The 41,610-nt window shown below is 34.9% G+C and carries 34 protein-coding genes; 8 read left to right on the top strand and 26 right to left on the bottom strand.

Translation table 11 applies throughout. From position 1 onward, the window contains the following. Positions 1–434 precede the first annotated feature (434 nt). The gene (locus BCR23_RS04385; RefSeq protein WP_069634276.1) at positions 435–1,451 is read right to left on the bottom strand and encodes a branched-chain amino acid aminotransferase; all 1,017 of its coding nucleotides are present in this window, start codon (positions 1,449–1,451) and stop codon (positions 435–437) included. Positions 1,452–1,591: 140 nt separating this feature from the next. Between BCR23_RS04385 and BCR23_RS04380 the strand changes: the two genes are divergently transcribed. Next, positions 1,592–2,524, top strand: a complete 933-nt coding sequence (locus BCR23_RS04380; protein ID WP_069634275.1) for a mechanosensitive ion channel family protein — start codon at positions 1,592–1,594, stop codon at positions 2,522–2,524. Between the two features lie 42 nt (positions 2,525–2,566). Here BCR23_RS04380 and BCR23_RS04375 read toward each other — a convergent pair whose 3' ends face one another. From BCR23_RS04375 to racE, 9 genes are all read right to left on the bottom strand, one after another. Further along, positions 2,567–3,694 carry an N-acetyldiaminopimelate deacetylase gene (locus BCR23_RS04375; protein ID WP_069634274.1) on the bottom strand — a complete coding sequence of 376 codons (1,128 nt, stop codon included), beginning with the start codon at positions 3,692–3,694 and terminating at the stop codon, positions 2,567–2,569. Positions 3,695–3,918: 224 nt separating this feature from the next. Further along, entirely contained in the window at positions 3,919–5,124 is a 1,206-nt protein-coding gene (locus BCR23_RS04370; protein ID WP_069634273.1) for an ABC transporter permease, read from the bottom strand. Then, positions 5,121–5,801: an ABC transporter ATP-binding protein gene (locus BCR23_RS04365; protein WP_069634272.1), complete on the bottom strand. Its 681-nt coding sequence runs from the start codon at positions 5,799–5,801 to the stop codon at positions 5,121–5,123. The genes BCR23_RS04370 and BCR23_RS04365 overlap by 4 nt, the downstream gene beginning before the upstream one ends. Next, positions 5,794–6,945 (bottom strand): efflux RND transporter periplasmic adaptor subunit, encoded by a 1,152-nt coding sequence (locus BCR23_RS04360; protein ID WP_069634271.1) that lies wholly within the window; start codon positions 6,943–6,945, stop codon positions 5,794–5,796. The genes BCR23_RS04365 and BCR23_RS04360 overlap by 8 nt, the downstream gene beginning before the upstream one ends. 198 nt (positions 6,946–7,143) lie before the next feature. Beyond that, positions 7,144–7,845, bottom strand: a complete 702-nt coding sequence (gene dapD, locus BCR23_RS04355; protein WP_069634270.1) for a 2,3,4,5-tetrahydropyridine-2,6-dicarboxylate N-acetyltransferase — start codon at positions 7,843–7,845, stop codon at positions 7,144–7,146. Positions 7,846–7,965: 120 nt separating this feature from the next. Further along, on the bottom strand, positions 7,966–8,463 hold the full coding sequence (gene cbpB, locus BCR23_RS04350; RefSeq protein WP_069634269.1) for a cyclic-di-AMP-binding protein CbpB: 498 nt from the start codon (positions 8,461–8,463) through the stop codon (positions 7,966–7,968). A 248-nt stretch (positions 8,464–8,711) separates the two neighbouring features. Then, complete coding sequence (locus BCR23_RS04345) at positions 8,712–9,227, bottom strand: metallophosphoesterase (protein WP_069634268.1); 516 nt, start codon at positions 9,225–9,227, stop codon at positions 8,712–8,714. Between the two features lie 10 nt (positions 9,228–9,237). Then, on the bottom strand, positions 9,238–10,587 hold the full coding sequence (gene rph, locus BCR23_RS04340; RefSeq protein WP_069634267.1) for a ribonuclease PH: 1,350 nt from the start codon (positions 10,585–10,587) through the stop codon (positions 9,238–9,240). Beyond that, on the bottom strand, positions 10,574–11,407 hold the full coding sequence (gene racE, locus BCR23_RS04335) for a glutamate racemase (RefSeq protein ID WP_069634279.1): 834 nt from the start codon (positions 11,405–11,407) through the stop codon (positions 10,574–10,576). Before racE ends, rph begins: the two co-directional genes overlap by 14 nt. Positions 11,408–11,850: 443 nt before the next feature. Between racE and BCR23_RS04330 the strand changes: the two genes are divergently transcribed. Genes BCR23_RS04330 through BCR23_RS04315 form a run of 4 tightly spaced genes read left to right on the top strand, consistent with a single transcriptional unit; the run spans position 11,851 to position 14,861 of the window. Further along, complete coding sequence (locus tag BCR23_RS04330) at positions 11,851–12,579, top strand: amino acid ABC transporter ATP-binding protein (protein WP_069634266.1); 729 nt, start codon at positions 11,851–11,853, stop codon at positions 12,577–12,579. 48 nt (positions 12,580–12,627) lie between these two features. After that, positions 12,628–13,449: a transporter substrate-binding domain-containing protein gene (locus tag BCR23_RS04325; protein ID WP_069634265.1), complete on the top strand. Its 822-nt coding sequence runs from the start codon at positions 12,628–12,630 to the stop codon at positions 13,447–13,449. Between the two features lie 44 nt (positions 13,450–13,493). Continuing rightward, on the top strand, positions 13,494–14,192 hold the full coding sequence (locus BCR23_RS04320; RefSeq protein WP_069634264.1) for an amino acid ABC transporter permease: 699 nt from the start codon (positions 13,494–13,496) through the stop codon (positions 14,190–14,192). Positions 14,193–14,204: 12 nt separating this feature from the next. Further along, a complete protein-coding gene (locus tag BCR23_RS04315) occupies positions 14,205–14,861 on the top strand; it encodes an amino acid ABC transporter permease (protein WP_141706693.1) in 657 nt (218 codons plus the stop codon). A 52-nt stretch (positions 14,862–14,913) separates the two neighbouring features. Here the strand turns inward: BCR23_RS04315 and pheT are convergent, their stop codons facing one another. The 6 genes from pheT to lepB all read right to left on the bottom strand — a co-directional run bounded on the left by pheT (position 14,914) and on the right by lepB (position 27,224). Then, positions 14,914–17,337: a phenylalanine--tRNA ligase subunit beta gene (gene pheT / locus BCR23_RS04310; protein ID WP_069634263.1), complete on the bottom strand. Its 2,424-nt coding sequence runs from the start codon at positions 17,335–17,337 to the stop codon at positions 14,914–14,916. A 6-nt stretch (positions 17,338–17,343) separates the two neighbouring features. After that, a complete protein-coding gene (gene pheS / locus BCR23_RS04305; protein ID WP_069634262.1) occupies positions 17,344–18,390 on the bottom strand; it encodes a phenylalanine--tRNA ligase subunit alpha in 1,047 nt (348 codons plus the stop codon). A 368-nt stretch (positions 18,391–18,758) separates the two neighbouring features. Beyond that, positions 18,759–19,103, bottom strand: coding sequence for a winged helix-turn-helix transcriptional regulator (locus BCR23_RS04300; protein ID WP_069634261.1), 345 nt, complete (start codon positions 19,101–19,103; stop codon positions 18,759–18,761). Positions 19,104–19,163: 60 nt separating this feature from the next. Then, positions 19,164–22,964 (bottom strand): helicase-exonuclease AddAB subunit AddA, encoded by a 3,801-nt coding sequence (gene addA / locus BCR23_RS04295; RefSeq protein ID WP_069634260.1) that lies wholly within the window; start codon positions 22,962–22,964, stop codon positions 19,164–19,166. Next, positions 22,957–26,535, bottom strand: coding sequence for a PD-(D/E)XK nuclease family protein (locus BCR23_RS04290; protein ID WP_069634259.1), 3,579 nt, complete (start codon positions 26,533–26,535; stop codon positions 22,957–22,959). Before BCR23_RS04290 ends, addA begins: the two co-directional genes overlap by 8 nt. Before the next feature lie 143 nt (positions 26,536–26,678). Beyond that, positions 26,679–27,224 (bottom strand): signal peptidase I, encoded by a 546-nt coding sequence (lepB, locus tag BCR23_RS04285; RefSeq protein WP_069634258.1) that lies wholly within the window; start codon positions 27,222–27,224, stop codon positions 26,679–26,681. Between the two features lie 320 nt (positions 27,225–27,544). Here lepB and BCR23_RS04280 point away from each other — a divergent pair, with 320 nt between their 5' ends. Continuing rightward, positions 27,545–27,877, top strand: coding sequence for a hypothetical protein (locus BCR23_RS04280; RefSeq protein WP_069634257.1), 333 nt, complete (start codon positions 27,545–27,547; stop codon positions 27,875–27,877). 160 nt (positions 27,878–28,037) lie between these two features. Next, positions 28,038–29,510, top strand: coding sequence for a helix-turn-helix domain-containing protein (locus BCR23_RS04275; protein WP_069634256.1), 1,473 nt, complete (start codon positions 28,038–28,040; stop codon positions 29,508–29,510). Positions 29,511–29,609: 99 nt separating this feature from the next. On the opposite strand, the gene BCR23_RS04270 is transcribed toward BCR23_RS04275, so the two are convergent. Both BCR23_RS04270 and gdhA read right to left on the bottom strand, forming a co-directional pair. Next, positions 29,610–30,959: a glucose-6-phosphate isomerase gene (locus BCR23_RS04270; protein ID WP_069634255.1), complete on the bottom strand. Its 1,350-nt coding sequence runs from the start codon at positions 30,957–30,959 to the stop codon at positions 29,610–29,612. A 229-nt stretch (positions 30,960–31,188) separates the two neighbouring features. After that, positions 31,189–32,535 (bottom strand): NADP-specific glutamate dehydrogenase, encoded by a 1,347-nt coding sequence (gdhA, locus tag BCR23_RS04265; RefSeq protein WP_069634254.1) that lies wholly within the window; start codon positions 32,533–32,535, stop codon positions 31,189–31,191. A 138-nt stretch (positions 32,536–32,673) separates the two neighbouring features. Between gdhA and BCR23_RS04260 the strand changes: the two genes are divergently transcribed. Continuing rightward, the gene (locus tag BCR23_RS04260) at positions 32,674–33,960 is read left to right on the top strand and encodes a BaiN/RdsA family NAD(P)/FAD-dependent oxidoreductase (RefSeq protein ID WP_069634253.1); all 1,287 of its coding nucleotides are present in this window, start codon (positions 32,674–32,676) and stop codon (positions 33,958–33,960) included. A gap of 103 nt (positions 33,961–34,063) precedes the next feature. On the opposite strand, the gene BCR23_RS04255 is transcribed toward BCR23_RS04260, so the two are convergent. The 8 genes from BCR23_RS04255 to BCR23_RS04220 form a co-directional block, all read right to left on the bottom strand. Beyond that, positions 34,064–34,738 carry a winged helix-turn-helix domain-containing protein gene (locus BCR23_RS04255; protein ID WP_069634252.1) on the bottom strand — a complete coding sequence of 225 codons (675 nt, stop codon included), beginning with the start codon at positions 34,736–34,738 and terminating at the stop codon, positions 34,064–34,066. A 65-nt stretch (positions 34,739–34,803) separates the two neighbouring features. Continuing rightward, positions 34,804–35,895: a WxLIP family cell surface protein gene (locus tag BCR23_RS04250; RefSeq protein WP_069634251.1), complete on the bottom strand. Its 1,092-nt coding sequence runs from the start codon at positions 35,893–35,895 to the stop codon at positions 34,804–34,806. 129 nt (positions 35,896–36,024) lie between these two features. Then, positions 36,025–36,798 carry a WxL domain-containing protein gene (locus BCR23_RS04245; RefSeq protein ID WP_069634250.1) on the bottom strand — a complete coding sequence of 258 codons (774 nt, stop codon included), beginning with the start codon at positions 36,796–36,798 and terminating at the stop codon, positions 36,025–36,027. 58 nt (positions 36,799–36,856) lie between these two features. Further along, positions 36,857–37,630: a WxL domain-containing protein gene (locus tag BCR23_RS04240; protein ID WP_069634249.1), complete on the bottom strand. Its 774-nt coding sequence runs from the start codon at positions 37,628–37,630 to the stop codon at positions 36,857–36,859. A 24-nt stretch (positions 37,631–37,654) separates the two neighbouring features. Next, positions 37,655–38,389 (bottom strand): WxL domain-containing protein, encoded by a 735-nt coding sequence (locus BCR23_RS04235; protein WP_240482525.1) that lies wholly within the window; start codon positions 38,387–38,389, stop codon positions 37,655–37,657. A 15-nt stretch (positions 38,390–38,404) separates the two neighbouring features. Further along, positions 38,405–40,729, bottom strand: a complete 2,325-nt coding sequence (locus tag BCR23_RS04230; RefSeq protein WP_141706692.1) for a toxin Cry1Ac domain D-VI-related protein — start codon at positions 40,727–40,729, stop codon at positions 38,405–38,407. Positions 40,730–40,750: 21 nt separating this feature from the next. Next, positions 40,751–41,110: an LPXTG cell wall anchor domain-containing protein gene (locus tag BCR23_RS04225; protein ID WP_069634247.1), complete on the bottom strand. Its 360-nt coding sequence runs from the start codon at positions 41,108–41,110 to the stop codon at positions 40,751–40,753. A 267-nt stretch (positions 41,111–41,377) separates the two neighbouring features. Beyond that, positions 41,378–41,610, bottom strand: a 233-nt coding sequence (locus BCR23_RS04220; protein WP_141706691.1) for a hypothetical protein, incomplete at its 5' end; no start/stop codon positions are given.

Raw genomic sequence — 41,610 nt, 5'->3', positions numbered from 1 at the left:
ATTTTCCATCATCCCTCTAGCTATATTTAAACAGTTAGCAATTTCTGTTTTCTTCAAATAGTCCATTATAAAAACCTCCAAATAATTTATAGTTATTTGGACATAATTATAACACATATGTATTAAATTAATAACGTTTTTTTATTTATACTTACCAAACAGAACATTATTCAGCAACCTCAGCATTCTCTTTTCCTCACGCTTTTTTTCGTTTTTCCTGAACAACTTTTTTCCGTTGATTCATCATAGCGAATCAACTCATAAACACCAATCAGTTGATCAAGCCTTTATAGAATCAGCATCTTCAAACGTCTGTATCAACCGCAAATAAATTTCCTTTACCATCAGCTTCTCAAAGCAACTATACCTCTTTTTTGACTTTTCAATAAAAAAAAACAACGAATAACTCTCGTTGTTTTTTACCAGGTTATAAACTATACCTTTATATTTCTAATCCAACCATCTGGTGCAGCTACATCACCAAACTGAATACCTGTCAGCTCATCATAGAGTTTTTGCGTCACTGGTCCAACCTCTGTCTCGCTATAAAACACATGGAAATCATCATACGTTTGAATTCCGCCGATAGGTGAAATCACAGCTGCTGTTCCACAAGCTCCAGCTTCTTTAAATTTGTCCAAAGAATCTAGATAAACATCTTCTTCTACCGCTTCCATCCCTAGATTGTGTTCGGCTAGGTAAAGCAACGAATACTTAGTGATACTTGGTAAAATTGATGGGGATAATGGTGTTATAAAACGATTATCTTTCGTAATCCCGAAGAAATTGGCTGAACCGACTTCCTCAATTTTTGTATGTGTGGCAGGATCAAGATAGATACAATCTGAAAAACTTTTTTCTCTGGCTTCTTCTCCTGGCAATAAACTCGCCGCATAGTTTCCACCCACTTTAATGGCTCCAGTTCCTTGGGGGGCTGCTCGGTCATAGTCAGAAACGATAAAGTTTGTAGGTGTTAGACCGCCTTTAAAATAAGCACCTACTGGCATGCAGAAAACAGTAAAAAGATACTCAGGTGCTGGATGAACACCAATACCTTCACCAACCCCAATCAACAATGGCCGAATGTACAACGTACCGCCGCTGCCATAAGGAGGAACAAATGCTTCATTTGCTTTTACTACTTCCTCTACCGCTTGAATAAACTTCTCCTCTGGAACTTCAGCCATCAACAAGCGTCTAGCACTGCGATTCATTCGTTTAGAATTTTCATCCACTCTAAATAAATTAATTGATCCATCTTTACAGCGATATGCTTTTAAACCTTCGAAACATTGCTGTCCGTAATGTAAAGCTGCTGATCCTTCATGAATGTGCAAGGTGCTATCTTCCGTCAATTCCCCTTCATCCCACTTACCATCTTTCCAAGTTGAAATGTAACGAAATGGTGTTTTTATATAGTCAAAGCCTAATTTATCCCACTCTATTGTCATGTAATCACTCCTTATTTTCAGAATATTGTAACATATTTCCAATGGAATTGTTAAGCTTTTTAAATAAATAATAACATCTTTTCTCAAATTCAAGTATAATAGTAAGATAACCATAGTTAAAAAAGAAAGGTGAGATTTCCTTGTTTATTATTGGACAATCTGGATCAAGTAAAACCCTTGAAAGCACTTTAGATTCTACCCTTGATATAAAAGTTGCTACTGAAAAAAAAGTCAATGCCCTTCAGCGGTTTTGGAATGATATTAATTGGGATCAAATATTAGCAACGTTGATTGAAAAAACAATTTATCTCCTATTTCTAATTTTACTTTTTGGCATTCTAAATCGTGTAGGTAAAGCTCTTATTGACCGTACTTATGGGAATTATAGTAAGAAACAAACATTAAGTGAGAGTCGTTTAAAAACATTACATACATTAATCATTAACGCTTTTCAGTATACCTTATTCTTCTTTTTCATCTATTCCTTACTGACAATAATAGGTGTTCCTGTTGGCTCGCTGTTAGCTGGAGCGGGTATTGCTGGTGTTGCGATTGGTTTAGGTGCACAAGGATTTATGAATGATATTATTACAGGTTTTTTTATCATTTTAGAACAACAAATGGATGTTGGAGACTATATTCGTTTAACCACATTAGGCATTGAAGGAATAGTCACTGCAGTTGGTCTTCGAACCACACAAATGAAAGCATTGGATGGAACTGTTCATTTTATTCCTAATCGTAATATCACCACTATCAGTAACCTTTCACGGTCAAATATGCAAGTTTTGATCGATGTTCGGATTATGCCAGATGAAGGATATGATGAGATTATTTCTATTCTTGATCATGTTAATCAAGAATTAAAAGAAAAATTCACAGAAACTATTCAAACAGGTCCAACAATTTTTGGTATGGTGGATCTTGGGAACGGTAACTTCGCTGTCCGAACAACTATGTATGTCTTAAATGGTAAACAACAAATAATTAGAGAAGAATTTTTAGCTCAATATGTTAAACGATTATCTGAGGCAAATTTTACCATTCCAAACACACCAATCACATTAAAATAAAAAAACGATCCAGGTCATTTCAAAAAGATCTGGATCGTTTTTTTATTTATCTAATGATTTTAAAAAGCTACTAATATATTTCACAGCAAACGGTATGGCTTCCTCTTTTGGATTAAACTGAGCTGAATGTAGACCGTACTGACTATCTACCCCTAACCAAAACATTGTTCCCGGGACTTTAGATAATAAATAGCCAAAATCCTCACCAGTCATCGCTACTTCTGCTTCTTTGAAATCAACGCTTGATTCTTGCTTCATAAAAGCGATGAAATTTTCTGTTGTTTCTTTGTTATTAATCACTGGAAGGTAGCCTTTTTGATCTAAAAAGACATCTACTTCACAATTGAAAGACTTAGCAATTCCTTCACCAATTTCTTTGATTCTGATTTGTGTTAACTGATTCATCTCTTCAGTTAGTGTACGAATCGTACCAGAAATTTTTGCTTCACCAGCTATAACATTCGTTGCGGTTCCAGCATTGAATGTTCCAAAAGTAACAACAGCTCCTTCCACTGGATTGACATTTCGACTGACGATCGTTTGTGCTTGCTGAACTAAACTCATCCCTGCAACGATCATATCATTTGAATCATGAGGAAAAGCAGCATGTCCGCCTTTTCCTTTTAGAGTGATTTGAACTTCGCACGTTGCAGCAAATAATGTTCCAACTCTTGTAGCCACCGTACCAACAGGTAAGTCTGGATTTACATGTAAAGCATAAAATTCATCCGGCAACCAAGAACCAAATGATCCCGCTTCATACATTAACATACCACCTGCTTCATTTTCCTCTGCAGGTTGAAAAAGAAATAGATAATTATTTTTCGGTTGTTCTAATGTCAATTGTTCTAACAAACCTAAACCAATCGTCATATGAAAATCATGACCACATGCATGCATATAACCCGTATGAATCGATTGAAAATCAGAAACAACTTCTTCTGTTATTGGCAACCCATCAATATCTGACCGCCATCCAATGGTTTTTTCAGGAGAGTTCCCGCCAACGAACACTAAAATTCCAGTCTTCCACGTTTTTATTTCTATATAATGTTTATCAATTGAACGGATTATTTCCAACAATCTTTTTTGCGTTTTTTCTTCTTCTAGGCCAATTTCCGGTATTTGGTGCAACTCTCTACGAATCTCTATTAATCGTTCTTGAATCACTATACATCTACCTCTTTTCTATTTTCCTTATGACTTATTGTTAAATAAAAAAACGCTTCTGTCAATCCATCGTTAGAAAAATCAGTCCAATTTTTAGCATAGCATCACTCTTTCGCATATGAAAAAATGCTAGCCCAAGTTAATTATTCTTTATAAATCATTTTAGATTTTTTTCACAGTAAAATAAACCTAACCAATTCTGAGATCGGTTAAGTCTATTTCACTTATTTCATAATATCAATCAAATCTTTTTTAGAAGCAGCTGACGCTGGCATATAACTAAACACAACACCAATCAAAATGGAAATACCTACAGCTAATCCAATCGTAAATAAGTCTGGACGTACTGCAAATGGTAAGAATACAGATGCAATCACCCCTAGCATCATCCCCAATAAATAACCAATTAGTCCACCTAGCAAAGTCAACGTTAACCCCTCTGCCAAAAATTGCTTTCTTATATCTTTTTCTGTTGCGCCAAGTGCACGACGAATTCCAATTTCTTTTGTCCGCTCCGAAACAGAAATATACATCATATTCATAACACCCACGCCAGCAATAAATAATGAAATTCCTGCTACAGCTGAAATAAACAATGTAAGATTATCTAGAATGCTTCCTATCTGATCTATATCTGACTTAGGGTTATATCGTTCATATTCTCCAGCATTTCTCAAACTTCCATTAAAATTAAGCTGCTTCAAAACCTCTGCAACCACCGTTTTTTTGTTCTCACCGGCTTCAACTTCTATATCCAAGATCGCTTGGCTTTTCGGTTTATTATAATAGCGATCATAACTCTTTATTGGGAAATAAGCCAAGGCTCCTTCATTCTCCATTGACAATGTTCCGCTTTCGCTAGAAGAAACGCCAACGACAGTGAATAATTCATTGGATACATCAAAGCCTTTTCCTATAGCATTATCCGTATCACCATATAGTTTTTGAGCTAAAATTTCGTCAATCACAACTACTTTATTTAACGTCTCACTGTCTTTAGGTTCAATTTGACGACCAACTAATAAGTTTACTGTGGTTTTTTCAACACGTTCTATTTTTTTTGTTAGCTTTTTACCACGAATGTGTATTTCTACTTGTCGCTCTGTCACTTTATTTTTTGTTTTATAAAAATCAGCTTTTTTTACACCAGTCACATTTTTTATTAAATCAAAATCACTTTTTTTAAAGACCTCATTTTCAGCAAATGCATTCGACACATCATAATAATTAAAAATGATATTGCTAACATTTTCATTGGTGTTAGTCATTGACATTTTATTAATCATATCTCTTTTAAATCCGTTACCAATAGACACAATCGTGATGACAGAAGCAATGCCAATAATAATACCAAACATTGTTAAAAAACTACGTTTTTTGTTTTTTAAAATTGATTTCAATGCTGTCTTCCAAATAATGAAATTCTTCATTTAATCAACTCCTCTTCTACTATCACTCCATCTTTCACCCGTATCAAACGATCACAATATGAAACCATTTCTGGGTTATGGGTAACTAGAATAATCGTTACACCTTCTTGTCTATTCAAATCTTGAAATAACTGCATAATATCTTCAGATGTATTTGAATCCAATGCTCCTGTCGGTTCATCAGCTATAATGAATCTAGGGGAATTTACAATTGCTCTGGCAATCGCTATCCTTTGTTGTTGGCCACCAGAAAGCTGTTTTGGATATTTATTTCCTTTATCTGCTAAACCAACTTTTTCTAATACATCATGAACTCGTTCTTTCGTGTTTGTGTAAACAGAACCATTATATAATAAAGGCAATTCTATATTTTCAAATACTGTATTATTTTCGATCAGACTAAAATTTTGAAAAACGAATCCAACTGACTTATTTCTAATAGCGGAAAGCTCTTTGTCCGAAAAATCTGTGATCTCTTTTCCCTCAAACAAATATTTCCCTTCAAATTTTTTATCAATGAAACCAATCAAATTGATCAGCGTTGATTTTCCTGAGCCTGAAGGTCCCATAACTGCAACGAACTCTTTTTCTTTGATTTCAAAATTAATATTTTTTAAAACATGTAGTTTTTCTTCTTCCAGTGAGTAATATTTATTGATATTTTCTAGTTTAATCATTTTCAATCACCTGCACTTCAGCATCATTGGTTAATGCTTCATCTGGATTACTAATGATTTTTTCTCCTTTTGAAACACCTGATGCTACACTTATCCCACCATTTTTTTCAATTATTTTCACATCAGTCTTTGTTGCTCGACCATTTTTGTAGACATAAACAAACGTTTTTTTATCCTTGGTTACAACAGCTTTTTTAGGCAGCGTCAGTTGGGGTTGTTCTAACGAAACTTGGACGGAAGAGCCATACGCCCACGAAAAATTACCATCTACAATAAATTCGTAAGTAGGAATCTCTGAGTCACTATTGCCTTTTGATTTAGGTAGTTGGTTGATGCTACTAATTTTTCCTTGCGCTCTTTCGCTAGACCCTATTGAAGTAACACTAACTTCTTGACCAATTTCCAACTTATTCAAATCATATTCTGTAACTGTTCCTTTGATTTGCTTGGTCTTACTTAAAACTTGTATTAAAGGGACTTCTAGGGATTTTTTCCCCGCTTCATTGACCATCGCCACTCCATCCATCGATGCATTGACACTAGACGAAATTTTCCCTTGTTCCGATTCCAATGCAGCAGCTTCGTCATTGACCTCTGTATAGGCTAAATCGAGAGCTTGTTGCGCTTGAATGACTTCATTGTTTATACTTGTAACTTCCGTTTTTTGTTGTTCTACTTTTCCCTTTAACTCCTCTTTTTTCTCAGGATCTATTTCATGTTCAAACTGTGATCTACTTTGATTCAAACTTGCTTGTGCTTCGTTGTAGCGTGTTTGTGCCCGATTTAAATTTTGAGCGGCTTGTTGAGCTGACAAGTTACTTTTATTAACTGTTCGTTGCTGTTGATCCGCTCTATTTTGTGCTTCACTATTTTGATAATTTAGTAAAACATCTCCGTTCTTAACTTCTTGCTCATGTTTAACTGGAATAGCTGCAATGTTTCCTAACGTCTGATCGTAGAAAACATCTTCCGTCTGTGTAGCTTTGACCTCACCTTTTAAAAGAAGAGGATCTAGCGTTTCTAAAGTAAATGCATTATATTTTGGCTCATCATTTTTAGAAGAAGGAAAAAACAAAAAATAACTTCCTATACTTATACCAATCAAAATACCGCCAATCACAAATTTCATTTTTTTACTTTTCATACTAATTTTTCCTCCTATTTTATCTATATAACTGATTATAGCTAGGAATAATCTTACTGAAAATTGAATAGGCAAGGATTTTTCTTACATATTTGAAAGTTTAATATAACGTTTGGACAAAAAAAGAATGAACTAAAACTATTTAAAAGTTTTAATTCATTCTTTCATTTAATATAACAGAACAATGAAGATAATGGATTATAATTTACGTAGTTCGTCCATCATATTCGTTTTTCCTTTGGTTTTTTCATCAATATCTTTGATTTTTCTGGCAGGTACACCTGCAACAACTGTATGGGGTGCAACATCGTCAACCACAATCGCTCCTGCTGCAACAACTGCACCTTCGCCTACTCGTATACCTTCTAAAACAACAGCATTCGCTCCAATTAAAACATTGTCTTCTATTACGACAGGTTCTGCACTTGGTGGTTCAATAACACCTGCAAGAACGGTTCCTGCACCAATATGGCAGTTTTTACCTACAGTCGCACGACCACCTAAAATAGCACCCATATCAATCATCGTGCCGTCTCCAATGACAGCACCGATATTAATTACAGCACCCATCATAATAACTGCATTGTCACCGATTTCAACTTGATCTCGGATGATAGCTCCTGGTTCGATTCGAGCGTTGATCTCTTTAATATCCAACATTGGAATTGCGGAATTGCGAGCGTCATTCTCAACAACATAATCGATTATGTTTTCTTTGTTTTCTTCTAGAAAAGCTTTAATTACTTTCCACTCACCAAAAAGTGTTCCTGTTTTACAATTAGTAAATGCTTGAATATCATCAGGAAAAGTAACTTCTTTTAACTTTCCTTTTAAGGTAACTTTTACTGGTGTTTTTTTCTCGGCATTCCCAATGTAACTAATGATTTCATATGCGTCCATCGAATAACTCCCTTCAATTTGCAGCAGCCAAACAAAATAGTTTAACAGCTTATTGTACAATTTAACTCTTGTTTCTTAGCTTATCAAAAATCCAGAAAATAGTGAATGTATAACAAAAAATCAAATCACTTTCATCTCTTTAGAGTCTCTATCCGATTTTGGCTGAATAGTATTCTTTCGTTCTAATTCATGTGCCATATGATTGATTGCTTTTAGCAGTTCTTTGCGCGTAATAATACCTTTAAACCGTTGATTATCATCTACAACAGGTAAAAACGAAGCATCTACCAATAAATGAAGTACATCTTCTAATTCCCATTTTTCACCAATTACAGGAACATTTACCTCCATCACATCAGCTACAGTAAAATCCTTTAGCTTTTCAAAATCAACAGATGTAATATCGAACATTTTATCAACAACATCAGATAAACTGATCAAGCCAACAAAACGATCACCTTTATCTAAAACAGGGATTTTCGAATATTTCACTTGAGATAATACCAATAAAGCATGGCTTAACGGATTCAAACACATCACATTTGCCACATTTTCAGCAGGTATTAAAAAAGTTTCTTCTTTTTCTAATAATAAATCTTTTACAGCAGATCCAATCATTGGAGTGCCTCCATTTCATTTTCTTTGCCACAACTATCATTGTACAGAAAACGAATGCAAATGTCTTTAAATTCAAACTTTTTTCATAACTCTTAAAAAAAATTAAGATTTACACTTACTTTCTTCATTCGTTGAATTTAAATCAATTAAAGGGTCTTTAACACAACTCTTTGAGTTCTATCTAGACCCTTGAAATACAGATTAATTTCGGTAAACAAGCTCTTACCACGTTACGTTTCAAATATAAATCAATGTTTTTCGAATCTAAAGTGCAGTTCTTTGACAGGCTTATGATCACGTCCGTAGTATTGAATAATAAATTCATCTTTTGTACTTTCAATCACAGCATAAGATTTCAATTGAATCGGTCCTCTAGGTTGACTTATACTTCCAGGATTCAAATAAAGAACATTTGCGTGTACTTCGCAACCAATTTCGTGAGTATGACCAAATAACACGATTGTAGCTTTAACTTCTGCCGCTTGCAAAGCTATTCTATCCAGACCGAAGCGAACATTCGCTAAATGACCATGTGTCATGAAAATGGTGTCCAAACCGTTCTTTTCTACGATTGTTTCAGGAAAGTCAGAATCATAATCACAATTACCTTTAACAACGATGAACTCATTCCACAACACATCGGTTGGTTCTAGTTCTGAATCACCGCAATGAAACATTTTATCAACGTTTCCCCGATAGGTTTCAACTAAGTCTACTAAGACTTCACGATCCCCATGATTATCACTTACTACTAGATACTTCATGTAAATCCTCCTATTTATTCAACCAATTTTCCCATTGATTTCTAAGTTTTGCTACAGCTTGTCCTCTATGACTTATTTTATTTTTACGGTCATCTGACAGTTCTGCGGCTGTTTTTTGCTCTTCTGGTACAAAAAATAGTGGATCATAGCCAAATCCGTTATCCCCACGAGGGATTGTCCCAATCTCACCTGACCATTCACCTTCTACCACTAAACTTTCTTTATTAGGAGCAGCAAAAACAAGGGTACAATGAAAAGTAGCTGTTCGTTTTTCTTTCGGAACCCCCGTTAACTCATGCAGTAATTTCGCATTATTCGCCGCATTATTCGTTGGTTTACCAGCGAATCGTGCAGAAAAAATTCCCGGCATGCCATCCAAGGCATCAACAATCAATCCTGAATCATCTGCTAAAACGGGCTGTTTTAAGATATTAGCAATCGTTTCGGCTTTTAAGCGCGCATTTTCTTCGAATGTTTGGCCTGTTTCCTCAACATCAGGTAGTTCAGGATAATCTAATAATGTTTTTACTTGATACCCTTTTTCAGCAAAAATTTTCTTAAACTCTTTAGCTTTTCCTGGGTTTCTAGTAGCAATAACGATTGTATTCTCATCTGAAGTATAATTATTTTCCATAGACAGATTCATTAATGCCTCTTTTTGATAGGCAATCAAATGCTCGATTCCTGTTTTCCCATAAAATAATAATGCATTTAGCTCATCACCTGAAAATGTTGCTTCTTCTCCTGTTCCTTGCAGCTCAACAAAATTACCTGATTCAGTCATCACTAAATTCATATCGACAGCGGCTGCAGAATCCTCTTTATAATCTAAATCAAGAACGCACTCGCCTTCACTTAATATTCCAACACTAACTGCCGCCAAGTATTCTTTAATTGGATTTTCTTGTAAATCACCTTTTTGAAGCATTTTATCAACTGCGATTTTCATAGCAACAAATGCTCCAGTAATACTTGCTGTTCGAGTGCCCCCGTCCGCTTGCACAACGTCACAGTCAACGATAATACTACGTTCTCCTAATTTTTTCAAATCAATTACTGCTCTAAGTGAACGTCCGATTAAGCGTTGAATCTCCATTGTTCTGCCAGTCAGTTTTCCTTTAGCACTTTCTCGGATATTTCTTGTGTTAGTAGCTCTTGGCAACATACTATATTCAGCTGTTACCCAACCAGTTCCCTCACCTCTTAAAAATGGTGGCACTTTTTCTTCCACGGTTGCAGAACAAATAACTTTAGTATCTCCAAAAGAAATCACTACTGACCCTTCTGGGTGTTTATAAACATTCGTTTCTATAGTAATTTTTCTCAATTCTTTTACTTGTCTACCATCATGTCTGACCATGTTTCATTCCTCCTAATCGAACCTGTTCAACTGTGATTGTTTCTAAATCCAACCAATCATTAGCAATGGCTTTAAACATTTTTTTAGAACCCGTTGTATAAAATTCATTTGCTTTATTTTTATGTTCTGGAGTATTTGCAATATCAAAATAATCCAACAACATGCTAACCTCACTAACTGTTTCAGCACCCGAATCAATCAATTTCACTTCATTTCCCATAACATTTTGAATCAATGGGCGTAATAATGGATAATGTGTACAGCCTAAAATCAATGTATCCAGCTTCTTCAGTAATAATGGGTTTAGTGTCTCTGAAACTACTTTTTTAGCTACAGAGGAGTGAAACTCATTACTTTCAACAATGGGAACAAATTTTGGGCAAGCTAAACTAGAAACAAATGTTTTCGGCGCTTTATTTTTCAAAGCAATTTCATAGGCACCGCTTTTGATCGTTCCAGCAGTCCCAATTATACCCACACGGTTATTTTTCGTTGCTTTTAAAGCCGCTCTAGTTCCTGGTAAAATGACACCAACGACTGGTATATCCAACTGAGATTTGATTTCTTCTAACGCTACAGCTGTAGCTGTATTACACGCAATCACTAACATTTTAATCTTTTTTTCTAAAAGAAAATTACTCATTTCCCAAGTGAATTGAACGACTTGTTCCGCAGGCCTAGGCCCATATGGACACCTTGCAGTATCTCCAAGATAAATCAACCGTTCATTAGGTAATTGTCGTAATGCTTCTTTAACAACCGTAAGTCCACCGACTCCGGAATCTATAAATCCTATCGCTTCATGATTATTCAACTCAATCAAACCTTTACAGTATTTTTTCAACACTCTTATTTTCTACTTTTTAGTATTATTTTTCAAGTTTTATTAACCCTCTTTTATCATTATATCATTCTTTTATTCAGGATTATCCTATTTGCTGAAAGCTTTTATACTTGCTTTTCTCTTTCTTCAAAAAAAACTAGTAATCTTATTTTTCTTATGTTATAATTTCTAACATTAACAAACGAATAGATTTATGATGATAGGATTAATTATAAGAGATAATTGTTTTTATATTATGAAAATAAGATTGTTGCTTAATCTAAATAAACAACTGTGTAAAAGGAAACCCCTTAAATTTTAAACCTTATCATACATAGTCAAATATCGCTTTAAAATTTCCGTTTATCCTCTCTCATTCAATTTGACATTACCAATTAAAAAAAACGATGTGATAAAACTATACATAAAGGAGAAAAATTATGATTTCATTGGAACATGTAAACAAGTTTTTTGGAGACCATCATGTATTAAAAGATATCTCTCTGAACGTCGAAGAAGGTGAAAAGATTGTGATTATCGGCCCTTCTGGTTCTGGTAAAAGCACCTTAATTCGATGTATCAACGGTTTAGAAAAAGTCAGTGATGGTAATATCTATGTAGATGGCATCGATATTACCAAACCTAAGGCTCCAATTCAAAAAGTTCGACAAAAAGCGGCAATGGTTTTCCAAAGTTTTAACTTATATGCCCACAAAACAATTATTCAAAATCTTACCTTAGCACCCATCAAAGTTAAAGGCGTTAGTAAAGAAGAAGCAACAAAAACTGGAATGGAGTACTTAGAAAGAGTTGGGTTAGCTGATAAAGCAAATGCATATCCTGCTCAACTTTCTGGCGGCCAACAACAACGTGTAGCGATCGCCAGAGCTTTAAATATGCATCCAGAAATCATTCTTTTTGATGAGCCAACTTCGGCACTTGATCCGGAAATGATTCAAGAAGTATTAGATGTTATGGTTGATTTATCTAAACAAAACATCACCATGATTTGTGTAACCCATGAAATGGGCTTTGCAAGGCAAGTTGCTGACAAAGTGATTTTTATGGATAATGGTCAAATCATCGAAACAGGAACACCTGAACATTTCTTTACCAGCACTGAAAATGACCGTGCAAAAGAGTTTCTAAGCAAAATCATTCATAACTAACAATTTGATTCCATCAAACAACACACTATTTACAAGGAGGAATTTTTAATGAAAAAAACAAAAAAATTTATAGGCACACTCACTCTCACTCTATTGCTAGGATTGATGGTAGGTTGCAGCAGCGAAAACGATAAAAAATCTGATTCATCTACTGATAATAAATCAACTAGTATCAAAAAAATCAAAGATTCTGGAGTGATTAAAGTTGGGATTAAGGAAGATGTACCAAACTTCGGCTATATGAATCCAGATACAAATAAAAACGAAGGGATGGAACCAGACATCGCCCGTTTGATTGCCAAAGAATTGACTGGCAGTGAAGATAATGTAGAGTTCATTGGTGTCACTGCTAAAACTCGTGGACCATTATTGGATAATGGCGAATTAGATATGGTGATCGCTACTTTTACAATCACAGACGAACGCAAAGAAACTTATAACTTTACAACGCCTTATTACAAAGACGAAGTTGGTTTCTTAGTAAGAAAAGCAGATAAATTCAAAGATACCGCAAGCTTAGATGGAAAGACTATTGGAGTTGTTCAATCTTCAACAACAAAAGAAGCAATTGAGAAACAGGCAAAAAAATTAGGTGTTTCTTTCAAATACCAAGAACTTGGTTCTTATCCTGAACTGAAAACCGCCTTAACTTCAAAAAGAATTGATGCCTTTTCTGTTGATAAATCTATTCTAACAGGTTACGTAGATGATAAAACTGAAATTCTTAAAGATGGTTTCTCCCCTCAAGAATATGGTATCGCTACAAAAAAAGCGAATACAGAATTAAATGATTATTTGAATGAATTGATAAAAAAATGGGAACAAGATGGCACATTAGATAAAATTTACAAAGCATGGAATCTAGATTAAGGCTTCTTGATTTTATATTTTGTTCAGATTTAGGAGGATATTAGATGTTCATTATAGCGAATGCAGGCCCTTTTGCACTCTATCGATGGGAAGCATTATTGAAAGACTGGAAACTCTTCGGTGACGCTTTTCTGTATACGATTCTTTTAGCCGTTGGTTCGCTGGTCGTTGCAATGCTTTTAGGTATTTTCTTTGGTAGTCTATCAGCGTTGAACAACAAGCTGCTGAATATAGTTAGCCGTGTTTATGTTGAATTTTTTCAGAATACACCGCTGTTGATTCAGTTTATTGTAGTGTATTATGGTTTTCCTTTAATAAGTCCTGCATTGACTTTTTCAACAACTACGATTGCTATTATTTGCGTTGGAGTTTATCATGGCGCATACATTTCGGAAGTTGTCCGTTCTGGAATTGGAGCAGTTCCTAAAGGTCAGTTTGAAGCGGCTTATTCACAAGGTTTTTCTTATGGCGATACGATGCGATATATTATTTTACCTCAGGCATGGCGAATTATGTTGCCTCCTTTGACAAATCAGATTGTCAATTTGATTAAAAACACGTCTACCGTTGCGATCATCTCTGGTGCTGATATCATGTTTACGGCAAACAGTTGGTCTTCCATTAATTTAAACTATATTCCCGCTTTTGCTACAGCAGGATTCCTTTACTTTATTCTATGCTTCCCGCTAGCTAAATTGGCTCGAAGAATGGAAGAAAACAATAAGAAAGCATATACCAGATAGGAGGACGCAACAATGTCTTTTTCAGAACAAATACATCAACTTTTGACCGGCAATAATTTGCGTTTTTTATTTGACGGTTTAAAGCTTACTCTTTATATTTCTTTTGTGTCAATTGTTTTAAGTACAATTTTCGGAACAATTCTTGCTGTTCTACGCAACCAAAAGAAAGGACCTTTAAAATTTTTATCTAGTCTATACATTGAAGTTGTACGGAACATCCCTAATTTGTTGTGGATTTACGTGATTTTCTTGATATTTAAAATCAAATCAACTCCTGCAGGTATCGTTAGTTTCACTGTTTTCACTACGGCCGCCTTGGCAGAAATTATTCGAGGTGGTTTGAATGGTGTAGATAAAGGTCAAAAAGAAGCAGCTCGTTCGCAAGGTTTTAGCAATTTTCAAATCCTTGTGTATATTGTTTTGCCACAGGCGATTCGCAATGTTTTACCTGCGATCGTTTCTCAATTCGTGACCGTCATCAAAGATACTAGCTTCTTGTATTCGGTTATCGCTTTACAAGAGTTATTTGGAAAATCGTATATCTTGATGGGACGTTACGCCCAAACGGAACAGGTTTTTATGATTTACGGATTGGTTGCTTTAATGTATTTCGTCATTAATTTTTCTATTTCTCAATTTTCTAGATGGCTATCTCGAAACTGGGCATAAGAAATAAATAAAATCCACGAGCTTTCAGTTAAGAAAGTTCGTGGATTTTTTATTATCTAATCGTTACATCAAATTGCTCAACTAACGCTTTTTCCACCTTTTCAAGTGATTTATTGATCTCTTCGTCGACTAACGTTGCCTCAGCATTCACAAAAGTCAAACTGTAAGCCATTGATTTTTTACCTTCAGCGATATTCTCACCTTGGTAAACATCAAATAGACGGATAGACTGTAAGAATTTTCCAGCATATTTAGAAATCGTTCCAGCTAATTCTTGATTCGTTACTGATTCATCAACAAGTAAGGCGATGTCTCTAGAAATTGCCGGGAATTTTGAAACTTGCTGATACACTAAAGGAGTATTTTCTTCTTCAATGATCGCTTGGAGATTTAATTCAGCAACATAGGTTTCTGGAATCTCGTACTCTTTGGCGATTGTTGGGTGAACTTGACCAATAAAGCCAATAACAGTTGCATTCAGTTTTACTGAAGCCGTTCTACCTGGATGTAATTCTTTGATTTCTTTTGTGCCTTCATAGGAAATCTTATCAGCGATACCAACAGATTCAAATAATACATCCAGCATTCCTTTGATTGTATAAAAATCAACAGGTGTTTCTTTCGTTTGCCAATCTTTTACCACTGTGTTTCCAGAAAGAACAAGTCCTAAATGATTTTCTTCATAAGGCAGGTCTTTCTTAGGATCTTTATCTTGATAGAACACTCGTCCGATCTCATAAAGAGCAACATTTGTATTTTTACGAGCTACATTATAAGCAACATCGTCTAACAAACCTGAAATCAAGTTCATTCTTAAAACAGAACGTTCTTCACTCATCGGCCATTGTAGAGTTGTTGTTAGACTTTCTCTCATCATGAATTGACGAGACTTTTCTTCTGTTGTCAAGGCGTAGCTAATGGCTTCACTTGCGCCACAGCCTTCTAACAAGCCTTTAACTTTGCGAACTAATAGTTGTCCATTTGTTAGACTACCAGCGACTGTCTCACCTTTTGGCAACGTGGATGGCAAATTGTCATATCCATAAATACGTGCAACCTCTTCAATCAAATCAGCTTCGATTGTGATATCCCAACGTCTATGAGGAACTGTAACAACATACTTCTCCTCGTTGACTGTGTATGAGAAACCTAATGTTTCAAAAATTTCACTAACAGTTGCTTGATCTAATTCAGTGCCTAAATAATCATTGATTCTTGAAAGTGTCACAGCAACTTTAACGTCTTCCAACTTTATTTCAGAACCAACACTTTTGCCAGAAACGACTGTTCCACCAGCTAATGTAGCAATCATGGCAGCAGCAACATCACCTGCTTCTCCAATAGTTGCATGATTGATGCCTTTTTCAAATCTACTAGAAGATTCACTACGTAAATTAAATTCTTTGGATGTTCTACGAACAGATAAAGAATCAAATAATGCTGATTCCAATGCAACCGTAGTTGTTCCGTCAGTAATTTCTGAATCCTCACCGCCCATTACTCCTGCTAAAGCAACTGGGATTGACCCATTTGTAATTACAATGTTCTCTTCAGAAACTTTTCTTGTTTCTCCATCTAAAGTGACTAGTTCTTCTCCGTGTTTTCCACGTCTTACTAAAATATTTTTACTTTCTAACTTATCATAATCAAAGGCATGTAACGGCTGTCCAAATAATAAAAGAATGTAGTTCGTTACGTCAACTACGTTATTAATCGGACGAATGCCTTCATTCATTAAACGATTTTGCAGCCATAATGGACTTTCAGCTACTTTAACGTCTTTGATCACTCTGATTTGATACGCTGGTACATCTTTTTTATCTTCTACTTCTACAGATACATAATCAGCAGCAGTTTCACTCGTATCTTCTACTAAAATTTCATCATTAAATTTAGGCGTTTGACGATAGATTGCCCCTACTTCATAAGCAACTCCGCGCATACTTAATGCATCTGCGCGATTTGGCGTGATAGACAACTCAATAATATGATCATCCATGTCTAAATACGGAAAAACATCATTGCCATTCACTGCTTCTTCAGGCATATAATAAATACCTTCGGAATATATTTTAGGAATCACGTTATCTGAATAACCTAATTCTTGTAAGGAACAAATCATTCCATTTGAGACTTCGCCTCTCATTTTTCCTTTTTTAATTTTTTGGTTACCAGTAATTCTAGAACCAGGTAACGCCACGATCACTTTGATTCCAGCTTTTACATTTGGCGCACCACAAACGATTTGCGATAATTCTTCTTCTCCAATGTCTACCTGACAAATCGATAAATGATCTGAATCAGGATGAGGAACACATTCTTTAACCTCTCCTACGACTATTTTCTTCAAGCCTTCTTCTGGTACTTCCACCCCTTCAACTTCAATACCTGTCAAAGACATTTGGTCGGATAATTCTTTTGCAGAAATTTTTGAAAGATCTAAATATTCACTTAACCATTTATAAGAAACTAACATTGTCGATTACTCCTTTACCTTGAACTGATTTAAGAAACGCAAGTCATTTTGATAGAAATTACGAATATCATTGACACCATAACGTAACATCGCCACACGATCCGGACCTAATCCAAAGGCAAAACCACTGTACTCGTTTGGATCAATCCCTGACATTTTCAAAACATCCGGATGAACCATACCAGCACCTAGAATTTCGATCCAGCCCGTTTGTTTACATACATTACAACCTGATCCACCACACTTGAAACAACTAACATCAACTTCAACGGATGGTTCAGTAAATGGAAAATAACTTGGACGTAGACGGATTTTACGATCTTCACCAAACATTTTTTTCATGACAACTTCTAATGTACCTTTAAGGTCGCCCATTGTTATGTTTTTATCGATAACTAAGCCTTCGATTTGATGGAATTGATGACTATGTGTTGCGTCATCAGTATCTCTACGAAACACTTTCCCAGGAGAAACCATGCGCAATGCACCTTTTGAAAAATCATGTTTTTCCATTGTTCTAGCTTGAACAGGTGATGTATGAGTGCGAATCAAAATCTCATCTGAAATATAAAATGTATCTTGCATATCACGGGCTGGGTGATCTTTAGGTAAATTCATTCGTTCAAAATTATAATGATCAGACTCAACTTCATAACCTTCAACAATTTGATAGCCCATACCTACAAAAATATCTTCGATTTCTTCCATTACTTGTGATAACACATGACGAGTTCCATGACTCATTTGCTTTCCTGGCAAAGTCACATCTATGGTTTCTTGGTCTAGTGCCGCATTTAAGGCAGCTGTTTCTAAGACTTCTTTACGTCCTTCAAGAGCTTCAGTCAATAGATCACGAATCTCATTTGCAAAGCTTCCTACTATAGGACGCTCTTCAGCAGATAAGTCTTTCATCCCTCTCAACACTTCTGTAATCGGACCTTTTTTACCTAAGGTTTCTACTCTGATTTGGTTTAAGGCTTTAAGATCAGCCACATTTTCAATATTAGCTAATGTCTCATCTCTTAATGCTTCTAATTGAGCTTTTAATGTCATTTTTCTATTCCTTTCTTATATATGTTTAATGGAATTGAATTGTTTTAAGTGCGAATCTTGCTTTTATCTTTCAGTCAACGTGTGGACAAAATAAAAAACGATAGCCCGCTCCTTTATAAAGGAACGAGCTATCGTGTTACCATCCTACTTCATGACAAAAAATCATGCACTCAATTCTTATAACGGCTTTCACCGGTCTGCTCTCTCTAGAACAAACAAACTCCGGAAGTGAATTTCATTTTTCGATTACGTAATCTGTTTGCAGTCTAAGACAGATTTTCCCTTTTTCGTATCAGCCAAATTACTTTTTTCCATCAACATTTTCCATTATTCAATTGATTACAGTTTACAAGAAATTGTGCCTTAGGTCAACTGCATTCTTCAGCGGTGACCCATCTTTCTGCCCATTTTTGGATTTGTTCCATCGCTTGTTGTAAGTCCATGCCTTTATTTGTGAGAAAATATTCTAGACGGCTACTCTCATCACAGCGAACAGCTTTCAAGATAACACCTTCGATTTCCAGTTCTTTCAAGCGTTCAACTAATACTCGATCGCTTAACTCTGGAATTTTCTGTTTTAACTCACCAAAACGTTGAGGACCATTTTCCAACAAGACATCAATAATCAAACCATTCCATTTTTTTCCTAAAATCGCAAAAGCTTTTTCAAATTTAGGGCATAGTGAAAATTCGGTTGTTTTTACTTGCTCCATTTTCCTCACCTCGTGAAATGAGTATAGCACACAACTTACAATTTGTAAGTATATTTGCTTTTATTCATTCATTTTTTCAATAATTTTTTCTTGATCCATGTCAATGATGATTCCAGCTGATAATAATATCAAAAATACCTGGGTCACCTGTTTGTTTGTCGTTTGTTCTAGGGCTTTTCGATACAAATTTAATTGTCCTCTATATCGCTGAATGACTTTTCTTATTTCTTGGACATCATCAATGTTTTGGACAAAATCAGTTTTGTAATCATATAAAATACAAGCATCTTTCTGAATTATATAACCATCAATCATTCCATGAATCAACAAATCATCATCTGTCTCTTTCGGATAGTCTTTGATTAATTCTTCAGCTTTTAACAGCATCGAAAATGGTTGTTCACGAACTACTTGAGTAGGATTGGCTAAGAGCTGTTGTCCTAATTTGGTTTGATAAAAAGCTAGGATTTGATCAATATTGATTTGTTTTGCAATATTTTCTTGAATAATCTTCGTTTGGATCAATTCCTCAACTAGCTCTTCGATACTCTCTTTTATAGGTTCTTTGGTTAAATCCAAAAGCTGCAATAGATAATGAGTGGCTGTGCCGATCTCAACTGCAGATGCTTTTCGAATTGCTTCTATAAATCGGGGTTTCCCAAGTTCCCCTTCACTCATTCGATGAACAATCATTGGTGCTGATTGGATTGTGTTTTTTTCACCTAATTCTATTTTAGCAATTTCTTTGTTATCAGGATCTTCAAATACACGTTTGATTTCAGATACAGACTGGTAATTTGTTGTTTTTGTTGATAATTGAAATGGGTAAATATAATCTAAACGGTGACGAGCTTTTTCTATCATTTTAGGATCATTGTTGTCACTATGTTCTCCTTTTATCAAAGACGTATCAATAAATTGCAGAGACATAAACTGTTCCTGAATTTCTTTTTCTGTCTTAAAAGTAACAGAGAAATTTGCCGGATGTTTTGTAACTTCCCCTACATTCTCCGTTAAATATTCCGTTTGGAACTCTTTCATTTTGTGATGACGTATCAAACTCATTCCTACCCAATTCATTAAACTACTTTTACCTTGCAAGCGATTTTCACTTGGTAAAACTTTTGTTTGAACGTCTCCGACTTTCAACCACTCTTTCCAGGTCGCATCTTGATCGTTATATGAGCCTACAAGGTACAATTTTTGTTCAGCCCTTGTTAAAGCTACATATAATTTACGCATTTCTTCTGAAAGTAATTTTTTTAACTTTGCCTGTTTGATAGCTAAAAATGGTAACGTTTCGTATAGCATTCGATCTGTTTGATCCAGATAACGAATGCCTACGCCTAATCGATCGTCAAAAATATATCGCTCATTCAAATCCCCAAGGTTAAACTCTTTCGTCATATCCAAAATAAACACAACTGGAAATTCCAACCCTTTACTTGCATGGATTGTCATTACTCGAACGGCATTTTCTTCACTTAAAATCACAGGCTCAGCTAAATCTTTATCTTTTTCTTGCATCTTCTCAATGAAACGAACAAATTGAAATAAACCACGAAAACTTGTCTGTTCATAGCTGGCTGCACGTTCAACTAATGCATATAAATTGGCTTGTCTTTGTTTACCTGCTGGCATACCTCCTACATAATCTAAGTACGCAGTATCTTGATAAATATGCCAGATCAGCGTAGCTAATTGATTTCGTCTAGCCATTTCTCGCCAATTCTCCAACCACTTCGAAAACCTTAGTGTTTTTTCTTTTAAAGCTTGATGATCTTTGTCTAAAGTTTCAGTTTGGTTAAAAGTTAAAAAAGCATCATAATAAGAACTTTTCTTAGCGGCCAAGCGTATCATAACTAATTCATTTTCTTTCAAGCCAACAATCGGAGAGCGTAATACAGCTGCTAATGGAATATCCTGATAAGGATTATCAATAATTTGCAATAGAGCAACCATTGTTTGAACTTCTGTTGCTTGGAAATAATTTTGGGCATCATTTACTTGAATCGGAATCCCTGCTACTTTAAATATTTCTAAAATTGTCAAATTGTTTTTCTTGGTTGGTGACAATAACACAATGTCTTTGTAGGTAATTGGTCGATTTTCTTTCGTTGATTTATCATAAATCAAAAATTCATTATCTACTAACTCTCTGATTTTAAGAGCTGTCATGTGTAGCTCGCCTTCCGTTTTATCCTCCAAGATTAGTTGTGAGTCCTCTGATTTTATAGGTTCTTCTAGTTGTCCTGATTTTTTTTCGTATATCAACAGCTCAGTATCATAGTTTTCCGCTTCTAAAAACTGATCAAAACCATGAGCCAACTTTGCTGCTTCATCATAGGCAATTTGTCCCACGCGTTCATCCATCAACTGTTCAAAAACTAAATTGGTAAAATCTAAAACATTTTTTCTAGAACGAAAATTCTCAGCTAAAACGATCCTTTTTCCATCTTTATTCTGCCCATATTGATTATACTTTTCGATGAATAAAGTGGGATCAGCTAAACGAAACGAATAGATCGACTGCTTTACATCGCCAACCATAAACAAGTTTCCTTCTTCAGCTATTGGTCTTCTTAGCCAATAAATAATCGTCTCTTGCAAGCGATTGATATCTTGGTACTCATCAACTAAAACTTCATCAAATTTATCCCGATAATACTTCGATGCTTCTGTCTCTATCCATTCACCAGCTTCTTTTTTCGCTAATATTGCTAAGGTAAAGTGTTCCAAATCATTGAAATCAACTAATCCTTTTTTTAATTTCTGACTACTGTATTCATCAATAAACGATTTACCTACTTTAGCCATTTCTTCGACAACAGGAAGTGACTTTTCCAAGATTTCTTTCATTTGTTCAGGTGATAAAGTAAATAAGTTTGTCAGTATGTCATTTATCGCTTTTTTGTTTTGCTCACGTAGATTTTTTGCCTGACTAGCAGTTTCTTTTAATTCTTCTGCACGTACTGTTGGATAACGTTCAAAGGTTACAGTTTTTGAAACATCAAATCCAGATTCTAAATCATTATCTGCTAATTGACTGGAGAATGTCTCAACAAATTCTTTTTCATTTCTAGCTAGGATAGCTATTTTTTCTAGTTTTTCTTCCCCTTCTGTCAGGCGAATCATTTCTTCATAACGATCTATGCAACGAAACAAGGTTTCCATTATTTGTGGCTTTAAAAATTCTTGAAATAGCGCAGAATCTCCTAATTGTCCAGTCACACGATAACTATCTGCTAAATGATTCAACCAGTCCTCTGGATCTGGATTAGCTCTAGCAAATTCATAAAGAGAAAAAATTAAACGCGTTAATCCATCGTCACTACGATCATTGGAGAAATTGCTAGTCAATTGATAAAAAGGTTCTCGATTTTCAGCATAGAATTGCTCTCTAAGATCATCCCAAACATCTTCTTTTAATAGCAGCATCTCAGTCTCATCTGTTAATAAACGAAAAACTGGGTCCATTTCAATCAAATAATAAAAACGGCGGATCACAGTTAAACAAAATGCATGGAGTGTACTGATATTAGCGGTTGGAAGCAAGGTCAGTTGCTTAACAAAGTGCTGTTTTCGTTCTTGGTCACTTTCGCTTGTGATTGCCTTTTGAAGAGCTGTCTGAATCCGCTCTTTCATTTCTTTAGCTGCAGCTTCTGTGTAAGTTACAATCAATAGACGGTCAATATCTACTCCACTTTTTAGTTTTTCGATGACTCGACGAACAAGAACTGTCGTTTTTCCAGAACCAGCAGAAGCTGAAACTAAAATATTTTCGTCACCGTCAAAGACTGCTTGCCACTGATTATCAGTAAATTGTTCATTTTCTGGACGTAAAGGAATTTCTTTACTCATCGATTGATCCTCCTTCCTGCTCATTTTCAACCAAACGATCCATTACTTCCTTTTTGGACAATGTTTCGATTCGATTGTAATTATTCTCTTTTAGCATTACATCAAAATTACAGACGCTTTTAAATGGACAAAAACGACAAGCAATGCGTTCTTTCCCTTGATATGCAGGGTTTAAATCAATCTCTCCACTAGTGATCTTATTCCCAGCTTCGATAAATTTACTACGATTATGTGTTAATAAAGACTCTAGTTCAGGCTCCGTAACAAATTTGTCTTCTTGACGTCGCCCTGGCTTAATAATTTCCTTAGCAGATTCTTCAATTGGAAAAATCAATGAACTTTGTTTAGCTTGTAAACTCCTATCCAAATTTTCCAATAAAACTGGATCATTTAATAATAAGCCATCAAATTGAAATTTCTTTAAAAGTTGTTGCTCTTTTTTATCTTCTGTTTCATAGGATAAAATTGGATTATGAACATGAAGGTAAAACGATCCAGCCGGTTTGGCTGCCTTCCCAACTAGATTTACGGCATCCATTAAAGCAACATCTAGATAAGTCAACATTTGCATGGCTAGTCCGTAATAGGCTTCTGTGATATTAAACTTTTTATGACTAGACTTATAATCAATAACTCCTAAATATACAGAATCAGGTGTTACTAGCTGATCCAAGCGGTCGATTTTCCCTCTAACACTTATATTTCCGCCATTTTGCAAGGGTAATTCTAGCCCCTGTATCCCTTTTTGACTAGCAATTTGACCAAATAGCACTTCTGTTTGAACAGTGCTCATACCACTTCGTTCACTTTGCCGTCTCAATGCCCAACTAACTTTTTTGATTGTCTGTCCCAACTGATAACGAATGTAATTCATTCGATTTGATGAATCAAGAATTGAAAATTTGATTTCACCAAAAACAGCATTTAAGACTTGCTCTGTAAATTCATTGACTTCTCGATCTGTCAGTTCAGATAATTGTTTATTTTGCATAATCAATAATTTAAAGAATTGATCCAATGCTTCGTGGAAAAATTCACCTGTTGCAGCTGGAGATAGTCCAAAAACATCTCTTTCTTTTAATCCTAAACCAAATCGAGAGAAGTATTGGTACTGGCAATGATAAAAACTTTCCATTCTTGAAACAGAAGTATAAATCTGCTTGCTATACAACTCATCTGCTAATTGATCTTGCAAATTCTCAGGCAAGTTTTGATGTCCCAAACTTTCAAAGACATGTGTGGCTAAATCCGCTTGGGCTTGCGTCATTAATTCGCGTTCCATCGTTAACCAAAATGGTAAAATACCTTCTTGTGTTTCTTTTTTCTGTCGTTTCAAATTTGTCAGATCGCTTATCAATGTCCGATAAGTCCCAATATGTTCCAAGCTAACCTGCTGATTATCCGAAATCGCTAACGTGTTTCGCTGTTGCATATTCAACCCTAAATCATATTGAATATTTTTTAGATAAGTAGAGATTTTTACATCTTTGGTTGTATCTTTCACGCTTGGATATGAAAAATACAAGCGCTCTGTTGCTGAAGAAAACATGATATATGCATTGAAAGGTTCTTTAGCAATGCTTTTTCTTGTGTCGTTCAATAAAAATTGCCCTTCATCCAAATAACCATTAACAAATTGTCGTTCTTCATCAGAAAACAGTGTTTTGTTATCAAACTTTTGCGGTAACACTTGATCTGTCAAACCAATGGCAAAAACAACCTTTGCCTGCCCTGGTCGAGCAAGATCAATGGCACGAACTTGTACTTGATCTATAGCTGTCGGTACTTTATTGTAGCGCAACCCTTCTAAACCACTGGAAAATATTTCTTCAAATATAGCCAAGTTAAAAGAATCATTTCCATAGATTGTTACATACTCATCCAGAAGGGTCATCAAGGCTTGCCATGTTTGTTCATGATTTCTAGCGGATTCTAATTGTCCTGTGCTAATTGCTTGATTACGCCACATCATTAATTGCTTTTCCACTCCGCTGCTCACTAAAAATTGATAAAAATGGTCAGCCGCTTCCATACCTGTTTGGGCTTTTTCGATCTTCTCAAAAAACGTTGGGATTGTTTGCTGTATCATTTTCCGAACAGTATTGGCGTCTTTTTCAATCATTTCAGTGTCATCTTGTTGGTCTGCTTCGAAATCATAGCGAATAAAGTGCCAATCTTTGTCTTTTTCCCAATGATACCCTTCATACCCATACGCAAGCACTACATTTTCGGTTACATCAATTTTACGACGCCATTCATTCCGTTCTATTTGCCACTCTTCCATTGAAGTTTGATCTTCGATTTGGAAAAATAGTTCCGTTCTTAAAAAACGTAATACATCACGATAGCGATATCGATAGGCATGAATAGCAAATAAGGATTGAATAAACTCAACTAATGGATGCTGTTCCATTGCCATGTCTCGATCCAAATAGATTGGAATTTCATGCAAAGAAAATACAGGCTCGATCATAGTTTCATAACTATCCAATTCTCGTGTGAGTATCTGAATATCTTTATAGCGATAATTCTCTTCAACGACCAATCTCCTAATTTCTTTAGCAATATGACTAATTTCTTCTTTAAGATTTTCTGCACACCAAAGTTGTACAGAGTCATCATCTATCATTTTTTTGTTTTTTTGAGGATGATTCTCCTGTGCCTTAACCCAGTAATCTTCCAGAGTTTTAAGACCATCATTAACAATCAAAAAGTTGTTTTTCTCAACATAATCAGGCAGAATAGCTACATTTGATTTTCTAGCTAATTGATACAACTTATTGTAGGTAGTACCTGTTTCATAAAATAAGTTCATCATTGAAGGTAGCTCACTTGGATATTTTTTGTCCAAAACCAAAGAAATTTTAACCTCTCCGCCTTTACGCATTAAAACATCTATCAATTTTAACTCTCTTGCTGAAAATCGGTGATAACCATTCACCACAAACAAAACATTACTCAAATCCTGATTCTCTAGATACTCTGTTAAATAATTAATGATTTCTGCTGACTTAATCCCATATTGACTCATGGTTTCTTCAAATTTTGAGAAAATCAATTTAATATCTTGAACCTTCAGTTGCAAATCTTGCTCTTTGCTATCAGCATTTTCTCCTGATAAAAGACCAAATAGTTCTTCTAAATCAATGTTTCCTTCTTTCATTTCCTGATATAAATCAAATAATTGTTGAATAAAACCAGATTTATTGATTTCTCCACGGAAGACTTTTAATGATTCTTCATTTTCTGTTAAAATCTTCCTAAAAACCATTGCAGCTCCAGCTTCAGAGAGTACTTCAGCGCTATAGTATTGAGTATGTTGTAAATAGTACCAAGCTAATCGATAAAAACTAAATACCTGTAAACGCATCGTAGCAATGGAATCACTTTGATTATTTTGTATATATTTTATTCGCTTAAGCGCATTGATTTCTTGTTCAAATTTCATATGGTTTGGTACCAAATAAAAAACTTCATTTGTATCTTTTTCTGATAACCACTTAACGGATTCTTGCAAAAGTACTTCTTCTAAGTCCATTTCAGCAGTTCCACGGATAAATTGTAGGCTCATGTTGTCACATCCTTTATAAATGTCTGATACCTCTTAGTTTATCATAGATCGCCATCAAATATGATAATCACTATTCAACAAAAAAAGCCCCTTAATTAAAAGAGAGCTTTCTTATTCTTTAAAGAGTTACATGTTTGCTCCTTCTAAATCGTTCCAAAACGATTCAGCGGCCATAAAACAAACTTAACATCTCCTGATATATTATCCTTACTGATAAAACCAATCATTCGTCCATCCTTAGAATTACGACGATTATCCCCCATTACAAAGTATTCACCTTTAGGTACTTTTTTCTCACCAGTTACTTCATTTAAAGTAAAATCATATGTCAATGGCAATCCATCTGTTACTTCACTTTTGAATTTATCTAGATAGGGCTCTTTCACTTCTTTACCATTGATGTATAAAACATCCTTTTTGTACTCAATCGTATCACCTGGTAAACCAATTACTCGTTTAATATAACTCTTTTTGGGTTCATCCGGGGCTGGAAATGTTACGATATCAAAGCGATTAATCTCAGTATTTTTCAACGCAATCACTCGCTCACCATCAGCTAAGGTTGGGTCCATTGAATGTCCCTTAACCACAACAGGTGTAAATACAAATTCTCTCAATAAAACAAGGACTACTGCTAGACCTATAAAAAATAATACTGTATGTAATAACTCTTTAGATTTCAAACTCATTCCTCCAAAAAACTTGCTTTCTATATTTTACCACAGACAAAGAAATTTCTACAGGATTCTTTTCATTTTGCTTATTTTTTTTAATTATCTTAATAATTCCACGGGTAACCTCCACCTAAGTTTAATTATAATTAAATGAATTCCCCTCAACATTAATGAATTCCCCTATATCCAATGCCATTGCTCTGTTTTCTTCAATCGGGCAAATAAAACCTCCTTGGAAAATGTTTTATTTCTAATATCTAATAAAAATAGATGACTCTACATGAAACATTTGATAAACTATACAAGAATATGATTCCTAAAGGAGGTTATACATCATGTTTATTACATTCGGTATGTTTATTGGCTTGATTCTGTTAACAGTTATCATGATTGCACTGATTATTTATTTAACATTTACAAGCGGAAAAAACAACAACTCACGTCACCTAAAAGCTCTGCAAGCAGAGGAAGAAGCAAAAGAACGGCTTGCTAAAAATACGAATGAAACGTCTCACCCATCGATTCAATCAGAACAATTTAGATCAAATCAACAAAATAACTTTAGTCAAGAATCACAGCAACAGCATGAATTTGATTCAAGTGAAATAGTTGAAGAAGACGATTCATTATATGTTCTACCTTATCCTAAAGACAATAACTTTCGATGATTATTTTTCTACTGTTTTTATTAAAAAAATAAAAACAGTAGATTTTTTTTGTATTAAAAAAATAAATAATTACTGTTATATGTGATACTATCCATAAAATTTGACTTTAAAACGTTCTGTTTCTATAATTTGGGAAAAAGCTAATAAAAGGGATGATTAAATGGAAAATATGTTAAATGAAAAAAGCAAAAAAAAAATTCAGCTTTTTACTGAATTATTATATAGAGAAAATGAAGAAATTTCTTTTTCTTATTTACAAAATTTCCTTAACATTTCTTTGAGTACCTTAAAAAGATATTTCCAAGAACTTTCTACAGATGTCAAAGCTAATGAACATCTACAAAATCTGAAACTAAAAAAAAGAACCGGTGGATATTTAGTTCAAAATCATTCGGTTCACGATATGGATTATCTGATTATTCAGTTACGTCTCAAATATTTTGAAGAGTCTCTGTTATTCAAAATATTTTTAGAACTTCTTTTAAATCATTACAATTCAGTAGAGGACTTAGCTGACAAATTATATGTTAGCCCTCCACATATATATAAAAACATCAACATAATTAATGCTGAATTAAAAAGATTCCCCTTAAAAATAGTCTTTCACCCCAATACTAATTTTCAAGGAAAAGAAAAATATATTCGAATGCTTAACTTTTATTTCTTTTGGAATGTTTATAGAGGGATTGCTTGGCCATATAACTTTCCAAATATGAAACATTTTTCTGCCAGTGTTGATTTTACCCAATTGGAAACAAAGTACCCTGATTCAGTCGTTAAACGCCTAGAATTTATGGTTGGTTTATTCATGGTCAGACAAAAAGAACATCCCATTCGATTACCAAAAAAAATCAAAGCGTTATCGAAATATTTTAAAACGGCTAACGATGTTTCACAACTCGTAGAACCCTTCCTTGCATCTGAGGACGAGATTTTATTTTTTAATTTGATTGCTAGATGTTATATTTCTGAAGTAGATACATTGCAAGATAAAGTAAGGTTATATGAATCGTTCCCAAGAAGCTTACCACTAATCAAGGCTTGCGATTTACTAATAGAAGAATATGAACAAAATATCCACTTTGATTCTTCCGTGAACAAAGATCAAAGAGCCACTATCTTTTACTATGTATTGATTGGTATGATCCAAGCAACGTATTTTTCGATGAGTCCAGTACAATTCTTTAGAGCTTCTTTTATTGAAGAAAACAGTAATAAGCTTTCCATAAAAGAGAATCACAGTATTCATGAATTTTACCATAATTTTAAAAAAGAACACCCTGACTTCCCAGTTCCAGATTCATGCAACTTTGGAATGTGTGTCTTACTAACTGTTTTAACTGAAACTTTTTCACCTCCATCTTTATCTGTTTACATTCAATACTCTAAAAATAACATTGGTACAGCATATATTAAAAATAAACTACTTACGATATTTAATCCTAAAACAATACAAATAACGGAATCTTTACAAGATGCCGAGCTTGTCATCATAGATTGTTTCGAACCTCGGGAGGAACGGACAAAACAAAAGGTATTCTATATTTCAGATGTTTATGATGAACAGACCTGGTATGAACTGTTCTCTTGCATCCAAATGATTCTTTTTAAAATGAATAAAAGGATTCCATAAGAGTCACTAAGAAGTTCTTTTGAACTAAAATAAAAAATGCCGCCGAATGCAAGTGTCCTCATTCGGCGGCATTTTGTTTAAACAGATTTAAAAACTATATCACAAACGTGCATTCAATTCTTTTGCTAAGTCTTCAAAGCCAGGTTTACCAAGCAAGGCAAACATATTTTTCTTGTAAGCTTCTACACCTTCTTGATCAAATGGATTCACACCATTTAAATAACCTGAAATACCAACAGCAATTTCAAAGAAGTACATAACATAGCCCAATGAATAAGCATCCATCGCAGGGATTTTAACGATCATGTTCGGCACGCCACCGTCTGTATGAGCAAGTAAAGTCCCCTCAAAAGCTTTTGTATTTACAAAATCGATTTCTTTACCTTGTAAATAACCTAACCCATCCAAATCTTCTGTTAGTTCTGGAATAGAAACTACGTGACGCGGTGTTTCAACTTTAACGACTGTTTCAAACAAGTTACGCATTCCATCCTGAACATATTGACCCATCGAGTGCAAATCAGTAGAAAAATCGGCTGCTGCTGGGAAAATTCCTTTTTGGTCTTTTCCTTCTGATTCGCCGAAAAGTTGTTTCCACCACTCAGAAAAATAATGCATACCTGGTTCATAGTTAATCAACATTTCAGTTGTTTTGCCTTTACGGTATAAGATATTTCTTAATGCCGCATATTGATACGCTTGATTTTTAGTCAAGTCAGTAGTTGTTGCATATTCTTTACGCGCATCATTAGCACCTGTCATCAAGGCATCAATGTCTCCACCGCTTACAGCAATCGGTAATAACCCGACTGGTGTCAGTACAGTGAAACGTCCACCAACGTCATCAGGAATTACGAATGTTTCCCAACCTTCAGCATCAGCTTCAACCTTAACAGCACCTTTAGCACGGTCAGTTGTTGCATATATACGTTTATTTGCTTCTTCTTTACCATATTTTTTGATTAATAATTCTTTAAATACTCTAAATGCAATTGCCGGCTCAGTTGTTGTGCCTGATTTTGAAATAACATTTACTGAGAAGTCACGATCACCAATAACGTTGATCAAGTCTGCTAAGTAAGTTGAACTGATACTGTTTCCAGCGAAGAATACTTGTGGTGCTTTTCTTTCATCTGCTGGTAATAAATTATTAAATGAATGATGTAAAAATTCAATCGCTGCTCTCGCGCCTAAGTAAGAACCACCAATACCAATTACAACCAAAACCTCAGAATCAGATTGAATTTTCTCAGCTGCTTTTTTGATACGAGCAAATTCGTCCTTATCATAATTTTCTGGTAGATCGATCCAGCCAGTAAAATCACTTCCAGCCCCAGTTCCTTCTCTTAATGCTTTGTCTACTGCAGTCACTTGAGCCTGCATGTATTCCAATTCATGATCAGCAACAAATGGTGTCAAATTGGAATAATCAAATTGAATGTGTGACATTCCTTCTCCTCCTTGAAATTAAACTTAATACAGTATCTACTTTACGTTCTTTTTCTGCTTTTTTCAAGCAAATTATTACTGTATGTACCAATTTTCTTTTTTTTCATTTAATATGGATAATTTATAGCATAAAAGTTGACAGATAAAAAAGAAAGAATGATTGTAAATATCTACATCACAATCATTCTCTATTCGATTTTATTCAACTGTCAACAAGTTCTCCGCTTGTCTAAACTAACCCTTGGCTAAGCATTGCTTTAGCAACTTTTTCAAAACCAGCAACATTTGCGCCTAATACAAAATTATTTGGTGCCTCGTATTTAGCAGCAGTATCACGACATGTTTCATAAATATTTTTCATAATATCCTCTAACATGCCATCAACTTTATCAAATGACCATGATAAACGTTCTGAATTTTGGCTCATTTCTAGGGCTGAAACTGCAACACCACCAGCATTGGCTGCTTTACCTGGACAATAAAGAACCCCCGCTTTAGCTAATGCATGAACCGCTTCTAAGGTACATGGCATATTTGCTCCTTCAGCAACGACTTTCCCACCATTTTGGATCAAGCGTTTTGCTTGTTCTTCGTTAATTTCATTTTGTGTAGCACAAGGCAAAGCGATATCATAATTTATGTCAAAATCCCAGACTGACTGACCATCATAATAGGTTGCATCTTTATGAGTGTCTACGTACTTAGAAATTCTTTCACGATTCTTCTCTTTAAGTTCTTTGACTAACTCAACATCAATACCATTAGGGTCATAAATAAAACCATTCGAGTCAGAACACGTAAGAACGGAAGCACCCAATGCTTTTGCTTTTTCCATCGCATAAATAGAGACATTCCCACTGCCTGAAACAACTACTTTTTTTCCTGCAAATGAATCATTTAAATCATCTAATAGATGTTTTACCAGATAAACACAACCATAGCCTGTTGCTTCTGTTCTAGCTTCACTACCCCAATAGCCTAATGGCTTACCTGTTAGAACTCCTGCATCATAATTTCTCAAACGCTTATATGTGCCATACAAATAACCAATTTCTCTTGCTCCAACACCAATATCCCCAGCTGGCACATCCGTACTTGGTCCAATATGTTTTTGTAATTCTGTCATGAAACTTTGACAAAAGCGCATAACTTCACCATCTGATTTTCCTTTAGGATCAAAGTCACTTCCGCCTTTGCCTCCGCCAATCGGTAACCCTGTTAAACTATTTTTAAAAATTTGTTCAAATGCTAAAAACTTCATTACACTCAAATTCACGCTAGGGTGAAAGCGTAAGCCTCCTTTGTAAGGACCAATCGCAGAATTGTACTGTACTCGATAGCCTCGGTTCACACGCCAGTTGCCTTGGTCATCTTGCCACGGAACTCTGAACTGCAAAATTCTTTCAGGTTCGATCAAAACACCTAATATATTGGCTTCAATGAATGCTGGATTTTCTTTTAAAAATACCTCAACTGTCGGTAAAAATTCGTCAACTGCCTGCAAGTATTCAACTTGCCCTCGATCGTTTTCATGAATCTTCTTTTGAATTTCTTCCACGTACTGTTTTGCTTCCATCTAATCACCCTCTCATCGTTATAATCCTATTTTAACCTAAATTCAGAAAATTTCCACAATTTTTTACTAGAAAATGAAAAAAATACAGAAAAAATTTTGAAATTTGTGTTAAACTACCATTGAAGCGGAGGAGAATTTATGAAATTATTCGATGTTATTGTCGTTGGAGCAGGTACTAGCGGTATGATGGCTGCTATTGCAGCAGCTACAGCAGGCAGTAATACACTATTGATAGAAAAAAACAAGCGCGTAGGAAAAAAACTATTATTAACCGGTGGTGGCCGCTGTAATGTGACTAATAATCGTCCAGCAGATGAAATTATTGCCCATATCCCTGGAAATGGTAAATTTTTGTACAGCGCTTTTTCGCAGTTTAATAATTATGATATTATGGAGTTTTTTGAGTCCAATGGCACCCATCTAAAAGAAGAAGATCACGGACGGATGTTTCCTGTCACAGATCGTTCTAAAACCATTGTAGAAACCTTATTTAATAAACTGGAACAACTTGGTGTAACTATCTACACAGAAGCTAAAGTTGAAAAGATTCTCCATAAAGATCAACAAGTAATTGGTGTCGCTTTGGAACATGAAAAGATTTATGCTCCATGCGTTATTTTAACTACAGGTGGCCGGACTTATCCTTCTACTGGTGCAACAGGTGACGGTTACAAGCTAGCTAAGCGATTAGGACATACAATTAGCCCATTATATGCTACAGAGTCCCCAATCATCTCTGAGGACTTATTCATTCGAGATAAGACACTTCAAGGATTATCACTACGAGATGTCTCACTCGCTGTGTTAGATTCTAAAGGAAAAACCATTGTAAGTCATCAAATGGATTTACTATTCACACATTTTGGTCTATCTGGACCTGCTGCATTAAGATGCTCTAGCTTTATAAATCAAGAACTTCAAAAAAATAATGATCTGCCTGTTACTTTATCTCTTGATATTTTCCCAGAAAAAGAAAAGTCTGAAATTCTTAGTGAGTTACAAAGTAAATTACATGAACATCCTGATAAAACAATAAAAAATGCTTTAAAAAACTATATACCAGAACGCTATCTAGATCTTTTGCTCGAACAGTTAAAACTAGTGAATACTCCAGCAAAACAAGTTACAGATCTTCAATTGGAACAATTTGTTCAAACTACAAAAGGATTCCTTATCCATGCGGTTAAAACTTTACCTATAGAGAAGTCTTTTGTAACAGGTGGAGGTATATCATTGAAAGAAGTAAACCCTAAAACAATGGAAAGTAAAAAAATCGGCGGACTATTCTTTGCTGGTGAACTATTGGATATTAACGGCTATACAGGTGGCTACAACGTCACTGCAGCTTTCGTCACTGGTCATGTAGCCGGAAGTCACGCTGCTGAAATTGCAGAGTATACTTATTTACCTCTTGATGAAATGTAGTCTTAGTAGTGCATTAACATATAAAAAGGATAGAAAAAACAGCTCTAAGTAATTCACAGGAGCTGTTTTTTCTATCTATTTTTTTGTTAAAATAACTGTCCATCTAAACTTCAAGAATGTACCCGATTGAACGAACGGTTTTAACACGAGCAGGAGAATTTATTTGTTTAGATAATTTTTTCCGAACGTGAGAAACAAGATTACAAACACGATTCTTTTCAACCTCATTTGTACTGTTTTTCCAAATAGAATTATATATCTCTTCGTAGGTAACTGTTTGGTTTTTATTTTTGTAAAGAAGGCTGAGAGCAACAAATTCTTGTCTTGTTAAATCCACTTCCTTTTGTCTGTTAATTAAAGCACAGGATTTTTCTGGAATTAATTCAAAAGAATTGTTTTCTTCAATTGGCTCAACAAGTTTATTTTTAATACGTTTTAAAATATTTTTTAAAATCAGATCAAATTCTTCTGGTTCTTCAGTAAATATGCCATCTGCACCTAATTTTAAATAAACCATGCGCGATGTGTATACTGTATGGTTTTCATTAGTAAGAATCAACAGATAGATATCTGAAATTTTCCTAACTTCTAGTAGATATTCACATATTTTAGTAAAATTCATTTCTGTACTTTCTTCTAAAATTAAAACATCCATGATATTAATGTCATTTAAATCAAGATCTTCTACTACCTTTAAAGAATATGACTCATCTGTTTCTAATTGTTTAAAGTATTCATTTTGAGGTTTAATCAGTGAAACATAACCTATATTGTACATACTCATTTCTCCTATTTTCAATTTCTTAACCCTACTCATTAACAATTACAAAACCTTATTTCATTTTATTTCCTTCTATTCCTTGTTGGGTTATTTTTCCTTTGCTGTTTTTTCTTACGTTTTCTTTTTTCCATTCTGCGCTTTTTTTGTTTTCGTTTAGTAACATACTGTCCAAAAGCATAGGTTACTATTAACAGAACCAGCACACCTGCCGCTGCCCCAATGATATACCATTTCGTATAATCTTTTTCTAACTCAACAGCTCTGTCATTTAATTTCTTCGCTTCCTCACCACTAATTTCGAAATCTTTTGACCAGTCCCATTTGTCAGAACCGTCTGTGGCAGTCATATGCAATGTATATTTTCCAGCTTTAAATTCTTGGTTTTCCCAATTAATACTGTAATTGAAATTAGAATTGGGCGCCATTCGCAACCCTTCTTTGTTTGTTTCAAACAGAGTCTCTTTCTTTCCTTTTTTGGTCACACGTGCAGTTACATCCAGATTCTGCATAATAACTGGTTGTGTATTTTGAATATTCGCTTTTACAACATTTCTGTAATTAATTTGAGACGCTTCAATTTTACCAAGCTTCGTTTCAGGTTTTACTTCTTTGTCCGTTTCTTTCAAAAGAACGCCAATGGCAAAAGCAAAACGATTTTCAATTTGTACGCCTGCTTTATTTTTATTGTCCTTACTTTTGTCTTCTTTCTCAGTAAAATGAAGACCACCTAAAATGACACCGTCAAAGCTCTCTTCTGGCATAGTCACTTTGATTTTAACTTTTTTACTGCTCTTTGGAGGAATTGTTGTTTCTTTTTCCACCTCAGCAATTTTTGAAAATGGAGATTTTAAAGTGGAATCTAATTCTGGGTTATCAATACTATAATCCACAATTCCGTTGTCATTAGTGATAGCCGAATTAGCATGATTAACTACAGTAACTTCCCTATCCAATGAGTTATTCATCATAACTTCTAATTCTTGAACTTGTCCAGGTTTCATTAATAACTCAAAGTATGATTTTGATTTGTTAATCTGGTTTTCTGGAAGAACCGCACTAACCGAAAAGTTCATTGATTCATTGTTAGCAAAAGCCGCTAGAGGCATACTTCCTAATGCGATGATGGTGATTAATAACGATAATATACGTTTCATTCTTTTCTCCTAACCATTTCCTAATAAGTTTCTATGTTATACAATATTTTTTAACATATGTAAGAATCGTTTGATAAACGAGAAGAAATTCTTGCTCGTTTACCAAACTATTCATTGAAAAGCTATGACTTACTTGCTTGTTGGTGTACTTGCAAGTGTCCATGTAATCGTTGATGTATATGCTTTTGCATATTTTTTTGATTTCGCTGGCACAGCTAATGTAATGTTAGTATTCACATCAGTTGCTGATGTACCTGCTTCCGAACCATATGAAGTCACCCAAGATCCCATACCTTTATTTGCTGCTGCTGTCATAACGTTAGATGCAGTATCTGAGATAGTAATGACTTCTGCTTTTCCATCTTTAGTAGGAATAGTTGGGACTAAACTAGCATCAGCATCTAGATTTCCTTTAATATTTCCATTAGCAAGTGTCAATGTCGCTCCTAGTACTTCGTCTGTCTCATCTGGAGTTTTGAAATCTGTACGTGATACAGTTACATTCCATCCTTCGTTTGTTCCACGGTTATCCGTTACTTGAACGTAATGAGGGACATATTTTGGAGCAGCTGGTTTTTCACCTGTAGCTATTGTAGTCGCTTTTACCATTAAAGGATGGTATGTTTTGTCTCCACCTGAAATTTTTTGCTCTCCGAAAGAAAGATTCGGTACAAAATCAAATCTTAATGGACCTTTTGTTGAGGTTCCTTCACCTGGATCAGGTGTAATGCCGCCACCTTCCGGATCTGTCGGATCGGTACTGCTGCCATCTCCTTGATCGTCGGCTTTGAAAGATACTTTTGCATTTGTTGTAGCTGGTATCTCAACTGCGAAAGCTGGTAATGCCCCAAGAACAGTTGTACTAATTAATAATGCAGCTGTTGTTAATGTAATCTTTTTCATAGTGTTTTCCTCTTCCTTTTTGTGTTTTTTGTTTTTTGTGTGTTACTTTGTGTGCTTTTTATGCAGGACTATCAACTAATGTCCAAGTTAATCGAGTCTTATATGCACCGGCTACTTTTGCTAAATCACCAGGTACGCTAAGAGAAATACTTCTTTTACCTTCCTCTTCACTACTTCCCAATGAATAGAACCATGTTCCCATACCAGTACTTTCAGCCGCCGTCACTGCATCATGATTCGCAGGCGTAGCTGCATCACCGTCAAAAGTAATTGCTGACGGTGCGCTTGGTGCTTTAGTAGATAAAGAAGCTGATTTCAATGTTGTGTTTGAAAATCCTAATACTGCACCAGTAAGTTTAGTAACTACCTTGCCATCCTCACTGACGTTTTCAAACTGTTTATCTTGTCTCACTTGTAGTTTCCATCCAGCGTTTGATCCACGGTTATCTGTAACTTGAATAAAGTTGGCTTTTTCAACGAGTTCTGGCTTCCCAACATATCTCACTGAATCTAATTTTGCATAATACTTTTCAGTATTCCCTGAAATTTTTTGACTATCAAATTTAATTTTTGAAATATAGTCAATCGTTAATGGACCAACCATTCCAGTTCCATCTTCAATCTCGTTACCATTATTAGGATCTGTTGGTTTGTTAGGCTGGTCAGTATTTTGCGTGAACGAAATCTCTGCATCTTGTTTTTGAGGATCAGCGATTGTTGGTGGCTTTATTGGTTCTGTTGGCTCCTCAGCAAATGTTGTTGCCCCTAACATTAGACCTGCAAATGTTGTAAGACCTAAAGCGAATAGTCTTGTTTGTGTGTTCTTTTTCATATTTGTTTCCCCCTATGTTTTTGATTATATTGGTGAATCCACTAACTCCCAAGTTAAAGAAGTTGTGTATTTCCCTCTCTTTTTTTCAATATCCCCTGGAACTTTAATTTGGATACTTTTTTTGCTCTCCGAAAGATTACTTCCAAACATAATAATCCAAGTGCCTTTTCCTGTTTTTTCGTCAGACCTTGAAACTTCCATTGGTTGACTATTTATAGGATCTAGTGTTATATCCTTGGTATATATCGGTTCTTTGTTCCCATTCGGAGAAATAAGTTTAATGTTTTTCAACATCATTTCAGCACCAGTTAATGTATGATCGCCATTTCTCAGTTGTCCATTTTGTTTGACTGTTAATTTCCAACCATTATCTTTTCCACGATTGTCAGTTATTTGAATGTAGTTAGGAACTTCATCCTCTGAACCATCGCTTACTGTTTTTACTTTTGTTAACTGGGCGAAGTATACGTCATCATCTGCTGATCCATCCTGCTCTCCAAAAACTACATGAGGAGCAAAATCAACACTTAACGGTCCCGGTGTCCCTGGTTTAATCGGAATATCTGAAATGATTTCCACAGGCTCACTGAGTTCTTTAGGATTTAATGGCGCTGTAGGGTCTTTGTTCTCAGTAAAAAAAACTTCAACCTCAGACTGCCTCCCTGTATCTGCTTGTGCAATTGTCACCGACTGAACGATGGTCAAAATACCTAGTATTAAAATAATGTTGTAAAAAAGTTTTTTTGTTCTTTTGATCATGATTTCCCCCCTATATTACGGTCCATTCTCAAGTGTCCATATTATTTGAGTGGAATAATCCATGCCTGATCGAACACTTCCTGGTGAAACTGTTAGAACCAATTCTTTTTGCTTTTCTTTTGAAAATTCTAATTCTACTAATCTGTTTTTTTCTATATCAGATTGATAAATGACTGTATTTGCTAGTTCATTTATTTCCTGTTCGTGGTGATTATTATTTAAATCATACGAACGATAGATTAAGTCTATCGTTGATCCAACTCCTGTTGAAGTCGTAAATGGCTGACTCAGTTGTGCTGCCAAACGCCATTTTTCTTTTTTAAAACGACTGTCATCAATTGTCAATCGTAGATTATTTTTTAAAGTGTGTTCTTGTCTTCTTGCTTTTATTGTTTGAATACCAAAATCAATTGTTATTGGTATATCCTTAAAACCTATACTTCCCTCAAGAAGCTCCACCTTAATTTTTTTTGAAAGTGTACCAATGGCTAAATTTATCTCGTAGACTCCAGGCTCTTTAATTGTCGAACCATAATCAATAGTAAGTTCATTCGTTAGAAGTTCGCCTGTTGTTATGTCCCACGCATTCACTTTAGCATGTTGCAAAATAAATTCTCTTTGATTTTCTCTAGTCTCTGGAAAATCGATTGCTAAAGCTGTCAAATTAGACGCTTGCAATAAGTGAGTTTCATTGATCGTTGTATCCAAATCTTTTACGATAACTGGTACATTAACGATGACAAAGTTCCCCGCCTTATCAATCACCTTAACCTCTGCAATTTTGTATCCTGCCTTTTGAATATCCGGCTCCTTAATTAATTCAATCGTTATATTATCAGAGCCATCCCCAGCATTATCGGAAACATTTTTTACAAGTTGATTAACTTGGGGCAATGGAGAACCTAATTCTAATACTTGCTTAACAGCTTCAGCTTTAGGTGGCGTAGTATCAGCTACTTTTTTAACATCTGAAGGCAGACTACTATTTCCACCAGCATCTGTCGCAATTGCATAATACTGCTTATACGGAAAGAGCGGTTTTTGGGTTTCTGGAATCGTGAAACTGAACTGATCATCGGCTCCCGAAGTACCTTGTATAAATACAGTCTTTGTTTCAGCATCATAAATTTTCACTTGTGCTCCCGATTCAGCACTTCCAGTAAAAAATTGACTAGTATCTTTAATTGCATTTAAAACGGGTTTTTCAGGTGGTGTTGTATCCTTGACTATTGTCTGTTCCGTCTTATACTTTCCATTCAACATGCTATAAACACTGATCGTTGTATCTTTCTTAAAATGCTCTCCTTCAGGCAATGAATAGCTATAATTTCCTTCGCTATCTGCTCGAAGGTGATATTTTATAGTATCTCCATCAATCCCTGTGGTTATCTCACCTTCTGGGAATGAAGAAGTACCAGAAAAACTTAGAAAAGACTTTGGATATGCTTTTCCACTAATCATTCGAGATTCAATGCTCTTAGGATTGTCTCCTAACGCCGAAACTGTTAAAGTCATATTAATTTTATTTAGCAGTGCTTGTGCTTTCGAAACTTCAGCCGTTAACAAGTTTAGGTCTGAAGTTGTGGAGAGAGTATTTACAATTTTTTTTACCTCATTGATTTTTTTTTGAGTTACTGATGATTTCAACTCTGTATGAGTTTCATCTGTGAATAATTCATCAACATAAGGTTTAACCTGTTTAAGCGTAACTGGTCCTAAATCATATAGTTGGATATTTTTAAATACCACTTTAGAACGGGTATTCATATATTGAACTTTTGAACCAAATGAAATATATTCAGATGAGTAAACCCCTTTGAAAATTACGTTCAAATGTGTTTCCTTAACCACTCTTTCGATAAACGGGTAAACTGATCTATTGTAGACAGTTGCTATTGGAGTATAGAAACTAGCATCACCTGGTACGATATCCATAACTAACCTATAATAGTTTCCATCTTTAACGCTAAAGCTACCACGAACCACAAAATGATTATCATCAGATATCGCCGATTTGTGTATTATGGTAAGATTATTTTCATCTCTCGTAATATCATACCAATCTGTTTTTTTATTCCAGTTATTTTTATCAGCAAAAAAATGTCTATTCTCTTGTGCCTGGCCTTCTTGTGGCCAATGATAAGTATGTCCATACCAACTATTAAATAAAATAGGTGTTCCTTCTCTTAAGTTTACATCTGCTGATGGTGTATCTACAGTTGTGTCAACACCAGCTCGAATCTTAAGTGTACTAGCTAGAAAAAAAACGCAGAATGAAGCTATAATTAACGTTAACGCAGAGAAAACTATCTTATATTTCAATTTTCTTATTTTTTTCACCTCCCAAAACAACCACTGATGTTATCTTTTTTTTGATTTATAGCGAAATCTAAAAATCAATACAGTTATACTGCCTAGTGTTACAAGTAACCCTAGCATTATGAAGAAAGTATTAACCTCGGAGCCTGTTTTAGGATAAAACTTGCCAGCTGTATTTGGAAAAAACTTCCCTTCATCCTTTTTTTCATCCTTTTTTCCGGTCTTTTCTTCAGTCTTTTCGTAATCCTTACTATCTGTGCTATTGGTAGTACTTTTTCCTTTGACATCCTCTTTAAATGTTAAGGCAATTTCTGAATCATAATTCGCAGATTCAGCAGTTTCGTTCCAAAGAAACACACCACACAAAATCACAAGCAGAGTAGAAACAACATTTTTTTTCATAGCACTCCTTCTCCCATACCTTTATGGCTTTTTCAAAAAACAACATAAAAATAAATTAAATTAAAATTATTTCTTTTTCCCATCTCTATTTAATAATAAATTATAAATAGAATAAAACAAAATCCAAAACTGAACATTTTTCAATCCCATTTTAGATAAAATAACAAAATAAAAATTATATAAACCTTGAATGAAAAGAGACTAATGTTTTTATTAATAACAAAAAATGATTAATCTTATGACTCTCTTCCTCCCCCTCCTCTTTCCTCAGGGGCCATTCTCAAGTGTCCATATTATTTGAGTTGTGTATTCTTTATTAGAACGAACACTTCCCGGCAATACATTTAGAATCACTTCTTTATCTTTATCTCGCGTAAAATCTACTTGATGCAAGCCATTACTCAATTTACTCGGTTCATAAATAGATATACCTTGTTCATTAAGCTTTGTGTCTACAACCTTCCCTACATCATAAGAACGGTATAATAAACTACTGGCAG

The sequence above is a fragment of the Enterococcus quebecensis genome (genome assembly GCF_001730365.1).
Classification (GTDB): Bacteria; Bacillota; Bacilli; order Lactobacillales; family Enterococcaceae; genus Enterococcus_L; species Enterococcus_L quebecensis.
The sequence above is the reverse complement of the archived record's forward strand: the minus strand, read 5'-3'. Positions and strand labels throughout refer to the sequence as shown.

Bases quoted from the DNA above. Each gene is read 5' to 3' on its own strand.
- BCR23_RS04270 (WP_069634255.1), bottom strand. From the start codon at position 30,959: ATGTCACACATTCAATTTGATTATTCCAATTTGACACCATTTGTTGCT.
- BCR23_RS04325 (WP_069634265.1), top strand. From the start codon at position 12,628: ATGAAAAAAACAAAAAAATTTATAGGCACACTCACTCTCACTCTATTG.
- BCR23_RS04290 (WP_069634259.1), bottom strand. From the start codon at position 26,535: ATGAGCCTACAATTTATCCGTGGAACTGCTGAAATGGACTTAGAAGAA.
- BCR23_RS04385 (WP_069634276.1), bottom strand. From the start codon at position 1,451: ATGACAATAGAGTGGGATAAATTAGGCTTTGACTATATAAAAACACCA.
- BCR23_RS04275 (WP_069634256.1), top strand. From the start codon at position 28,038: ATGGAAAATATGTTAAATGAAAAAAGCAAAAAAAAAATTCAGCTTTTT.
- BCR23_RS04300 (WP_069634261.1), bottom strand. From the start codon at position 19,103: ATGGAGCAAGTAAAAACAACCGAATTTTCACTATGCCCTAAATTTGAA.
- pheS (WP_069634262.1), bottom strand. From the start codon at position 18,390: ATGACATTAAAAGCTCAATTAGAAGCATTAAGAGATGAGACATTAGCT.
- BCR23_RS04245 (WP_069634250.1), bottom strand. From the start codon at position 36,798: ATGAAAAAGATTACATTAACAACAGCTGCATTATTAATTAGTACAACT.
- pheT (WP_069634263.1), bottom strand. From the start codon at position 17,337: ATGTTAGTTTCTTATAAATGGTTAAGTGAATATTTAGATCTTTCAAAA.
- lepB (WP_069634258.1), bottom strand. From the start codon at position 27,224: ATGAGTTTGAAATCTAAAGAGTTATTACATACAGTATTATTTTTTATA.
- BCR23_RS04255 (WP_069634252.1), bottom strand. From the start codon at position 34,738: ATGTACAATATAGGTTATGTTTCACTGATTAAACCTCAAAATGAATAC.
- BCR23_RS04365 (WP_069634272.1), bottom strand. From the start codon at position 5,801: ATGATTAAACTAGAAAATATCAATAAATATTACTCACTGGAAGAAGAA.
- BCR23_RS04330 (WP_069634266.1), top strand. From the start codon at position 11,851: ATGATTTCATTGGAACATGTAAACAAGTTTTTTGGAGACCATCATGTA.
- gdhA (WP_069634254.1), bottom strand. From the start codon at position 32,535: ATGGAAGCAAAACAGTACGTGGAAGAAATTCAAAAGAAGATTCATGAA.
- BCR23_RS04360 (WP_069634271.1), bottom strand. From the start codon at position 6,945: ATGAAAAGTAAAAAAATGAAATTTGTGATTGGCGGTATTTTGATTGGT.
- BCR23_RS04260 (WP_069634253.1), top strand. From the start codon at position 32,674: ATGAAATTATTCGATGTTATTGTCGTTGGAGCAGGTACTAGCGGTATG.
- BCR23_RS04225 (WP_069634247.1), bottom strand. From the start codon at position 41,110: ATGAAAAAAAATGTTGTTTCTACTCTGCTTGTGATTTTGTGTGGTGTG.
- cbpB (WP_069634269.1), bottom strand. From the start codon at position 8,463: ATGATTGGATCTGCTGTAAAAGATTTATTATTAGAAAAAGAAGAAACT.
- BCR23_RS04235 (WP_240482525.1), bottom strand. From the start codon at position 38,389: ATGATCAAAAGAACAAAAAAACTTTTTTACAACATTATTTTAATACTA.
- addA (WP_069634260.1), bottom strand. From the start codon at position 22,964: ATGAGTAAAGAAATTCCTTTACGTCCAGAAAATGAACAATTTACTGAT.
- BCR23_RS04315 (WP_141706693.1), top strand. From the start codon at position 14,205: ATGTCTTTTTCAGAACAAATACATCAACTTTTGACCGGCAATAATTTG.
- BCR23_RS04280 (WP_069634257.1), top strand. From the start codon at position 27,545: ATGTTTATTACATTCGGTATGTTTATTGGCTTGATTCTGTTAACAGTT.
- rph (WP_069634267.1), bottom strand. From the start codon at position 10,587: ATGGTCAGACATGATGGTAGACAAGTAAAAGAATTGAGAAAAATTACT.
- BCR23_RS04250 (WP_069634251.1), bottom strand. From the start codon at position 35,895: ATGAAACGTATATTATCGTTATTAATCACCATCATCGCATTAGGAAGT.
- BCR23_RS04345 (WP_069634268.1), bottom strand. From the start codon at position 9,227: ATGAAGTATCTAGTAGTAAGTGATAATCATGGGGATCGTGAAGTCTTA.
- BCR23_RS04240 (WP_069634249.1), bottom strand. From the start codon at position 37,630: ATGAAAAAGAACACACAAACAAGACTATTCGCTTTAGGTCTTACAACA.
- dapD (WP_069634270.1), bottom strand. From the start codon at position 7,845: ATGGACGCATATGAAATCATTAGTTACATTGGGAATGCCGAGAAAAAA.
- BCR23_RS04320 (WP_069634264.1), top strand. From the start codon at position 13,494: ATGTTCATTATAGCGAATGCAGGCCCTTTTGCACTCTATCGATGGGAA.
- BCR23_RS04370 (WP_069634273.1), bottom strand. From the start codon at position 5,124: ATGAAGAATTTCATTATTTGGAAGACAGCATTGAAATCAATTTTAAAA.